Here is a 57671-nt window from a genome sequence, read left to right as displayed (position 1 = left end):
AATAAAACGAGAGCCGTTTGCGATCTGCCAGTCTCGCAGAACTGGTGCCCGCGATCTGTGATGTTTTTTAACCAACACAGAAGGTTTCAGTATGAAAACACAAAAATTCCTGACCCGCTCCATAACCGCCGGCCTGGTAAGCGCCAGCACCCTACTGGCGCTAGGCGCCCAGCAAAGTTTTGCCCACGGCTACGCCGATTACCCCAAAGCGCGCCAAGCGTATTGTGAAGAAGACGGTGGTTACTGGTCACCCTCCGATGGCTCGGGCATCCCCAATGCCGCTTGCCGCGCCGCTTTTTTAGAGGCGGGTACCTATCAGTTTGTGCAGGCTATCGAGTTCTCTAAAAATGTCGCCAACTATAACAGCCAGGCGGCGGTCGAGGCCGGCGTGCCCGATGGCAGCCTGTGTGCCGCAGGTGACGCGAGCAAAGCCGGTATCGATGTGCCCCACCCGGATTGGCCGGCGCAGCAAATTAGCTTAAACGGCGCCGGGGAGTTTGAGTATCGCTTTTACGCCTCGACTCCGCACGACCCAAGCTTTTGGAAGTTTTACCTGAGTAAGCCGGGCTTTAACCCGGCCACTGATACTTTAAGCTGGTCCGATTTAGAGCTGGTGGACGAGAAATCCAGCGCTAACTTACAAACCATTAACGGCAAGCGTTACTACGTGATGGATGTAAGCTTGCCCACTAATCGCAGCGGTAACGCCATTCTTTATACCCGCTGGCAGCGTCAGGATGTAGCCGGCGAAGGCTTTTACAACTGTAGCGATGTGGTGCTGGGTGATGTGGCGCCTCCCACCTGGAGCAATGCCGGCAATTACGTAAACCAAGGCATTAACCCCAGCGCGGGCGACCAGATTTGGTTTAGGGTGTTTGACGGCAGTGGTAGCGAAGTGGTGTTTAATCAGTTTGATATTACCGCCAGCAACCAAGCACTTAATACGTGGACGGCTGAACTTGCCGCGGAGATTAACAGCAGCGAAACGGCGGTACAGGTGGGTGTGTTAAACAATGGCACCGTGAGCTATAACAGCAATGACTTGTACGCGAACCGCGTTTACGTATTAAACAGCAACTACACCTATCAAATGGATTTAGAGGCGGGTAGCTCGTCCAGCTCCAGCTCTAGCAGTTCGTCGTCGGTGAGTTCGTCGAGCTCATCCAGTAGCTCCAGCACGGGACTGTGCTCCTCTACCCCGGTATGGGATGCCTCCAGTGTTTACAACAGCGGCGATACCGTGCAGCACAATGGCGGTTTGTATGAAGCCAAATGGTGGACTCAGGGGCAAAACCCCGCGGACTTCTCTGGCCAGTGGGAGGTATGGGAAAAAACCGGCGACTGTTAATACTTACGCATAAAACGAGATCATAAACGATTAAAAGGCCTCACTTCACAGTGGGGCCTTTTTATATGAGGGAAGAGTTTGTGGCGCATTAAGTTAGCAGGCGTAAAAACCTAGATAAAGCGCTATAGCTGAAGGTGCGCGGTCTTTTGGTGATGATTGTATCCGGCAGGCCTTTGGGCTGGCACCCACTTTGCAATATCCCCATTGAATTGGTCATTTAAGCGCTATTAATCGCTGTTTGACTGGTGTTGTTACAGAATTTTGTAGCACTTACAAACGCACTGGAGATAACTATGCAACGGATAAAAATTGGCTTACTCACGGTATTAATGGCGGTTTTCGCACTCACTGCGTGTGCTAACAACGCCCCGGTGCCCAGCACTTTATTGACGCAGGCCGAGGGCAATGTCGAGCAGGCGCGCAGCTTAAACGCTGAAAAATTTGCGCCGTTAGCCTTTCGCGATGCGCAACAAAATTTAGAGAAGGCGCAAGCGGCACTGGCTAAAAAGGAAAACGCAGAGGCTCGGGACTGGCTGGAAAAATCGGTGGCCGACTCGGAGCTTGCAATAGCTCAATCTCATGCCAAAAAATCCGAACAAGCGGCCGATCAGGTTGAAGAAAACTTGCGCGCGTTGGAGCAGGAAGTCAAAAAGAACCAACAGTAATCGACCGCTAACTCAGAGGATAGAATTATGTACGGTATAAAACATCACAAAAAGGCATTGTTAGGTACTACATTGGCGGCACTATTGGCGAGCGGTTGTGCGACCACACCGGAAGAGCCAGACGAGCGCTTAGTTCGTCTGCGCGCCGAGCTGGACAATGTCTCTACCATCGATGAAGCCAATCGCTACGCACCGGTTAAACTGCGCGAGGCCGAAGAGTCGGTAGAGCAGCTCGAGAGTTTGCTTAACGCCGATGCGAAACCCGACGTGGTGAGTCATCAGGTTTATCTGGCCGATCGAAAAATTGATGTGGCGGCGCAAACAGCGCGTATGAAAGCGGCCGATGAAACGGTTGAGCAAGCGGATGAAAAGCGCCGCAACCTGATTATTGCCGCCCGTGAAGCCGAAGCCGAGAGTGCCACAATGCGCGCACAAAGAATGAACCAGCAGGCCGAAGAGGCGACCGAGCGGGCTCGCCTGGCGGAAGAGCGTGCATTGGCCGCCGAGGCTTACGCGCAACAGATGGCGAACCGGGCACAAAAGCTCGAAAGTGATTTGCAAAATATTAGCACCGAGCAAACCGAGCGCGGTTTAGTCTTGACGCTGGGTAATATTCTGTTTGAAGTCGACGAGGCAAGTATTAAGGCTGGCTCGGAGCGCACCCTGAAGCGGGTGGCGGACTTTTTAAACGAGTACCCCGAGCGCAAAGTGCTGATCGAAGGTTTTACCGATAATACCGGTGCGGATAGTTACAATCAGAACTTGTCCGAGCGTCGGGCTTCCTCGGTGCAGCAATCACTGGTGGATGACGGTGTGGACAGCAGCCGGATTCGCACCCGCGGTTATGGCGAGTCGCACCCGGTGGCCAGTAATGACTCACAGGCCGGGCGATTACAAAATCGTCGGGTAGAGATCATTATTGCCGACGAGGGTGAAGAGGTGACTGACCGCGACTCTTAACCTCTGCTGCGGTAACTTTACCCTTAAAGCATGGCGCCGGGTTATCCGGCGCCATGTTTCTGGGCGAGCCACAGGAGTACTGCACGCGCTAAAGGCAAAAAACGGCGGTTTCTTTATTACTGGCTACTTTCGGACACCATTCTCCTTGTGCTTTTTTGATCATTCATTACTCGATTTCCTCTAGTTTAGGGTAGAAAAATACCCTAAGCACCGCTTTGGCGCTCATAAAATCTCTATTCTTCGTTAAGCGCTATCTTGTGGCGTAATGCTGTTTAGCTGATCATCTTTTAGTAAGCAATGTGAATTATGGGCAGAAGCGTGCAACGTTGACGTTTTTCTCCGGGAAATTTCGGTTAAGGCATTTAACTTGGCCGGCATTTTTTGTTAGCTTTTTGGTGCGGTTTAACCACGCGCCTCTTATGTTGGTCATTCAAGAGCAATTAGCCCTCATCGATCACCAGTTTAAATCCCTATTGGTACTTAACGTTGCCCTGACCATTCCGGCTCATACTTTAGTGGGCATGCAGGTGGATTCTTGCGGCCCGCGGATACTCGACGCAGTCAGACGGGAAAATCGCCGGTATTGTGGGAGCATACGGCAATATCGGTGCGGTGTTGTTGTTAACGGTATTCTCGTTTGTCGAGACATCGGTATTTTTTATGGTGATTGCGGCCACCATTGCGGTGGCTGCCGCCGCGGCGATGCTGTTGGATGAGCCGGCCGAAACGATGGTAGAGGTATTGCCCGATGGCTCGGTACAGCACGTGCCTATTCACTAAGCCCACATCTGTGCTGTAGCGCGCTGTGGTTTGTGTGTTTTTCCACGGGTTGCGTGAATTACAAAATATAAACTTTGGTTGTGCGTTGTCTGGCGCAAACCGGGGCACGCCTGCTGTGTGATCTTGCGCGCTAATACGCCTCTGTTTGTGCGTTACCTCTTGGTTTTTGTCATTTTTGTAGCGCGCGTTAAATGCGTGGCACTGTCATTGCTTTAACCGAACTAATGGTATGGCTGTATGCCGTACAACTTTTAACAGTCTTATTATGCATAAGCGAATGGGAGTTTGTTATGTTGCGTATTAGTTCTCTGGCAGCCGCCATGTTGTGCACTACACTGGCCGCTAACGCTATGGCCGAAAGTGTCACTATGTATCGAGTGGATGCATCAGGTGCCTCACAAGAGTTGGGGCAAATTGAGGTCGATCAAAGCAATTACGGTGTCGTGTTTACGCCTAAGCTAGAAGGCTTAGTGCCCGGCGCGCATGGATTTCATTTGCATGCCAATGGTAGCTGTAAGGCGGGTGAAGACGGCACCCCCGCTGCGGCAGCCGGTGGCCACTTTGACCCGATGGGGGCTGAAAAACACGGCGCGCCCTGGGGCGATGGTCATCTAGGTGATTTGCCAGCGCTGTATGTGTCCGATCGCGGCCTGGCGGAGCAGCCAGTATTAGCGCCGCGATTAACGTTAAGAGACCTTGAAGGTAAGGCGCTGATGATTCACCAGGGTGGCGATAATTATTCCGACTCGCCCGAGAAGTTAGGCGGCGGGGGCGCGCGGGTAGCGTGCGGGGTTTTTGAGTAATACAAGCGTTAAACAACAAGCCGCCAGTAAAGCGGTTTTAAGCAAAGCAGTGATTAAAAAAGAAAGTACGACAGGAGCAGCAAAAAGTAAGATCTCAAAAAGCAAAAGCAGTGTGGGGCGCAGGCAGCAGCTTGCGCCCTATTTTTTTACCCCTGGATTTCGGCGTTGTGATATACCCGCTGCACATCGTCGGCGTCGTTGAGCATGTCCAGCAGCTTTTCAAACATCTCTACATCGTCGCCCGAAATTTCGGTGATGGTTTGCGGTACAAACTGAATCTCGTCCACTTCAAAATCCAACCCCTCGTAGGCCTCGGTTAAGGCGTTGCGCGCCTTGGCGTACTCGGTGTTGGGGGCAAACACAGTAATCTTACCGTCTTCGGTTTCAATGTCGGTAACGTCCACTTCGGCCATCATTAACACTTCCAGAACGGCCTCTTCGTCTTCACCGGCAAACACAAAAATGGCGCTGTGATCAAACATATGGCTCACGGTACCGGAAGTGCCCAGCTTGCTTTTGGTTTTGTTAAAGCAGGTGCGCACATCGCCGATGGTACGGTTGGGGTTGTCGGTTAAGCAGTCGACAATCACCATGACATTGCCGGGGCCAAAGCCTTCGTAGCGCGCCGGCGAGAAGTCTTCTCCGGCGCCGCCTTTGGCTTTATCCAGCGCTTTGTCGATAACGTGGCTGGGCACCTGATCTTTTTTTGCCCGGTCGATCAAGCTGCGCAGCGCCAGGTTGCCAGCCGGCTCTACCCCACCCTGTTTGGCGCAGACGTAAATCTCGCGGCCGTATTTGCTGTAAACCTTGGCCTTAGCGTCCGAGGTTTTTGCCATGGATTCTTTGCGGTTTTGGAATGCTCTTCCCATTGCCCTGTCTCTTGCTTAGTGCCCGCCGTCGCTCGGCGCTGGCGATTCTTGAAAGAGGCAAATTCTACCGGTAAACGACCTTGCAGGGAATGGTCTGGTTAAAACACAGATTATAGCGTGGGCCACCACTGCTCGGGCAGCCCGCTTTTACGCAGCAGGGCGGCGATATCCATCGCTAGCGCAATGGCGACATGCACGGCCACGCCGCCCCAGATCGAGCGCGAGCGCAGCGCTAAAATACCCAAAAACAGGCCAAATAAGATGGCTCCGGTGGCCTCCAGCCACAGTTTGGGGAAGTGAATCATCAGGTAGGGCACGCACATGACCCAGATGGCGTTGGCCCCCAGTGCCGGGCGCAGGGCGTTGAGTAAAAAGCCGCGAAAGAAAAACTCTAAGAAAATAAACTGGCCAATATAGAGGCACTCCCAGACGATTAAATCCAGCCAACTGCGCTGGGCCAAATGATAAAATGGGTAGTGATTGACGAAGTCGCCGCCCAGGCTTACCAAATAAACAAAAAACAAAATGGGGCTGACCAACAACACATAGCCTAACCAGTGCTCGCGAGTGTCGCCCAGGCGCCAGCCCATATCGGCCATGCGCAGTTTTAACAGGCGGCTAATCACCAGCCAGGGCAGTAGCACATAGCCCGCCAAATGTATAAAGCTCCACCAGGCGTAGCCCGCCAGTTGTCGCCAACCGGATTGCTCTAGCTGGCGTAGCAGCTCGTTGGCCGGCTGGCCGGAGAGCTCGGCCACGGCGCGCAACAGGGTGTTTAGGTTAGTGGAGTATTTGCCGTAGTGCACCAGCAGCAGGCAAACGCAGGCTGTGGCCAGAGTGATAAACACGCGGCGCAATGCCTGGGGCCGGCCCAGTTCGTACGAGGGGGGCTCGCGGTCGATTTGATCGAGAATGGCAAATAGGTTGGCGCGGGCCAGGAGCTTTTGCAAGGGTTAGTCCTTTTGCGACGGGGGGTTGTTGGGTGTGGGTTGCGTGTAGGGCAAATGCGCGGCGGCATCGTTAAAGTAGCCCTGAGTCATCTCGCCCTCCTCGCGCACAAAGTCTTCCACGGCGGCGGCAAAGCGCGGGTCACACAGGTGATGGTTAGAGTAGGTTAATACTGGCTCAAAGCCCCGCGCCAGCTTGTGCTCGCCCTGTGCACCACCGTCGAAACGCGTCAGCCCCTGGGCGATGGCGTAATCGATGCCCTGGTAGTAGCAGGTCTCAAAATGCAGGTTGTCGAATTCGGCCAGACAGCCCCAGTAGCGGCCATATAGGGTGTGTTGATCGCACAAGTAGAGCGCGGCGGCGACGGTTTGCCCGTCCAGTTGGGCCAGCACCAGCACACAGTGATCGGCGAGGTTTTGCCCCAGCGCCTGAAAAAACGCCTCGTTTAAATAGCCGCCGTGACCGCTGCGTTTTAGGTAGGTGCGCTGATACAGCTGATAAAAAAACTGCCAGTGGTACGGCTCGATGGCGGCGCCGGTGAGCGTCGTAAACTGAAAGCCCTGCTCGCGCACCCGGCGCCGCTCTTTGAGTACGTTTTTACGCTTGCGCGAGGTAAATGTGGCGACAAAATCATCGAATGTGCGGTAATTGCGGTTAAACCAGTGAAATTGGCATCCGAGGCGCCGGGCGCTACCCGCCTGGCTTAGCGCCTCGCTGACGCTTTGATCGGGAAACAAGCAGTGCCAACCCGATAGGCTCTCGCGCAGGCAATAGTTGTCCAGCGTTTGGGTGATAGCGGCGATGGTATTGTGGTCGGGTTGCCCCAGCAGGCGCGGGCCCCGGCAGGGGGTAAAAGGAATGGCGTTGATCCACTTGGGATAATAGCGCTGGCCGTAGCGCTGGTAAGCATCGGCCCAAGCCCAGTCGAATACGTACTCGCCGTAGGAGTGCTCTTTAAGGTATCCCGGCAGCGCGGCTACCAGTGTGTCGCCATCGCGTACCAGTAAGTGTCGGGGCAGCCAGCCGCTGGCCTCGCCCACGGCCTGGCTGTCTTCCAGTGCGGCGAGAAACTCGTGGCGGGCAAATGGGTAATCGTCAGCGAGCAGCGCGTTCCACGAGGGGGCCGCGGCGGCGTGAATCGACCGGGCAAATTCAAACTGCATTAAAGACCTCTATTATACGGCGCTCGGGCGCACTCAGGGGCACGTCTTAGGCTGGGTCGGGTCAAAGGCGTCGAGTACGTCTTCTATGGTGTCGGCGACGCGTACATTGTCGAGCAAAATGACTTCGCGCTGCGCTACCCGGTGGCGCAACAGGCCGATTTGGGTAAACATCGGATCGGTGTTGTTCGCCCGGGTTTGCAGTTGTGTGCGGCCCATGGGCTTGCCGTCCAGCCAGATATCAACGTAGCCTTGGGCCGGGTCGGTTGACCAGTGTACGGTCATGGCGACATCGTGCCAAACTCCGGCGCTGGCAAAGCCGGGTTTGCTCCAGTAGGGTTCGTCGGCATCAGAGCGGGTAAAGCTTAAGGTTTCACCGAACAGGTTATAGCGCATTTTTTGTTGCCAGCTGTTGCCCGACTCCCAATAGCCAATCTCGTGCTTTACCGCGAGCAGCGGCTGGGGCAAATAAAAGCTCCAGCCAATATGCGTCGTATCACCCTCGCCGGTGGCGGCGGGCTGGTAGTTAAACTCGCTGCGGTTGAGCGCCTCATTGCCGTGCCAAAGGTATTTGTCATCGCCGGTAATCGCAATTTGCCCGGCGTATTGCCCATCATAGGCGCAGGCGCTGGTGACGCTGGCTCCTGCCGGGTTGGTGACATAGGGCCATTGTGAGAGGTCGCCGGTTTCAAAGTCGGCTTGCCAAAGCAGCTCGGCGTGGGCGCTGGCCGCCAGTAACAAGAGGCTCGCAGCAGTGGCTGGTCGTCGTAGGGTCATGCTGGTCGTCCTTAATGCGCGCTTGTAAGCGCGCGCCGCTGTGATCGCCTGGCGCCTGATGCGTAAAAATATGCGGCCGCCGCTTGCGAAATTTTATAAGTGTTGCAATATAGCAAGCGAGTTATCCAGCGTCCAAACAGGGTGAGCGGGTCTGCACTAACGCTGAGGCGGCGGCGAGTTGAACCCCAACTGCAAAAAAACTGTCACAATGGCCGCGTAGCCTAGCCAGCCCAGTGGCCCCGGTGACAGCGTTAGCTTTTGCCCTTTGTGAACTCGGGCCATTTGCAGGCTTCGCTTTTCGTTAAGTGTTGCAGTACAATCGGTCGGCTCCAATGGACGGAGGCCGAATAAAAAGCCTGTATCCCCAGTACATACCGCTGTATGTAGGTTAGCCTGCGAAGTACGACAGTAACGAGTTAAACAGGCTCAAATACAACGACTAATTTATGCAGAATCTTACAACGCAAGACCCCGGCATGGCGGGTGGTGATCGGCTTGGCAACGTCCAGCGCCGAGTCTCCCAAGCGTTTCGCCGTGTCCCCGAGCGCCGCTGGAAACAGCTTGCAGGTCTATTGATTCTGCTGTGGCTCACCCATTCGCTGGCACAGCTTTTTTGGCTGTTGGTGCCAACTCCCGAAATCCCCGCGGCCGAAATTTCAGCCAATGCCCTGGCCAGTACCGAGGCTAACAGTCAGGCGCAGGATGTGGACGTCGAGCAACTGCGCAGCTTAACCCTGTTTGGCGCCGGTGGCGGCGACCCCGAGGCCGAGCTTGCCAACGAGCCGGTTCAACCGCTGGAGCCGCAAATTGAAGATCAGGCGGTGGATACTAAGTTGTCGCTGGTTTTAAGCGGCATTATAGGCTCGAGCGTCGATGCCTCGGCCCGGGCGATTATCGCTGATGCCAAGACCCAGGCGATTTACGGCCCGGGCGATGAGATCGAAAACCAGCGCGGCGTAAAAGTCGCCAAGGTACTGAATCAGCGGGTAATTTTGGATAACAACGGCCAGTATGAATCCCTCTGGCTGTACAAAGACGATCCCAACGCGCCTCGCCGTCAGGTGCGCTACGACCCGCCACCCACCGCCAGCCGTAGCTGGGAGGGCGACGAAGAACAGTTAACCCAACAGGCGGCCGAGGAGTCTGTGGTAGAGGGGCCGCTTGAGGCGGATCAGGTGAATCAAGCCAGCACCAGTGAAGCGTCGGTGGAGCAAATCAGCCAAAACCTGTCCGATGTGGTGGCGTTTAATATCCACCGCGAGAACGGCCAGATTAAAGGCTACCGTATTCGCCCGGGCCGCAATCCCAAAGCCTTTAACTCGGCCGGTTTGCAGGCGGGCGATATTGTCACCGGTGTGAACGGCACCGCGCTGGATAACCCCGGCAAGATTATGGAAATTTACCGCAATTTAGGTCAAACCACGTCAGCCAGCCTCGAGATTGAGCGCGATGGTGAAATCGTGACCATTGATGTAGAGCTGCAATAAGTGAGGTTAGTAGTGAGAGCGAGCGTCAAGCGAATCAAAGTCGCCCTGTTGGTGGTCAGCCTAGCGCTGCCCGCTGTGGTCATGAGTGCCGAGCAAACCTGGACGGTTAATTTTAAAGACTCCGATATTCAGGAAGTCATAAAATTTATCGCCGAGGCTACCGGCAAAACCATCGTTATCGACCCCAAAGTACGCGGTCAGGTTAAGGTGATCTCTAACGCGCCGGTTAATGGCGATGAGTTGTACGGCCTGTTCTTGTCGATTTTGGATGTGCACGGCTTTACCGCGGTGGAAAATGGCGAGGTGGTGCGTATTGTGCCCAACCGCGATGCCCGCTCACTGGCGATCCCGACGCAGGAGCCAAGCTCTAACGCCAGCGCGCAAGATACCTACATGACTCAGGTGGTACAGCTGGACAATATCAGCGCCGCTAAATTGCTGCCGGTATTGCGCCCGCTGGTGCCCCAGCACGGGCATATCTCGGCCTACGACCCCAGCAACGCGATTATCGTTACCGATACCCGCGCCAATATTGATCGCCTGCTTAAAGTTATTGCACAAATCGACAAGGCCGCCGTAGTCAGCACCGAGCTGGTCGAGCTGCGCTACGCTCAGGCGGACGCCATTGTTAAAGTGATTCAGCAGCTCGAAAAGCCCGACGCCCAGCGCGGCAACGCCACCGCACCGGCCACCTTAGTGGCCGACACCCGCATCAACGGGGTTTTGGTCAATGGCGACGATATGCAGCGCGAGCGCATTAAAATGCTGATTCGCCGCCTCGACCGGCCGCAAATTACCAACTCCAATGTGCGGGTTGAATACCTTAAATACGCCAAGGCCGAGCAAGTGGCTACCGTACTTAACGGCGTGCTGCAAAACATGCAAAAACTTGACTCAGCCGAAGGTGCGCCGGCCTCTAGCAGCCAGCTCAAAGCCAGCGTGCAGGCCGATGAAGACACCAACGCAATTTTGATTACCGCCGATGGCGATACTTTGCAGTCGCTGATGGTGTTGGTCGAGAGCTTGGATATTCGTCGCGCGCAGGTGTTGGTTGAGGCGATTATTGTCGAGCTTGGGACGAACAACTCTAAAGAGCTGGGTATTGAATGGATGTACAACGGCGGCGATTCTGGCTTTGGTAGCTCTACTTTAGGTGATAACTCCACTCTGGGAAACGTTGCCGCCGGTGCCTTAGCTGAGGGCGATAACGCTACGGCAACTCTCGCCGGGAGCCTTGCCGGCATTGCCGGTCAGGTGTTTGGCGTTGGCCGCATAGGTGGCAATACCGATATGTTGGCGGTGCTAAAAATGCTTAAAGCCAACGGCTCCAGCAATATTTTGTCAACGCCAAGTTTGCTTACTACTGATAACCATGAAGCCGAAATTTCCGTTGGTAAAACGGTGCCTTTTGTGACTGGTTCTTATACCGGCACCGGCAATGGCTCCAGCAACCCTACGAATCCGTTTAACACGATAGAGCGTGAAGATGTGGGTATTTTGCTGACGGTCACGCCCCACGTTAATGATGGTGATACGGTAGTCATGGATATCGCGCAAGAGATTTCCAGCGTGGATAACTCGGATCCAAGTATTTCGGGTCTGGTGACTAACTCCCGTAAGATCAACACTCAGGTAATGGCCGCCTCGGGTGAAATTGTGGTACTGGGTGGTTTGATTCAGGATGATGTCAGTACCAGTGAAACCAAAGTACCCTTGTTGGGTGACCTCCCAATTATTGGTAATTTGTTTAAAAGCCAAAGCAGCTCTAAAACCAAAACTAACCTGATGGTATTTATTCGCGCCAGTGTGATGCCCGACGATGCCATGTTGATGGGTGCTACCTCCGATAAATACCGTCACATTCGCGATCAGATGATTGAGCGGCGCAGCCACACCAGCCTAGTAACAAACAAAGAAGACTTACCGATGCTGCCCGAGTGGGAGGAGCAGTTGCGCAAGGTTCAGGCCCAGTATCAGAAGCAGGAAGAGGCGATTGAGCCGGATAACGCCACCGGTGGCGACGAAGACAAAATCCCGCCTGCCGAAGGCCGCGCCAAGGCCAAGGAGTAAGCGGTGAATAGCGAGATTTCTGAACCGGCCGAAATGCCCGAGGAGTTTGAAGAGAGCGCCATTCTGGAGGACGAAGAGGAAGAGCTGGCCGCCAGCGCCGGTGAGAGCCCGCGCCTGCCGTTTAGCTACGCCTCGGATCACGGTGTGATGATCGACCCCGAGCAGCCGCACACCGTGTTGCACAAGCCGGGCTTAACGCTCGATGTACTGACCGAGCTGGCGCGCTATTTTGATGGCGATATGAGCCTTGAAGAGCTGCCCGCCGATGTGTTTCAGCAGCGCCTAACGCGCGAGTACCAAAGCAGTGACGGCGCCGCCCAGCGCGCCGCCGAAGACTTAGGCAACGAGTTTGATTTGTCCTCCATGGCCGACGATCTGGCCGATCGCACCGACCTGCTGGCCGGTGACGACGACGCGCCGATTATCCGGCTGATTAACGCCATCCTCTCGCAAGCGGTGCGCGAAGAGGCCTCGGATATTCACCTGGAATCGTTTGAAGATCGCGTGTCGGTGCGTTTTCGTATCGACGGCGTATTAAGCGAGGTGCTCTCGCCCAAGGCCGAATTGGCCCCGGTACTGGTATCGCGTTTAAAAGTAATGGCGCGACTGGATATCGCCGAAAAACGCCTGCCACAGGATGGTCGTATTACCGTGCGGTTGGCCGGCCACGCGGTGGACATCCGGGTATCGACTATCCCCTCGGCCCACGGCGAGCGCATTGTATTGCGTCTGCTCGATCAGGCCGCGGGGGCACTGTCGCTTAACGATTTGCAAATGCCCGTGCAGGTGCGCGATCGCTTTGCCAAAGCGCTGGGCCGCCCTCACGGTATTATTCTGGTTACCGGCCCGACGGGCTCGGGTAAAACCACGACGCTCTACTCGGGCCTTAGCCATATTAACCACCCGAGCCGCAATATTCTGACCATCGAAGACCCTATCGAGTATTTGCTGCAGGGCATTGGTCAAACCCAGGTAAACACCAAAGTCGATATGACCTTTGCCCGCGGCCTGCGCGCGATTTTGCGGCAAGACCCGGACGTGGTGATGATTGGTGAGATTCGCGACTCCGAAACCGCCGATATTGCCATTCAGGCCAGTTTGACCGGTCACCTGGTGCTCTCCACCCTACACACCAACACCGCCATTGGCGCCATTATGCGGCTTAAAGATATGGGGGTGGAGCCGTTCCTGCTGGCCTCGAGTGTCGAGGTGGTGATGGCGCAGCGGCTGGTGCGCAAGCTGTGCCAAGCGTGTAAAGAACCCTACGAGCCGGTCGAGGCCGAGCGCGACATGCTGCAACTGCCCGCCGGGCAAATGGTGTACCGCCCCGCCGGCTGTAACAAATGCAACCAAATGGGTTATCGCGGCCGTAAAGGTATTTACGAGTTAATCGAAATTAACGAGCATATGCGTCACCTTATTCACGAAGAGGCGGGCGAGCAAGAGCTGATCGTCGAGGCGCGCAAGCACTCAGATTCCATCAGTGCCGACGGCCGCCGCCTGGTTATTGAAGGCATCACCAGCCTGGAAGAGGTCCTGCGGGTTACCACCGCAGGTTAAGCCGAGAGTACCTTATGGGAGCCTACAGTTATCGCGCGCTAAACGAGTCCGGCAAAACCGTAAAAGGTATGCTGGAGGGCGACTCCGAGCGCCAGGTTCGCGCTCAGCTGCGGGCCAAAAAGCTTAAGCCGCTAGAGGTAAACGACGCCGGTAACGCCAAGGTGCGCCCAGGCAGTGCCAAGCCCAGCGGGCGTTTTAGTTTTTTACCCACCGGCCAACCCAAACTTAAAAGCCGCGATTTAAGTTTGGTGACACGCCAGTTAGCCTCCTTGATTAGCTCGGGTTTGCCGCTGGATGAAGCGCTGCAAGCCACCGCCAAGCAGGCGCAAAAGCCGGCGGTAAAGCAGGTAATGCTGCAAATTCGCACCAAAGTGCTGGAGGGCTTTAGCCTGGCCCAGGCGCTGGCCGAGCACCCCGGCTCGTTTGACGATATGTATCGCGCCATGGTGCGCGCCGGCGAGAGCTCGGGCTTTTTGGGGCCGGTGCTCGATCGCTTGGCCGATTACACCCTAAACGCGCAGCAGCTGCAGTCGCGTTTAAAAACCGCCATGATCTACCCGATTGTACTGCTGGTTATCAGCTTGGCGGTCATCGTCGCTCTGATGACGTTTGTGGTACCGGACCTGGTGAAGTTGTTTGCCCACTCTAAACGCGATTTGCCCTTTTTGACTGAGGCGCTGATTGCCACCAGTGATTTTATTGTCGGCTATGGGATCTGGGTGTTCCTGGCCGGTATTGGTGTGATGTACGGTATTAAGCGGCTGCTTAAAAACAAATCGCGGCAACGCCGCTGGCATAAAATCCAGCTCAAGTTGCCGGTGATTGGCAATGTGGTTAATCAGTCTAATTCGGCGCGCTTCGCCTCTACCTTAAGTTTGTTAATGTCCAGTGGCGTGCCGCTGTTGCAAGCGCTGCGTATTGCCGGGCAGGTAATGACCAACCGGGTATTGCAAGAGGCCTGCGAAGACATTGCCAATCAAGTGCACGAGGGTACCAGCCTCAACCGCGCCATGGAAAAAGCCGATTGCTTTCCGCCGCTGTTGGTGCAAATGGTGGCCAGTGGTGAAACCAATGGCACCTTGCCCACCCAGCTAGAGCACGCTGCGCGCGATCAGCAGCGCGAGCTGGAAATGGTACTGGCGGTGTCACTGGGGTTAATGGAGCCGGCCACTATTGTGCTGCTGGGCGGCGCGGTACTGGTAATCGTGCTGGCGATTTTGCAGCCAATTTTTGAAATGAACAAGATGGTAGGTTAGGGCATTCGCCCTAGGCCGGATGCCTGAAGTCCGACGTCGGACACGAGTTAATTTTGCCAAGCGTAACGCTGGGCGCTAGCCACAACGGAGTAGAGCAAATGAAACAAACCAACCGACAAACAGGCTTTAGCTTGATTGAAATTATGGTGGTGGTCGTAATTATTGGTCTATTGGCCAGTATCGTTGCGCCCATGGTGTTGGATCGTGCCGACGAAGCGCGCATCAATAAAGTGAAGGCGGATTTTAAAAACATTCAAACCGCGCTTAACCTGTACCGCATTGATAACTACGTTTATCCCTCCAGCGAGCAAGGCCTCGAGGCGCTGGTAACCAAACCTGCCCTAAGCCCGGTGCCGCGCAACTGGCGCTCTAGTGGTTATCTCGATCAGTTGCCTACCGATCCGTGGGGCAGCAAGTATTTGTACATCAGCCCGGGCGAAACCCGCGAATACGATATCTACACTCAAGGTGCTGACGCTGTTGCCGGCGGCGAGGGCCCCAATGCCGATATCAGTGTTTGGGACCAGCCCGAAGAGCAGTAAATCTTATGTCGCTCCACTCGCGCCAACAGGGCTTTACCCTGATCGAAATCATGATTGTGGTCATGATCATCGGCTTGAGCGCGGGTATGGCGACGCTAGCCTTTGCCCCGGACGACACCACCGAGCTCGAGCAAGCGGTGGATAAGTTTATGTTGCAGGCCGAGTTTGTCAGCGAGCAAACCGTGTTAACCGGCGAGGTGATAGGGTTGTTTATCGAGCCCCGCCCGGCGCGCGAAGGCGATACCTGGTGCTATCAGTGGCGCCGCTTTCGCAACAGCGCCTGGCAACCGGTCAGTGATTTTTTACCCGACCAGTGTTTGCGCTCTGAGGTCGAGCTGGAACTGGTGGTTGAGGGCGAGCCCTACGAGTATGACGAGCGCGAAAAGACCCCCAAGCCGGTATTGATGTTTTACCCCAGTGGTGAGGCCAGCCGGTTAGAGATGGCCTTGTTTACCCGCTTTGAGAGCGACGAGGTCGAGCGCGTACAGATCGATATGATGGGCGATGTGCGCTGGCTTAACCGCGAGCAAGAGCTGGCCGAGCGGGAGCGCGAGCTGTGAATAAGCTGCGCGGTTTTACCCTAATTGAGGTGATGGTGGCGCTGGCCATTGTCGCGACTGCCCTGCCGGCGCTGATGATGCTAATTACCAGCCAGCTGCAGGGCGCGGGGTTTACCCGAGACAAAACTCAGGCGTTTTGGATCGCCGAAAACCAGCTAACGCGCTTGCAAATGCGGCGCAATTTAATTGATAACTTTACCCTGCCCGACACGCAAAATGGCGAGTTAGAGCGCGGTGGACAAACCTGGTACTGGGAGCTCGAAACGCAGGACACCGAGGTAGAAGATTTTAAGCGTCTGGATATTCGCGTTGCGCTGGCCGACGACAAAGAAAGCTATTTGGCGACCTTGACGGGGTTTATCAGTGAGTAACCGTCGCACGCAAACAGGCTTTACCCTGATTGAGGTAGTCATTGCGATGGCGATTACCGCGGTGATTATGACCTTTAGCTTTCAGGCCTTTACCACCGCCGAGCGCAGCGCGACAGCGAGTGCCGAGGTAATGGCACGCATTAATGAGTTAGATCGCACCTGGCAAATTCTGGGGCAGGATTTACGCAATATTTTAAGCCCGGTTAACGCCAGCGATGACCCCAATGTGCCGGGCGGAATACGCCGCCCGTTTCGCGGCGCAAGTGTTTACGACAATACCTCGGGCGAGCAGTTGGTGTTGCAGTTTACCCGCGACAACTGGCTCAACCCCATGAACCGCCCGCGCAGCGATTTACAGCAGGTGGTGTACCGGATTAAAGACGGTACTTTGTGGCGCGACTATCGCCCCGAGCGCAACCTGGTGATCGAAGATTGGCTGTTTGCCGAAGACATGATCCAGCAGCAAATGCTCACCGGCATCAGCGAGATGGAGCTAAAGTTTTTATCCGGCCAGCGCGCCGAGCGCGAGGCTCAGGGCGTGTTAGAGGGCGATGACTACGCCCGCGACTGGGACGAAAGCTGGCCCACCAACAATCAAGGCCAGTTTGACACCAGCACACCGCTGGCGGTGTTGGTGAGCATCGAGTTAGACGACGGATTAGTAAGTGAGCGCTTGTATGACATGGCCCACTAAGTTGCCACAGCGCCAACGCGGCTCGGTACTGATTTTGGCCATCTTAATTGTGGCGATGGTATCGGCGTTTGCCATTAAAGCCTCGCGCGATTACCAGTTGAGCATGGCGCGGGCCGAAGCCCGCTGGCACGGCGCTCAGGCGCGAGCCTATTTGTCGGGCGCCGAGAGCTTAGCCATTTATTTTTTAGAGCTGGACGAAGAGCTTGAGGTAGATAGTTTGCTCGAGCCCTGGGCGCAAGAGCTGCCGCCTTTTCCCGTCGAGGGTGGGGTGATTTTGGCACAAATTGAGGATGCTTCGGCCAAGTTAAATATAAACGATGTGGTTGCCAAAAAGATTAATGAAACCGACGGTGCGCCCAATGACCCGACCCGTTTTAGTCTGGCGCAAAAACATTTTTTGCGCCTGCTGCAAAGCTTTGAAGAGCAGTACCCGGTCACCGAAGAACAGGCCATCAGTATTGTAGAGGCCATGAGGGACTGGATTGATACCGACGACGATATTACCGGCTACAACGGCGCCGAGCGCGATTATTACCAGTCCCTCGACCCTATGTACTTACCGGCTAACGCAAAAGAGTTTACCAGCGTCGAAGAGCTGCGGTTGGTGCGTCATATGACTGGCGAATTAATGACGTTGCTGAGGCCGTTTATTACCGTGCTGGATCCGGAGGAGAGCAAGCTAAACGCCAATACCATGCACCCGCAGTTACTGCGCACGTTTAACGCCGATAATGTTTTGGCACCCTTAACACCCGAGCAAGCCGGGCAAGTAATGCAAGACGCCGGGGTAGAATATGGCCCGGAAAATACCTTTGCCGACAACCCGGCCTGGAGTTCTGTGGTGAGTGGTGAAGGCGGTGTTAATACCGAGATGGCGACTCACACCAGTAACTATTTTCGCGTGACGACCCGGGTACAGCTGGGCGATCAGCGCCGCAGCATGCAAAGCTTGCTGCAACGTACCGACGGTGACATTAAAGTCATCGCCCGGCGCGACGTGTACGACTACATACTCGACTTAGAACGGGCGGCAACGCCCACGACTATCGGACAGACGACAGACAATGAGTGATCATCTGACAATCTACATCGCCCATTACGGCGGCGACTACACCTGGCTGCGCCGGCGCGAAGGTCTGCCCGATGAGCTGGGCAGTGGCAGCAGTGCCCAGCTTGCCGGGCAACTTGGCGACCGGCCGCACAGTGGCGCCGCCATCAATGCGCGGTTGATTGTCGGGGGGCCGCAAGTGGTGGTGCGTAGGCTGAAATACGCCGAGGCCGAAAAACGTCACTTGCGCCGGTTAATGCCGTTTCAGCTCGAAGAAGAAGTCATTGGCGATATCAGCCAGTTTCACTTTGCGCTGGGCAAGGCCGTTGATGGTGAAGTGAGTTTGGCCTATACCGAAAAAGCCCGCCTGAGCGAGATATTTGCCGAGCTGGCGGAGGTGGGCATTGAGGTAACCGAATGTTTGCCCGCGGCCCTGCTGCCCAGCTTGGTAACCACCGAGCAAGCGGACGAAGAGGAGCCGGATGTTTGGGCGCTGCACTGGCAAGATGGTCTGGTCAATGTGCGCTACGGCGATAGCGTGGGCTTTACGGTAACCAGTACAAGTTTGGCTACCGCGTTAACCATGCTGTTAAACGCCGAGAACCGCATCGACAGATTACCGGTGTTGAGCTTGAGTGCGCCCGATGAAAATCAATTGGCCGAACTCGAGCAAAACCTGCCCGCTTCGCTCGAATCGACCACCGGAGAAACCCGCATTGCCGGTATTTGGGATTACGAGCCCGATGCCCACACGGTGGATTTATGCCAGGGCGAATTCTCGCAGCGCTTGCCGATCGAGCGCTGGTGGCGCAGCTGGCAGTGGGTAAGTTATGCCGCGGCGGCGGCACTGGTGATGTATGTCGCCGTGTTGTTGTTATCGCTGAATCAATTACAAGGTGAAAACTTAGAAGTACGCCGCGATATCGAAAAGGTGTTTCGCACCGTGGTGCCCAACGGGCCGGCCAATGACCCCGAGCGCCGCTTGCGCATTATGGCCAGTGATTTAGCGCCCAAGGCGCAAAGCGGGCAAACCGTTGCGCTATTGGCGGCGGTATTGCCCGAGCTGGACAACCGCGATGAGATAAACCTAAAAGGCATTTATTACACCGCCGAGGCGGGTGATCTATCGCTGAATTTACAGGCCAGTACGTTTAATGCGATTGAGTCACTGCGCGGTGCGCTGGAGTCTAATGGTTTGACGGCCGAACTGCTGTCGGCCAATGCCCAGGGCGATAATCATTCGGCGCGGCTTAAAGTAAGACGGAATTAATCATGAATAAACTCTTTGAAGCTCTGGCACGTTACAACCGCCGCGAACAAACCATTTTATTGGTGGGTGCACTGGCGATTATTTTGTACGTATTGTGGATGGCGATACTGTCGCCGTTGCAGGCCAAACGCGAGCAACAACTGCTGACCAACGCTTCCACCAGCGCCGCACTCGAGCGGGTAAAAGTTATGGCGGCTAAAATTCAGCAGGGCAAGCGCGACAGCGCCGCGCAGTCAAACAATAGCGGCGGCAATATTAGTCAGTTAATTGATACCACCTTGCAAGCCAATGGCTTGCGCATGAGTGGCTTTCAGCCGGGCACCCGGGGTGAAGTTCGCGTGCGCTTAGACGACGTTAGCTACAGTGCAATGATGCAGTGGTTGTATGACATCGAGTATCAGCACAACGTGAGTATTCTCGATCTGTCTATCGCGGCCAGCAGCAGTGCGGGTAAAGTGACCGCCAATGTGCGTTTGCGCAGTGAGTAACCGGAGCTAACTATGTTTAAAGCGCAGGCGGCACGATTAACTTTTATGTCAGGCTGGTGGGCGGCGGCGCTGTTGTCTGTAACACCGCTGGTTGAGGCAGCCGGTGCGCCAATCAGTGTGGCGCAGGATTTGTTCGATGTGTCGCAACCGGCCACACTGGGATTAGCCCATGCGGCGGGGGCTGAAACATTCCGGGTGTATGGCGCCCAAGCCGAAACCAATCAATACAATCACGGCGCGGTAAGTGTGTATTTTAACGGCCACTTTTATACCCAGTGGCAAAGCTCGGCGTGCGATGAAGACGCCGCCGACACGCACGTGCTTTACGCTACCAGCGCCGATGCCGAGCAGTGGAGCGAGGCGCGCACTTTAGCCCCGGCGCGGCCCGACGCGGTTGTCACCAACGGCGGCTGGTGGGTATCGGGTGATACGCTGGTGGCCTATTTAAATATTTGGCCAACGGATATGGAGCCTCGTGGTGGCTGGGTGGAATATATAACCAGCACCGACGGTAAAACCTGGAGTAAACCAAATGCCGTGACGGCCGCAAACGACAAACCGCTGGCGGGTGTTATTGAACAAGACGTTCGCCTGTTGCGCGATGGTAAGCGGTTGTTGACCGCGGTACATGTGCAGCCGGGTTTAATTGCCAAGCCCTATTACACCGATGATCTACAAGGTGTTAGTGGCTGGCGGCAAGGTGAGATGCAAAATCTTCCCCATGACTCTGACGTAAGCCGTGAAATAGAGCCCAGCTGGTTGCAGCGTAAAGATGGCGCTTTGGTCATGACGTTTCGCGATCAAGCCAGCAGCTTTAAGGTATTGGCCGCAGTGAGTGAAGACCGGGGCGAGCACTGGAGCACACCGGCCATTAGTAATATACCCGATTCGCGCGCGAAGCAAAGCGCCGGTAACTTACCCGATGGTGCGGCGTTTGTGGTGAATAACCCCAGTGGCAAAAAACATCGTGCACCGCTGGTGATCTCTACCAGTGCCGACGGCCAATACTTTGATAAAGCGTTTGTATTGCGCTCTGGCGGCAGCGATTTGCCGCAACAAAAGTTTGCCGGGCGCTACAAGCGCGTCGGCTATAGCTACCCTAAGTCTTATGTGCACGGTGATTATGTGTATGTAAGCTACGCCACTGGTAAAGAAGATATAGAGATTACCAGGATACCCGTTTCATCTTTAGTGTATAAGTGACAGCAACCATGTCGAAAATTGTTTGGATTTTACTGGCCGTTGTTTTTTGGCTGGTGTTTGTGATTGTGCAGATTCCCGCCAGTTGGGGCGGCTATATGATGACCCGCAATGGCGCGCTGGCGCTGACGGGAATATCGGGCACCTTGTGGCATGGCCGTGCCAGTATGGCCTCGGTAACCATCGATGGTCGCGATTACTCGCTGGGCGAGTTAGATTGGCAGTTGCACCCTATGAGTTTGCTTACCCTGCGCCCCTGCGCAGACTTAACGACTAACCTCGAGCGGCAGCAGGTGTCGGGCACGGCATGTGCCGGTATGGGCAATAAGCTCACCTTGCGCGATACGGATATCAGTGTGCCGGCGTCACTGGTGCAGGATCTGCCCGATAACGTTGAAATATCGGGCCAGTTATCGGCGCATATTAAGCAGTTAAACATCGAGCAGCAAAACCTGCAGGCATTAGAGGGCAATTTAAGCTGGAGCGCGGCGCGCTTAAACAACGGGCAGCGCTGGCTAAATTTAGGCGCATTTGCCGCCGAGTTATCGGCCACTGAGGCCGGCGAGATTTACGCTAACGTATTTTCGCTGGATGGGCCGATCGACTTAAAGGGCAATGTCACCATGCCGCTTACCGGTGGAGTAATTATCGATGTGGACTTCACCATGACCGACGCTTTTAGCCGCGACGTTCAGGCCGAGCAGTGGCTGCCAATGGTTGCCACACCGCTGGATAACGGTCGACAAAAAATCCAAATGCAACTGTAAGTGGCTCGCGCCCTTGACGGTGGCCACCGATTATTAAAACGAGTGGCCAAAGCGAACGTAGAGCCCGTGGTTGTCTCCCTCGCCTTTAGCGATATCAAACGAGATCACGATTTGCTCGGACGGCTTTAGCAAATACTGACCGCCGATACCCACACTGGTGTAAAGATTCTCGCTATTGTCACAGCTTTTATCGTCACCATACAGGCAGGTCATGCCGGCAAAGGCATTAATGCCAAATCGCTCAGTTAAGCGCCAGCGATACTCGCCCTCAATAGAGGTAGAGTTGGGGGCCAGGTATTGCCCCCGGGTGTAGCCGCGCAGGCCAATACTCGAGTAAGCACTGAGTGGCGCATCGTCGGTCCAGCGCCCCTGTACGCGGTAGGCTAAAAGCCCCCGCTGGAATAAGCGAATGTAGTGTTTAAACTGAGCGCGGTAAGTATCAAAGTCTTCTTCGCCCCCCAGGTTTTCGCGATAGGCTAAGTTGCTGGCGTTAAACAGCATGCCGGCTTGGGGCGAGTTTTGGTTGTCGCGATTATCAAAGGTGGTGGCGAGGCCCACCGCCCCCGAGGTATAACCGGCAAGGCCCAGCTCGGATAAAATTTCTCCGGCAATAGCGTTATCCGCGTCAATAAAATAATTGGTGTAGGCGGCCTGTGCGCCGATAAACCAGTCGCTGTGGATGTTGTGTAAATAACGCAAAAACGCGAACTTCATATTGTCGGTCGTAGCGACTTCCTGACCGCTACCCAGATAGTCATCGTAATCGTTGGGAATTTTGCCGTTGGATAACAGGGCGATTAAGCGCTTGCGGTCGCCGTCCCAAAAGGTGCGGCCAAACAGGCTGGCAATGACGGCATCGGTATCACTGTAGCTGGCGTTGAGGGCGACCATCGACGAGGTAGACGCCGGATCGATTTTAAATAAGTAGCCCCCTAAAAACCCCACCGAACTGCCAATTTTGGGGTTACTGCTAAGCGTGGGCACCAGCAGCCAGGGCGAGGGCTTTTTGCCCGGCTGTGCGGTTTTTGCAGCGTCAGGGTCGCTCGCGGCGCTGCTGTCAGAGCTGGCGTGCAAGTACCCGGGTATCACTAAAGTGCAGGCTAACGCTAAAGATTGCCACTGCTTGGGCGTAAACATAAGAACATCCTGATTGTTAATGTGAACAAATGGTACCGAGGCCCGTGCCCGCCGGTTAGTATAGTCATTGGCGCGATGCCACGCGTTGCCAAGCCTGCTAGTACCAGAATATAAATAACACTCGCCAGCGATATTATTATTACCCTATAGTGACCTTTATGCAGAGTGTATTCCCCTATCAGTTATGGCTGCGACTGCAATGTCAGGCACTGCCGCCTATTGAGCGCGCCGTACTGGTGAGCCTAAACGACGACCAAACTGTTACCCCGCTGGCCAGTTGGCCGGCCCCCAATGTTTGGCACGACGCGCTGGAGCAGCTCGCCGGACAAGCGCTAAGCGAGCAGCGGACCCGCTTGCAGGCATACGGCGAGCGGGGGCTGTTGTTGGCTCAGCCGCTGGGACAGCAGCAAACAAGCTGTTTGGTGGTGACACTTAAGCGGCGCGACCGGGAGACGGTGAGCGCGGTAACGCGGCGCCTAAAAGCCGAATCACGCTGGTTTGAATTAGCCGAAAACCAGCCACAACCGCGGCCTTCCGCGCAGTTGCACGGCGTTTTTAATGCCGTGTTACACGAGGCCAGCGTTACCGAAACCTGCTTAACACTGGTCAATCAGCTGTCGCACTGGCTTGGCTGTGAGCGAGTGGCACTGGGCTTTCCCGCGGCGCGTTCGGTGGTATTACAAGCGCTGTCCAATAGCGCCGATATTGACCCGCGCACCCGTGCTAACGATACCTTAAAGCGCGCGATGCAAGAGGTGGCTCACGCGCGCCACGAGATAACCGTTAGCGCGGCGCAAAAGGATGAGCACTACCCGCAGCATCACGAGTTACTGAGGCAGACGCAGGCCACGGCGCTTTATTCTTTACCGCTGATGAGCGGACGCGACTTAGTGGCGGTGATGACATTGCAGTGGCATCACCAGCCTGATCTTGAGCGGTTAGACGAGTTGCGCGCGCAATTGGCAAACTTTGCCTCTGTAATGCATTTTAAACGGCTGGCCGAACAGCCGTCGTTGGGGCGCTCAATAAAACATCGCTGGCAGGGAAAAAAAAGAGTGCAGTGGTTGCTCGGCGTCGCGGCGTTTGTTGTGCTGCTGCTGGTTGGGTTGTTGCCGGCAGATTATCGCGTGGCGGCCGATGCGCAATTGCAGGGCGCTGAAAAAACCATTGTGGTGGCTAAACAAGAAGGCTTTTTGGCCGAGGTGTTGGCGCGCCCCGGCGATAGTGTTGCACAGGGTGAACCGTTAGCGCGGTTGGACGAGCGCGAGCTGCGCCTGGAACGTCGCAAACTTGCCAGTGAGTTACAGCAGTTACGGCAGGAATATAATAATGCCCTGGCAAACTCCGAGCGCGCCAAGGCGGCGATTGCCGCGGCGCAAATTGATCAGGCCGATATTAAATTGCAGCTGTTGGAGCAACAGTTAAAGCGCACGCAAGTGCTCGCGCCAATCACCGGTGTCGTGGTATCCGACGATATTAGTCAGTCGACCGGCAAACCGCTCAGCACGGGCGAGGTGCTGTTTGAAATTTCCTCTACCGATAAATTTCGGGTTATTTTGTTCGTCGATGAGCGCGATATCGTGCAGGTTCAACCACAGCAAACTGGCACGCTGGTGTTGTCGAGCTTGCCGTCCGAGCGATTTACTTTTTTGATCGAACGCGTAACACCGGTCAGTGAAGTTCGCGACGGGCTCAATCGGTTTAGGGTAGAAGCCGAGTTGCAAAACCCCTCGACGCTGGTGCAACCGGGGATGACCGGAACTGCGAAAATTTTGGTGGGTCGACAGTCGCTCGGCTGGATTGCGCTGCATCGTTTGATTGACTGGTTTCGCCTGCGGTTGTGGTGGTAGGCGCTGCTATGTCGCAATCAGCTTTAGCCCCTGTAGCGGCCGATGGCGCCACCACCGTGTGGCGGCAGCTGCAATCTCTACGCCCTATGTTGGCGAGTCATGCCCGCTGTAAACCCAGGCATTATCGCGGTGAATTATTTTATGTATTGCACGATGTAAACAACGCCCGCTTTCATAAACTTAGCCCGTCCGCCTACGAGCTTATTTGCGCGATGAATGGCCGGCGTGATTTGTCAGAGCTTTTAATAGTCGCTCGCAGCCAGCTGCAACAACAGGGCATCAGTGAAGAGCCAGAACAGCAAGATGTGGTAGAGCTGCTGCAATATTTGTATGTCGCCGATTTATTAATTTGCGATATCCCGCCGAGCACGCAAGCGCTGTTTGTTCGTCAGGGGGAAAAACGTAAACAGCGGTGGCGACGATTGTGGGCCAACCCTTTATCCTGGCGTATTGTGCTGGGTAACCCCAACCGCGTACTGGATCGCTGGACTGGTTTTGCGCGTGCTCTGGCCACCTGGCCGGTGGCGTTACTGTGGTTGCTGGTGGTGGCTGCAGCGCTGTTGCAAACGCTATTACACTGGCCCCAGTTGCGTGCGGTATCGATGGATGCGCTGCTCTCGCCGGGTAATTTATTATTGTTGTGGTTAACTTATCCGCTGTTAAAAATACTACACGAGCTGGGGCATGCACTGTATACCAAGGCCTTTGGCGGCGATGTTTATGAGTGTGGCATTGTGTTTATTCTGGGTGTGCCCCTACCCTATGTCGATGCCACGGCCGCCACTGATTTTGATGCCAAACGCCAACGCTTGATGGTAAGTGCCGCCGGGATGGCGGTCGAGCTGCTGTTGGCCGCTGTGGCGCTGTTGCTGTGGTTGGTGGTCGAAAACACCTTAGCAAAAACTATTTTGTTTAACGTGGCATTACTCGGTAGTGTTTCGACGCTGTTGTTTAACGGTAACCCCCTGCTTAAGTTTGACGGCTACCACCTACTTTGTGACCTTTTGGAAATGCCCAATTTGGCGGCGCGGGCCAAGTCGCAATGGCGCTACTTTGTCGAGCGTTTTGGTTACGGGGTAAGTGCCTTACAGACGGAGGCGCGCAGTGTGTCAGAGTCTGTCGGGCTGATCGGTTACGCTTTGGCCGCTTACGCTTATCGGCTTTTTATTCTAGCGGTTATCTTTTTTATCCTGGCGCAGGTGTCGCTTTTGTTGGCGGTGGTATTGCTCGGCTGGATGTTGGGTTTTCAGCTGTTTTGGCCACTGCTTAAATATGTGCATTACTTGTTGCGGGGACAAGCATTAAAGTCTCATCGCGGCCGCGCACTCACGGTGGTGAGCGTCGCGCTGGTGGCTGTGCTTGGGTTGGTATTTGTGGTGCCGTTACCGCTAAGCACTCAGGCCGAGGGTGTTGTCTGGTTACCACAAGAGAGTCAGGTACGCGCCGGGGCCGATGGCACTATCTCGGCCATTGTCGCTACCCACGGCCAAACCGTTAGTGCCGGTACGCCGATTTTACAATTGCATAATCCGCTGCTTGTTAATCGCTACCGCCTTAAGCAGGCCGAGTTAAAAGAGTACCAGCTGCGCTACGAACAATTTTTCGCCTCTGATCGCGCCCGCGCGAATGTATTGCGTGAGGATTTAGCGGTGCTGGCCGAAGAGGTTGCCGATATTAAGCGGCAGGTGGCGCGCCTTGAGGTGCTTAGTCCGGTGGCAGGTCGGGTGTATTTGGCGGGTGACCAGCAATTGCCCGGTCGTTTTGTATCTCAGGGTGATTTGGTGGCTTACGTCCTGGCGCCGGGGGCCGTGCGGGTGCGGGCGGCGCTTACCCAGGAGGAGGTAGGCGGTGTGCGCCAGGCGACCCGCCGTGTGAGCGTGCGTTTGGCCGGCGATTTAACCCGACAGTACCAAGGCGAGATCGCCGGGCAGGTGCCGGGGGGAACCTACCACTTGCCTAGCCCGGTACTGGGCACACAGGGCGGCGGCCGTCTGGCCACTAAAACCTCGCAAAGCGGACAACCCTTGAGCGTGCAGCAGGTATTTTTGTTGGATGTGTCTCTCGGTGAGGCGGTGGCCGATCCATTCTACGGGCAGCGTGCATATGTGCGCTTTTCTCACCCGCCTGAGCCTATTGCCCAGCGCTGGTACCGCCTGTTGCGTCAGCTGTTTATTCGTCAGGTTGGCCAATAGTTTAAAGCTTTTTCGTTACTAATCGTGATTGTTTTTGTCAATTTTTCGTTTTTTTGTGCTGCCAGCTCGGTGACATCTCATGCTAGACTCGAAAATGTGATAAAGCTCACAGTTCTAAAGTAAGCTAACGCGGTGCCGATAATATTTATAATAAACACACAAGTGAAACAATCGTATGCGCTGTAAATATCCCACAAAAAGCGGGCTTTGGGCCGTTATTGCACTGTGTTGCAGTGCGGCGCCTACGTGGGCGCAGGAAAAAGACACCGAGCTTGCGCTAAATTGTCGCATCGAGCCCTATATGCAAGTCGAGGTTAGCTCGGCGGTAGAAGGGGTGATTGCCCAGATGTTGGTTGATAAAAACGATGTGGTTAAAAAGGGCGATACTCTGGCCAAGCTGGAATCGGGCCTGGAGGCTGCCACCGTTGATTTGCGTCGGGTTCAGGCAAGCCTAGAGAGTGATATTTCATCGCAACAGCTAGCGCTGGAGTTTGCCGAGCGAGCGCTCAAGCGGGTAGAAGATCTGTACGGTAAAAAAGTGGCCTCATTTGCCGAGCTGGATAAAGCCAAAACAGAGCACGCTCTTGCCTCACAGCGGCTGGAGCAGGCTAAAGACCGCCAGCGTCAGGCGGAGCTGGAACTTAAGCGCGCCACTGAAAATTTAAAGCGTTACACCATTGTGAGCCCGGTGGATGCCGTGGTAACTGAGCGCTATAAGCAGCCGGGCGAGCACGTGGATAACGAGCCGGTGGTGCGTTTGGTCCAGCTCGACCCCCTGCGGGTTGAGGTTTATGCGCCCGCTAGCTTGTACGGTCAAATTCGAGAGGGCTCGAGCGCCCGGGTAAAGCCGGATATTAATAGCGGTAAAACGTTTTATTCAGCGCAGGTGAGCTTAGTCGACCGGGTTATCGATGGCCCGAGTAATACTTTTGGCGTTCGCTTAACCATTCCGAACCCCGAGCAGGCCCTGCCCAGTGGCCAGCGTTGCACCGTGCGGTTTGCCAATGTACAAGAGACACCACAATAAACAAGACAGCGACATGAACGGTTAGGTTAGCACTATAAGTGTGTCGTTTTAGTGAGGATTTGATCTAGTTAATCGCTGTTTTAGCGTCGCGCTTGGCGCTAAAATCAACAAGTGGCGCAGGAACCCTGCCTTACCGATAGAGCATCGGCTTTGACCTGAAGGATCATAAACTGCAGTTCATTCCTCGGGGAATTTATTCATGCCTGATAAGGTATTCAAGCAACGCCGGCCCTTGATTGAGCCACTGGAGCCGCGGCTGCTGTTTTCCGCGACGCTTGATGCCATATTGCTGGATGAGCCCCCTCTGGACGACCTGTTGCTGCAAAATAGCGCGAGCAGCGTCGACTTAACGCAGGTTTACGATACCGCGTTATCCTACCAGCCCCCGGAGTTAGGCGGTGACGAGCCAGCTTTTGTGCCGCTGAGCAATACCGAGCCCCCGCTACGTGAAGACCTTGCGCAAATTGTGTTTATCGATGCCCGAGTCGAGGATTCGGACACGTTATTGGCCGGGTTAAGCGGCGACGTTACCGTAATCACGCTGGATCTGGCGCGCGATGGCGTGGCGCAAATCAGCGAGGTGCTGCGTCAGTATCAAAATCTGCAAACCGTACACGTTATTTCCCATGGCAGCGCAGGGGCATTGCAGTTGGGCAACAGCCTGCTAAACGATGCCACGATAGAGCAATATCACCGCGAACTACAAGGCTGGCAAGGCGCGCTCGGGGCAGACGCCGATATGCTTTTGTATGGCTGTGACCTGGCCGCCAACAGTGGCGGTGTCGCGATGCTTGCGCGTTTGGGCGAATTGACGGGGGCTGATGTCGCCGCCAGTGATGATGTCACCGGGCACACGGTCACGGGGGGCGATTGGACACTGGAATATCAGCAAGGCGAGATTGCCAGCGGCGTTATTGTTAGCCAAGCAGCGCAACAAGCCTGGCAGGGGCGGTTGGCTGATACCCATTACGTCAATGTCGCAGATCGCACGACGTTTCTCGAAGTGTCCGGCAGTCACAACGTCGGCCAGCAATACGTGTTTGATAGTGCCGCCGCGACTTATAACGTCAACGAAATATCCCTGTCATTAGCGCGTTATCAAACTGCGCTTGAGCAGACCATTACCGTTGAGCTCCGTGACAGCTGGGATGGTGCGATACTCGCAAGCGCTTCGCTCTCGTCAAATGAAATTAGTGATGTTGGGTTTGAGTGGCATAGCTTTAGTTTTGCCGATGTAACGCTTAACGACTCGCAATCCTATTCCATCCGGATCACCTCCGATGCCGATGACAGCGGTGTATTGGTGGGGTCTAATGCCAGTAACCTCTATAACAATGCGACGTTGCTGGACGGCGGTGTGGCCAATGTCGATGGCTGGGACCTTGCGTTTAAAGTCAGTGAAGAGGACGGCATTAATGCGGCTCCCACCATTATCAGCCCGATCCCGGATCAGAACCTACAGGAAGATGCCGCTTACTCGTATACCGTTGCGGCCAATACTTTTACCGACGCAGATAGCAACGACACACTTCGCTTTCGCGCTCAATTAGCCGGTGGCGGAGATCTCGATTGGTTAGTGTTTAACCCGATTACGCGCGAGTTTTCAGGTACCCCTCGTGCCGATGACATAGGTACTATGTCGGTGCAGTTAATCGCTATCGATAACCATGGCGCGGAGGCGTCCGATTATTTTGACTTAGTGATTAGCAATACCAATGACGATCCCTATGTCCGGTTCCCGATTAGCAATCAAGCGGCCACCGAGGATACCCCGTTTAGTTTTACCATCCCGCCCGACGCATTTGGCGATGATGATCCGGGCGCGAGCCTTAATTATCAGGCCGAGCTGGCCGGTGGTGGCGCGCTGCCGGCGTGGTTGAGTTTTGACAGCGCGAGCCGAAATTTCTCTGGCACGCCCAGTGCGCTCGATATAGGTACCGTTGAGATCACCGTGACAGCCGACGATGGCGAGGGCGGGGCAACGGTGCAAGATACTTTTGAACTGGTAGTCACCAACATGGCGGCCGATGCCGGTCAGGTATTTGAGTGGTCGCCGCCGGCGGCCAATGGCACGGGGTTGCAGCTCGGCAGTGACGTGTATCAAAGCTTTAATGACTCCGATGGCACCGGTATTTATGTGGTCGATTCGCTGTCGGTGCAATTGCGTATTAACGAGTACGCGCTCGACCAAACGGAGCAAACCGTTACCGCTGAATTGCTCGATAGCATCGGTGGCACCTTATTGGCGACGGCGAGTATGTCCTCGGAAGATTTGCAAAACTCGCTTAGCTGGGAGTCCTTTGCCGTTGACAACCTTGAGCTCAATTATGGCCAAACCTATTTTATAAAATTAAGTGCGTCAGGTAATACCGGCGACCCGTTGGTCTACGCAGGCATACACAACCAAAGCGTTTACGGTAATGGCTCTTACTACAATCATAACGGCGTCGAAGATCCGGGGCGCGACCTCGCTTTTGAAATTGCAGGCACTAATTACACACCGGTCATTAACAACCCGATCCCCGATCAATCCGGCGCCGAAGACAGCTTCTTTGACTTCACCTTTGCCGCAGACACGTTCAGCGATGCCGACAACGACACACTGACCTACACAGCGCTGCAGTCCAACGGCGGTGGCTTGCCGCCGTGGTTAACTTTTGACGCCGTCAATCGCCGCTTTTTTGGCACGCCGGGGGAGTCCGATTCCATCACCTGGGTGATTGATGTGTTTGCCCGTGACGGACAGGGTGGCATCGCAACTGAATCGTTTAATTTAGCGATTGCCAACACGAATGACGACCCCCATGTAGAAAACCCCATACCGGATCAGCTGGCTAACGACAACGAAGTCTTTAGCTTTACTTATGCTGCCAATGCTTTTGGTGACTCAGATCTTGATACCCTTACTTTTAGTGCTCAGCTTGCCGGTGGCGGGGCATTGCCCAGCTGGTTAACCTTTGATGCGGCAACCCGCACCTTCAATGGTACACCGGCTACCTCAGATGTGGGCAGTATTGATATCTTGGTGAGTGCCGATGACAACAATGGCGGCACTCCCGCCAGCGATACCTTTACCTTAACGGTTGTTGATAGCAACGATAATCCACGCTTAGTGAACGCCATCCCCAACCAAATCGCTGCGGAAGATAATCCGTTCTTCTATCAGTTTGCCGCCGATACCTTTGCCGATTTTGATGGTGATAGCCTTACCTATAGCGCGGTACTGAATGGCGGTGGCGCTCTGCCCGGCTGGCTAACGTTTGATGCGGCCACCCGCACCTTTAGTGGCACTCCCGCCGGCAGCGATATTGGCACCATGGTGATTGCGGTTAGCGCCGACGATGGTCAGGGTGGTAGTTCGGCTACCGCTACCTTCGCCCTCGAGGTGACAAACACCAACGATAACCCGGTTCTCGACGGTGCGATAGCCAATCAAACTGCCACCGAGGACGCCGCCTTTAGTTTTCAGTTTGCCGCCAATACCTTTAGTGATGAAGATGGCGATACCTTAATATACAGCGCCCAGCTCAGTGGCGGTGCCAGTTTACCCGCGTGGCTCGACTTTGATGCCGCCAGCCGGACGTTTAGCGGTACGCCTGGCAATAGCGATGTTGGCATTTTAACGGTTGTTGTGACGGTCGATGACGGCCAGGGGGGAGCGCCGGCGATTGAAACTTTCGATATACAGGTGGTCAACACGAATGACGACCCGGTACTGAGCGATAGTATTAGTAATCAAACGGCCACCCAGGATTCGGCCTTTAGTTTTCAATTTTCTGAAAATACTTTTACCGATGACGACGGCGATGAGTTAACGTACACCGCGCAACTGGGTGGTGGCGGAGCTTTACCGGCGTGGTTGTCGTTTGACGGCGCGAGCCGAACCTTTACCGGCACGCCGCTCAATGGCGATGTTGGTACGGTTACCATTGCGGTGACGGCGACGGATAATAATGGGGGCGCTGTCGCGAGCGATACCTTTGATATTGTCGTTAATAACACCAATGATGGCCCGGTAGTGGCGAATGCTATCGCCGATCAAGCCGCCACGGAAGACACTCCATTTAGCTTTCAGTTGGCAAGTGATACTTTTTTTGACGCCGATGGTAACTTTTTATCTTACGGCGTGCAGCAAGTGGGCGGCGCTGCCTTACCCGCCTGGTTAAGCTACGATCCTGTCTCGCAAACCTTTAGTGGCACGCCGCTTAATGGCGACGTAGGCACAATTAGTGTTGCCGTCACCGCATCAGACGGTACGGCTGATATTACCGATACCTTTGATATCAACATAATTAACAGCAACGACAATCCCATGGTTACTCATGGGATTGTCGATCAGCTGGCAACCGAAGATGTCGCTTTTAGTTATCAGCTGCCGGCTAATACTTTTAGCGACGAAGATGGCGATACTTTAAATTACAGTGCTCAGCTAAGTGGCGGCGCGGCTCTGCCATCGTGGTTAAGTTTTGATGCTACTAATCGCACGTTTAACGGTACGCCCAGCAACTCTGATGTGGGCAGTTTAGAGATTGCGGTAACCGTTGATGATGGTCAGGGTGGCGTGGTGAGCGATGCCTTTACGCTGACGGTCAACAACACCAACGACAGCCCGATGCTCGATAATCCCGTTGCGGATCAAAATGCGACCGAAGACTCGGCGTTTAGTTTTCAGTTGCCGGCCAATACTTTTAGCGATGATGACGGCGACACCTTAGTTTATAGTGCCCGGCTCGCTGGCGGCGCAAACTTACCCGCGTGGCTTAGCTTCGATGCGGCAACCCGCACTTTTAGTGGTACGCCAGGCAATGCCGATGTGGGCAGTTTAACCGTTGAAGTTATGGCCGATGATGGTCAGGGCGGGTTAACGGCGAGCGACTCGTTTGAGCTGGTAGTGAGCAATACCAATGATGCGCCAGTGGTGAGCCATGCTATGGCCGATCAAACGGCGACGGAAGATACGCCTTTTATCTATCAGTTTGCGGTTAATACCTTTAGCGACGAAGACGGTGACACGCTAGCCTACAGCGCGCAGTTGGCGGGCGGCGGCGCATTGCCCGGCTGGCTAAGCTTTGACAGTGCGACAAGAACATTTAGCGGTACCCCGGCGAATGATGATGTGGCTGTTATTACCGTTGTGGTAAATGCCAGTGATGATCAGGGCGGCGCGAGTGCCAGTGATAGTTTTACGATCACTGTAACCAATAGCAATGATGCCCCAATACTGAACAACCCTATTGCCGATCAATCAGCCACAGAGGATTCGGCTTTTAGGTTTCAACTGGCGGCCGATACCTTTATTGATGATGACGGTGATTCCCTTGATTACAGTGCCGGGTTGGCCAATGGCGACGCATTACCGGCGTGGCTTAGCTTTGATGCAAGCGAGCGTGTTTTTAGTGGTATACCGGGCAACAATGACGTCGGCGCTATTGATATTACGGTGTACGCCAGTGATAACAACGGTGGCACTTTGGCGAGCGACAGTTTTGTTATAACCGTCATTAACAGTAACGATGGCCCTGTTGTGGCGGCGCCCATTGCCGATCAGACGGTCGACGAAGACAGCCCTTTTAGTTTTCAGATCCCGGGCGATACCTTTTACGATGCCGATGGCTCGACACTGACTTACTCGGTGCAGCAGGCGGGCGGACCGCCTTTGCCGGCCTGGCTTACGTTTGATGCCACAACCCGTACATTTACCGGCACCCCGGAAAATAACGATGTCGGCACTCTTACCTTAGAGGTAATCGCCTCAGACGGGGTTGCCAGCACGACAGATTCGTTTGCGCTACAGGTGCTTAACACCAACGATGCTCCGCTTTTGACGCAAGCGTTGCCCGATCAAGTTGCTGTTGCGGATAATGTATTTCGCTATCAGCTTGCGCCCGGTATTTTTAATGATATTGACGGCGACTCTTTACGCTACAGCGCACAGTTAGCGGGTGGCGGTGCTCTGCCTGAGTGGTTACAGTTTGATGCCATAAACGTAACCTTTATGGGTACACCGGAAAACGGCGACAGTGGTGATCTTGCGATTGTGCTCAGTGCTGACGATGGCAATGGCGCGAGCGCCGAAGCGCAGTTTGTACTGACAGTATTAAGTCAAAATAATGACCCGCGGCTCAATAACCCGCTTGCCAATCAACTGGCTACTGAAGGTTCAGAGTTTTTATTTCAATTGCCGGACAATACGTTTATCGATCCGGACGGCGATGTGCTCGCGATTACAGTAACCTCTGCGACAAGCTGGCCCGATTGGTTGCAGTACAATGCCGAGACACAAATCTTTAGTGGCACCCCCGGTAATCAGGACGCGGGAGTTTATCAGTTTGCGGTAAGTGCCACCGATGGCCAGGGCGGCAAGATGGCAACGACCGTGTTTGATATTGTGGTGAGCGGTGTCAATGATGCCCCCGTGCTGCTTAACCCGATCGATGATATTCGCGTGGTGGCGGCTGCCGAGTTGAATGTTCAGCTGCCCGGCAACACGTTTGTTGATCCGGATAGAGATGTACTCGTTGTTAGCGCGACCCTTGCTAATGGTCAGCCCTTACCTGCATGGCTGACCTTTGACGGCGCCACGCAAACCTTTAGCGGTGTAGCACAGGCCTCCGATGAGGGGGCGATAAACATTCTGGTAACCGCCAGCGATGGACAATCTCAGGCGACGGATAGTTTTGTGCTAACCGTTACTGAGGCGCCTCTGGCTGAGGTTGCGCTGGATGATATTACCGTTTTGGAGGATAGTCCGAACCAGACCTTGAGCCTTGGGGCGGTTTTTAACCGTGCGTTAAATAGCGAGCCGTTAAGCTTTAGCCTGCTGCAAAATACCAATCAGGCACTGTTTGATGCTGTGAGTATTGATGCCCGCAGCGGTGAAGTGACACTCGATTACGCAGCCAATGCTTTTGGCAGCGGCGAGTTACAGATTCAGGCTCAGTCAGCCGGCGGCGACATCATTAGCGCTGCGTTTACGGTGACGGTGCTGCCTGTTAATGATACGCCGGTAGTCACCCCAGAGGCGCCAACCAATATTGCCACGTCGACCGAGGCGCATGCCTACCCGGTAAACTTGTGGGGTAGTTTTTTTGATGTAGAAGATGGCCGTGAGCTGAGCTACACGGTAAGTAGCAATAGTAATCCGGCGGTGGCCCAGATTACCGCCATTGATAGTGAGACCGGTGTCCTGGTGTTGGCGACCAACGCCAATGGTGGTACCAGCTACATTACCGTACGTGCGACTGACAGTGAGGGCGCGTGGCAAGAGCATACGCTTTTAATTGATATTCGCGTTGCCGACACGGGCACGATAACCGAGCGCGATGACGACGAGCCTGCTGAACTGAATGATAATGATATCGGCGTACCACCGGATCGCCCCGATCCGACACCTGCTCCGCCGCAGGTTGAGTCGGACGATGCCCCGATCGTGACTCAGACGGGAGGTGGTGATCTTGCTATTTTAGGTCCCGATACGCTCGATCCCGATCCGTTTGTGTTGCCCGAATCCGACGATCTATTTAGTTACGACACAAATAATAACGATAACGACCGCGATACGCGAGTTGCGGTCAATGATGCCAGTGACCGTCAGGCACAGTTGCGTGAACAAGATAATCGTCAGTATGAGTTGATTGGCCTGGACCCATCGGCCAATACACATTTAAGCCTGCAAGATATCGCCGACTTTAGTCGGGCGGTGGATGAATCGTGCGAGCAAATCGAACAAGCTTTTTTAGAGCAACAAAAACAGCAGGAGATGATTGCCGCCGTCTCGCTATCGCTCGGCACGGGCTTGATCTTATGGGCGCTCAGAGCGAGTAGTTTGTTGTTTGCATTGTTTTCTGTATTGCCATTGTGGCGCGGGGTGGATCCATTGCCTATCTTAGAGAATGTCGAAAAGAAAAAGAAACAGTTAGCGAAACAGAAAAAAGATCGCAAAACAGAAGACAGCAGCGCTGGTGAGGTGGGCTACTTATTTGACCACGATATGTCGGCGCGGCCACAGGACCATTCATAATGCTATCCATTTCACCCGCTGTGCGTTTAAGTTTTGGCCTGATGGTATTAACCCTCTCCATCTTACTGTTTGCCTCCGCGCTTGGATTAACGCCCAATACCGATAAAAACCAGTTACAGGCGCGCCAGGCGTTATCGCAGACACTGGCTTTTCAGGCGCTGGTGGGATACTCACGCAATGATCGGGTGCTGGTTGAGCAAGTACTCGATAATGCCGTCGCCTCCAATGCTGATTTATTGTCGGCGGCGGTAAGGCGCGCCGAAGGTGATTTTTTTTATCGCACAGAGAGGCACACCTCGCTCTGGCCTATAGATGTCAGCGCTGAGTCAACGCCGAGGTTTGTCAGCGTACCGCTGCTGCTTGGGGGCACTAAGATTGGTGTTCTGGAGCTCGCGTTTGAGTCACTGGGGCAATCAGATACCAGCTACTTTGGTTGGCCGCGTCAGTGGTTGCTGGTGATTTTTTTGATCGTCGCTGCTTTTATTAGCTATCGCCTTTTTATCGGTCGGGCACTGCGTTATTTAGATCCGAGCTCCGTGGTTCCGGCGCGTGTGCGCAATGCGCTTAATGTGTTAGCCGAAGGGGTGTTCATCCTCGATCGACGGGAACACATTGTGTTGGTCAATACGATTTTATCTGACCGGTTAGGGGTCGATGAAAAACGCCTGCTAGGGCGCAAGGCCGCAACCTTGGCGTGGCTGGCAGACGACGCTAAAAACGTGTTGTTGCCCTGGAGTCAGGCCCTGCAAAGCGGGGAAAAAGTGATTGGGGTACGACTTACGTGTGCGGCACCTGATGGCCGTGCCTGTGTGTTTCGTGTCAACGCGGTGCCGATTTTTGACAACAAAGGCAATAGTCAGGGTGTTATTGCAAGCTTTGATGACGTATCTGAACTCGAAGAAAAAAACAGTCAGCTAGAAAACATGGTTGCCGAGCTGGCCAGTGTGCAGGCGGCTATCGAAGAAAAGAACCGCTCGCTCGAGCATATGGCGGCACACGATCCGTTAACCGGTTGCTTCAACCGGCGTGCTATGCGCGCCAAGCTGGATCAGGTGTTTGATACCGCCTGCGTTAAACGCAGCCCCTTGTGCTGTATTATGTTAGATATCGATCACTTTAAGCGTATTAATGATACTTATGGGCACACCATGGGCGATGACATTATTAAAATGGTGGCCGATATACTGCACGAGCAAGTGCGCGCGAGTGATTTTGTCGCTCGTTTTGGCGGCGAGGAATTTTGTATTATTTTGCCGGATACCGAAGTCGAGCATGCCGCTCAGATTGCCGAGCGGTGCCGAGCCACCATAGAGCAGAGCGAACATAAAGGCGTGAGAGTGACGTCCAGTTTCGGTTTGGCATCGCTGCAAGTGGCGATGTCCGGTGCTGGTGAGCTAGTCAATCGGGCCGATGAGGCGCTCTATTACTCTAAGCAACACGGCCGTAATCAGGCCAACTGCTGGCACAGCTCAATGACCAATCCCGGTGTTATTGACGGGGGCACTTAACCTACAAACCCCGGCATAAGAGGATGCACAGGGGCTTATGGTAATAGGCTGAATTTGATGCTTAATTGCATGTGTGCGAATGACATTTGACGTCGACAATAGGCGCGGGAGGCACCTATACATACCATGAAAGTTTGGGCCAATAATATTCGGTTAAAGGTGGTGGCGTTGGTCTCCGCGCTGGCTGGGCTTCTGGTTGTGGTTGTCTGTTTTAGCCTGCTTGTGGTTCAGGTGCAGTCTGCGGCTGCAGCCTATCTTGCGGGGCTGAGCGCGTGGTCGCGCGCGCAGCTCGGTAGCATCTACGAGCTGGAGCGTTACTCGCACGAGGGTAATCCCGCCCAGCTAGCCAGAGCCCGACAGTGGCTTGAGGTGGTTCAGGCCGATCGCCGTGCGCGAATAGCCATGGAGGCGGGCGAATTCGATCGCGCTTATGTCACCCGGGCCTTTATTGCCGGGCGCAACCATCCCGATGATGTTGCCGGGATGATCTGGCTGTTTCGGTGCTGCAGTGACATCGGCGAGATGCAACACGCCGTCGCGGTTTGGCGTGCCTCAGACCCTAAAATTGCAGCTGTTGCCGAAGTCGCTAACCGTTTAGAGCAGCTGTGGCAATCGGGCCGTACGGCAGAAGCTGAATTTATCGGTTTGCGCGACGAGCTCAGCGATCTCAATGCCGAACTGGATGTACTTACCGAGCACTTTCGTATCGCCATGAGCAACGCCGTGCGTTGGCTGACATTGGTTTTATCCGTAAGCAGTTTGTTTTTTTTGGTGACAGTGGCGTTACTGGCAAGTTGGTTAGCGTGGTTACTGGTGCGCACCCTGCAGCGCTCAGAGGAGAGTTTTCGGGCGATTTTTGAGCGGGCCGAGGTGGGTATGCTGCGGCTTGATGAGCGAGATAATATTGTTGTCGTCAACCCAGCTTTTTGCAGCATGCTGAATTACACCCGAGAGCAGGTTATGAGTATGTCTCGCTCGGAGCTGGTGCACCCCGAGGACTGGGAGCTTGGGGGCGAGCGGCGTGAGCAAATGCGCCTGGGCCAGATTAATTGCTACACCTTAGAGCAGCGGCTGATGCGTGGTAATGGCGGCACACTCTGGGCTCGCTTAACCTACTCGCGCATTTCAAGTGAGCAGGGCCGGCCCCACATTATTGTTATCATCGAGGATGTGTCTGAGTCTCGGCGACTGTCAGTCGAGTTAAGTTATCAGGCGACTCACGACACCTTAACCGGTGTGCATAATCGGCGCGCTTTTGAGCGGCGCCTTTCTATCGTATTGGCTGAGGCTCGCGCTGAAGAGCTACAGCATGCGCTGTTTTTTATCGACCTCGATCAATTTAAAGTTATTAATGATACCTCTGGCCATCACGCTGGTGACTGCCTGTTACAGCAAGTGGTTGACGTATTGCGCCGCACCCTGCGCGAGCACGATATGCTGGCCCGGCTCGGCGGCGATGAGTTTGGGGTTATTCTGCAAAACTGCTCTTTGGCGATCGCCGCACAAGTGGCCGAAAAACTACGCCTGGAGCTGAGCCAGATGACTTTTGTGTGGGAGGATCGCCGCTACGATATCACCTGCAGTATCGGTGTGGTGCCGGTCACCACCTCTACATCAGACACAGATCACGTGTTGCGAGCGGCTGATATCGCATGTTATTTGGCGAAAGAGCAAGGTCGTAATCGGGTGTATATCTCTGAGCTCGATGACCAACAGCAACTGGCGCGTCAGGGCGAAATGGAGTGGCTCAACCGAATTCGAGAGGCCATTGACGACAACCGTCTTTTTCTCGATGCCCAGCTTATTGTGCCTACCCGGCCGGGCGAAAGTGGTTTGCGCTATGAGGTATTGGTGCGCCTAAAAGGTGAACAGGGTGAAATCGTGCCCCCGGGCGTGTTTTTACCGGCGGCGGAGCGCTTTGGGGCGGCTTACCCGATTGATCGCTGGGTTATAGAGCACACCTTTAGTCAGCTGGCGCTGCACCCCGAGCACCTGGATCAATTAGAGTCCTGCCATATTAATTTGTCCGGCGTCTCACTCGATCAGCGTGACCTGTATCAATTTATCGTCGATATGCTAGAGCGGTACGCGATACCGGCCGGGAAGATTTGTTTTGAGGTGACCGAGACCGCCGCGGTAAATAATTTGGCCGAGGCGATTAACTTTATGGAGCAATTGGGCCAGAGGGGCTGCCATTTTGGCCTGGATGATTTTGGCACCGGGCTGTCGTCGTTTAGTTATCTGCGCCGTCTGCCGATCGACGATTTAAAAATTGATGGCGTGTTTGTGCGCGATATCGATCGCGATGAGACAGATTTGGCGATGGTGCGGGCGATTAATGAAATCGGGCAAACGTTGCACAAAAAAACCATTGCCGAGTTTGTGGAAAACCAAGCCATATTAGCGCTACTAACGGAGATGGGCGTCGATTTTGTGCAGGGCTTTGGGGTGCACAAACCCTGTCGTTTTAGCGAGCTGTTGGCGACGCCCGACCCGCTCACATTGGTACAATTACCGCCGCAGTAAGTCGCAACCCCGGGGGTGACCTTTAGCGGAGCAGTGTTTAGTATGTCAGCTTTACGGATGAGTGGATTAATACACTGTGGTTAATGTTGTGAGACGAGCAACCCCCTGTTTTGCCCGGCTAGTAGTGTCGCTGGCTTTGCTGTTAAGCAGCGGCGCCGTCCATGCCGTTTGGGTAAATGACGAACAGGCTATTATGGGTACCCGGGTCAGCGTAACCCTCTGGCATGACGATGCCGCCCGCGCTGAACAGTTGGCCGCTCAGGTCATGAGTGAGATGCGCCGTATCGACGCCACCTACTCGCCCTATCAGGAATCCTCCGAGCTGTCGCAGATGAACCGGCTCGCGCCAGAGCGCGATGCGGCCCACCCCCTGAATATCAGCCCCGAGATGACCCGCCTGCTGGACAAATCCCTCTACTATGGCCGGCTTACCGACGGCGCCTTCGACATCACCTTTGCCTCGCTGGCACGCTACTACGATTACCGCGCCGGTAAACAGCCGAGTGAGGCGCAGCGTGAACACTTGTTGCCGGCCATTGATTATCAGCATGTGGTGCTCGATAAGTCTGCCCATACCGTGTACTACGCCGCCCCCGAGGTGTATGTAGATTTAGGCGGCATTGCCAAAGGCTACGCGGTGGACCGCGCGATTGCGCTGCTGCGCGAGGCGGGCGTGCAGCACGCCAGCGTCAGTGCCGGCGGCGACAGCCGGGTGCTGGGGGATCGCCGCGGTCGCCCCTGGGTGGTGGGTATTAAACAGCCGCGCGGGGAAGAGGGCGTCGCCATTAAAGTACCCTTGAGCGATGCGGCGATCTCTACCTCGGGCGATTACGAGCGCTATTTTATCGACGCCGAGGGCGAGTGGATTCACCACATTATTAATCCGCGTACAGGCAAAAGCAGCGACGAGCTGGCCAGTGTCTCTATTATCGGTCCCGATGGTTTTGATACCGACGCCCTCTCGACCAGTGTTTTTGTGCTGGGGGCCGATAAAGGCCTGACACTGATTGACCAATTGCCGGCATTTGATGCGATACTAATCACCCGGGCGGGCAAAGTGCGCTATAGCAGTGGTTTGGCGCCGCCTGAGTGATACGGCAATCACAGCCACAGGCAGGACAACGTCATACAATAACTGCACTTTGGGCGTCGATTGATTACACTCCCTTATTACAACAAGCAGGCACCAGCGAGAAACAGGACGTCACAATGACACAGCGTTACCCCCAGATGGCTTTACATGGACTTTTCGTGTGCCTGCTACTACTCGCCGCCGCTGTGCAGGCGCAGCCAACCGCGACCGATAAGACCGAGGCACTGAAACAACAGGTGTTGGAGCTCAACCGCGACCTGCTTATATTAGAGGCGGAGCTGCTCTATCCCGCCAATAGCCAGGTGGCGGTGTATTTGTCACTGGATGTCGGTGAGTACTTTGCGCTGGATGCGGTAAAGGTCAAGCTCGATGACGAGTTTGTCGCCAGCGAGCTTTACACACCCAAGCAAGTCGATGCGCTTATGCGCGGCGGTATTCAAAAGCTCTTTTTGGGCAATATCAAAAGTGGCCAACATGAAATCAGCGCCTTCTTTACCGGTATTGGCCCCCAGGGGCAGCCCTACAAGCGCGCCGCCGCCATTACGGTGGATAAAACCACCGCTCCTCTGGTGTTAGAGCTGCGCATTGTCGACTCTACCAGTAAGCTGCAACCGGTCTTTGATATTAAGCAATGGGAGCTATAACAACCACCGGGCTTTGCGCCCTGCTGGCAGTTGGCGGCTCGGCAGTCGCGGCGGAGTCGGCCGCCGGGCGCCACAGCTCAGCACAAGATCTGCGCTACGGCGAGAGCCTCTACCACTACTACACCGGTGACTTTCCCGAGGCGCTGAGCGTACTGTTGCGCGCGGAAGCTGACGGCGGCATCGCCGGCCATCAACACTACCCTAAACTGATGCGCGCAGGCATGTATTTGGCCTACGGTATGGACGATCACGCCCGCCGTGAATTTACCGCCGAGCTGGGGCAAAGCGAGCCGCAAAATGTGCGTGACACGGCCCACTATTATTTGGCGCGGCTTGATTACCGCGCCGGCGACTACGCCGAGGCGGCCGCATCGGCGAGTACCATTGGCGATACCCTAAGCGACTCGCTGATGGATAACATCGCCCTGCTAAACGCGCACCTACTGATTAAAAATGGCCCCGTGCCAAGCCTGCAACAGGCCGAAACGACCCTCAGCCCGCTTAAAGAAAATCGCGCTCTGGCGCTGCTCAATTTGGGCAACGCGGCCTCCCGCGCCGGCGATACCATTCGCGCGCAAAATTACTATCGCGCCGGGCTCGGCACCGAGCTACCGGAGGATGAAAGCCGCCAGGACGAGGCGTTGGCCATCCGCGACAAAACCCTCACCGCCCTTGGCTATAGTTTTTTGCAGCTGGGTAATTACGCCTCGGCCAAAGCCGCGTTTCGCGATGTGCGGCTCGATAGCAACCTCGCCAACAGCGCGTTGCTGGGCTACGGTTGGGCGGCGGCCAGCTATCACGACTATGTACTGGCGCTTAAGCCCTGGCAGGCGCTGCGGCGCCGCTCATTACTGGAGCCGGCAGTACAGGAGACTTTATTGGCTGTGCCCTGGGCCTACGAGCAACTGCAAGCGCCGCGCTCGGCGCTGGAGGCTTACCGGGAGTCCGAGCAAATCCTGACGGACGAGTTCGGTCGTATTAAACAAGTGTTGGCCGGGCTCGAGCGCGAGACACTGACCGCGAGCCTGCGCAATACCACCGAGATTGATGCCTTGCTTGGCGCCGGTGATGGCCGCGAGCGACAGAGCTGGCTAACGCTCCACGAAGTGGACGTACTCGCCAGCGACTCGCGCTATTTGCAGGCGCTGCTGAAGCGCGATGCCCTGCAAGACAGCGCGCAGCAATTGCGCGATTTACTGCGACTGCAAACGCTGCTTAATCAGTGGCAGCGCAAGCTCGACATCTACCAGCAACTTATCGTTGATAAACGCCAGCTGCGCGTCGAGCGCGCCACCGAGATCGACCAAACCCAGCGATTGCAACAGCACCAGGTGTTGCGCCAGCAGCGCGATGGGCTGGCGGCCGAGCTTGCGCTGATAGAGCAAGAGCATAACGCCGTGGCGCTGGCCGGCGAAGAGACTCGCGCGCTGGCCGAGCGCATTGCCCGCGCCCGCGATAACGCGGTGGCCTTAGCCGGCACCGGCGAGGTGGCCGCTAATGCGGCTGAGCGCTTAGCTTTTTACGACGGGGTTGTCCGCTGGCGTGCCGCCGAGGCATTTGCCGAGAACCACTGGCGCGCGCGTAACACGCTGGCGCAGTTAGATGCGGCCCTGGCCGAGAGTGCCGAGCGCAGCAATCGCGTGGCCACTATTTTAGCGACCGACCCGGATTTAGACGCCCAGGCGGCACGAATCACCGCACTGCAGGCGCGCACCGATGGGCAGTTGGCCGAGCTTAACGCAGCCATTGACCGCGATACCGCGGCGCTGCTGGGCACCATTCGCCAAACCCTCGAGGCACACCGTAACCGGCTGCAGGATTATCTCGCGCAAACGCGTCTGAGTATTGCCCGTCTGTACGATGAGGCCTACCGTGCGGCGGGCGATACCGACATCAATGCTCCCCGGCTGCCGGAGGTGCAAGAGTGATCTACCGGCACCGACTACCGCTCGCGCTGGCTATTGCTTTGGTGTTGCAAGGCTGCAGCACAAATCCGCTGGAGGAACACAGCACGCTGGCCGATTTGCCGGACCCAACTGTCCCGCTGGGTGAGCAAGAAATCGAGCGCCAGGATTTGGCCCAGATCGAGGCCAACTACCGCGCGGCGCTGCAAATGGCCACTAACCCCGGGATGCGTCACCATATTCAGGTGCGGCTTGCCGATTTAGAAATGGCCCGCTCCGAGGCGGCGCAGCAGCAAGCGCGTACCTTAACGGCGTTTTTTGCCGAGCCTATCGCTCACTACGAAGCGCTGGTAGACGATTACCGCGCTGACCCGGCAGCTTCTGTGGCCAGTGAGCCGGATGCACTTTATTACAAGCTCTCTAAGGCCTACGCGCTGGACGGCCGCGACGCTGAGGCGGCCGCTGTGTTAAACGAGCTGGCCAAGCGCTTTCCCGAATCGCCCTATATTCAAGAGGCGCAGTTTCGCCGTGCCGAGCGCGCCTTTGCCGATGGCAACTACCTGCTCTCAGAGGAGTTATACCGCGAAGTGGCTGCCAGTGAGACCTCGGCCTTTGCCGACAACTCGCTCTATATGGAAGGCTGGTCGGCTTACAAACAAAGCCAGTACGACATCGCCATGGCGCGCTTTACCGAGTTGCTCGACAACAAGCTGGGTGAAGCTCAGTTGTCTGGCGAAGTGGCGGGTATCATCGAGCAAATGGGCGCTACTGACCGCAATCTGGTGGAAGACACGCTGCGGGTATTGAGCTTTACCTACGCCAACCTCGACGGTGCCCAAACCATCGCCGAGCAGCAGCAAAGCATCGGTGGGCGGCCCTATCAGTTTTTGCTGTACCAGCAGCTGGGTGATTTATACCTGGCTCAGCAGCGCTACCTGGATAGCGCCGATACCTTTGCCCGTTTTGTGAATCACAACCCCGACTCCGATATGGCGCCAGATTTTTCTATTCGCGAGATCGAGGTTTATCAGGCGGGCGAGTTTCCATCGCTGGTGTTTCCGGCAAAGCAGGCGTACGTCGATCGCTACGGTATTTACAGCAGCTATTGGCAGGCCCGTGCCGGCATTAGTGCGCCGCCCACGGCGATGCAAGCCAAACAAGTGGTGCGCACTAAAAAGCCGCGCAATATGAGCGCCAATGCGCTGGGTAAATTGCGTCTGTATCTCGAACAGCTGGCGCGCCATCACCACAGCGAGGCGCAGCGCTTAGAGCGGCTGCTGGCCGAGGGTGGCGCCGGCGCACCGAGTCGCGCGGACATCAACCGCAGCTTTAGCGATGCCGCCGACCTATACCTGGAGTTAGTGCTTACTTTTCCGGCCGGTAAGGCCGTACCAGAGGTCACCTTCCTGATGGCCGAGGCCCTCAGCGAGGGTGAGCGCACCATTGATGCCCTGGTGGCCTATGAGAATGTCGCCTTCGACAAGCGCGACCCGGAGTTTGGTGCCGAGGCCGGTTACAGCGCGGTATTGCTGGCCGGGGAGCTGGTGCGGCGCTCGGAGTCGGGCGAATTGCTCGAGTCCAGCGCCCTGGCGCCCGAGCCGGTGCAAAGCAGCCTGTGGCAGTGGCAGCAGCGTAAAATTGACGACTCTATGAAGTTTGCCGAGTATTACGCCGCCGACCCACGGGCCATTAAAGTGCTCACGCAAACCGCACCGGAGCTGTTGTATCAGGGCGATCTGGTGCGCGCCGCGGCGGTCTCTCAACAAGTGATCGCCTGGCAACCTACCGCCTCGGGCGACTTACTGTATACCGCCTGGCTTACTCTGGGCCACGCCCAGTTTGAGCAGGAGGCATACGCCGATGCCGAGCTGGCCTATTGGCGGGCTCTGGATCTGCACCCCGAGTACGGGCAACAACCCGGCTCGCCCAGCGCTACGGATATTCGCGAGCGCATCGCCGCCAGTATTTATCAGCAGGCACAAGCGCAGCTGGCCGCCGGCGACAGCGATGCGGCGATCGATTTGCTGCTACGAATTCACGCCGAGCTACCGCACAGCAGTATTGCCAGTCAGGCGCTGTTTGATGCCGGCCACGCCGCGCAAATGGCCGGTGACTGGGGCCGAGCCGAAACCCTGCTGAATGAGTTTGCGCAAAGCTACCCCAACCACGAGCTTAACGCCCGCTTGCCCGCCAAGTTAATTGTGATTTACGAGGCCATGGGCGCCTGGGGGCAGGCCGCTGGCATGCTCAGCGCGCAATCCGGCAGCAGCGCCGATCCAGAGCTGGCGCGTCAGTCGCTGTTAACCGCGGCGGAGTATTACGATAAAGCCGATAACTGGGAGCAGGCGCGCAATCACTACCGCGACTACGCCCACGCTTACCCAGAGCCGGTGGCTGAGCTGATCGAAGTCGAGCAGCGCCTGGTCGAGCTTTACAGCGCAAAAGACGATATCAGTAGTCGCGATTTCTGGCTGGCGCGGGTGATTAAAAGCGCCCGTACAGCACCTACCGAGCGCAGCAATTATCTGGCCGCCAGCGCTGCCACCACCTTGGCCGAGGCGCCCTACCAGCGCTTTAGCCAATTGCGTTTAACGCTACCCATCAAAACGAGTCTGGGCAAAAAACGCGATGCACTGGATGTGGCGCTAACAGCCCAGCAGCGTGTGCTCGAGTTTAAAGTGGCGGACTTTACCACTCGGGCCAACTATTACATCGGCGAGATTTATCTGCAGCTGGCCAACGACTTAATGGACTCCGAGCGGCCCGATAACCTCAATATGCTGGAGCTTGAGCAGTACGATATTTTGCTGGAAGAGCAGGCCTACCCCTTTGAAGAAAAAGCTATCGACCTGCACGAGGCCAACGCCCAGCGCGCTTGGGGTGGCATTTACGATGAATGGGTAAAGGCCAGCTTAACGTCTCTGGCGGGCATCTTGCCGGCGCGCTACAACAAAACCGAGTTTACCGTGGAGTTCGCCGATGATATTCGTTAATAAGGCGAGCTGGCGGCCGCCGCTGTGGGCGGTACTCTTTTTCGGGCTATTTGGTTGTGCCAGTCAGCCGCTGGAGCGCGTCGCGACTGAGCCTGTACCGAGCACAAGCCCGGCCGCGCGCACCGAGGCCGCAGACCAAGCAGCGCCAAGGCCCGCCTTATTACCCCCGGGCCCGATAACCCGCAACCCCTATCTGGCGGCGCCAACACCGGCTATTACCCCCGAGGTGCGCGACGCGTTTAACCGCGCGCGCGAGCAAATGAGCGGGCAGCGCTGGAGCGAGGCGCGCCAGACACTGCAGGCGTTAGTAGCCGAGGCGCCCAGGCTGTCGGGCCCCTGGTTGAATCTGGGTATCGTCTGGCTGCAACTGGATAAGCCCGGTCGGGCTCGCGAGGCGTTTGAGCAAGCTTTGGCGGTTAACTCATTAAATACCGATGCCTACAATCAGCTGGCCGCTTTAGAGCGGCGCGCAGGTAACTTTGCCAAAGCTGACACCTTGTACAGTGAAGCGCTTACTCTGTGGCCCTACTCTGCCGACACTCATTGCAATCAGGGTATGTTGTACGATTTATACATGGGGCGCTGGCCCGAGGCACTGGCTCACTATGAGGCGTGTGGTTATTTGCGCGAGCAGCAAAGCGGCGAGCTCGACAATACCGTCAATGGCTGGATTATCGATCTCAAGCGGCGCATTGCCGCGCGGGAGGCAAACGGATGAAGCGTTTAATGCAGGCGGCGCTGCTCAGTGTGTTAATGGTAAGTGCGATGACTTTGGCGCAGAGCGAGTCACGCCTCGAAAGTATTATTACCGGTAACCAGGAGCAGCCTCAGGTGTTGTATCTGGTGCCGTGGCAAACACCCGATAGCCCGACGCTAAAATACGACGTAATTAATAATCAGGCCCACGTGGTGTTTGAGCATATTGAGCGCTCAGAATTATTGCGCGAATTAAAATATTTACCAGCCGTGGCCGAACCCGATTTGACGGATTTGGTTGCGCCGGCTGACGGGCAACAGGTTGACCCGCAATCGTCACAACCGGCGCCGTAAAATTCAGGCATAATACGGCGCAAACGATAGAACCGGCGGCACCAGCGTAGCGCGGCCGATACGCCTCAGTGTACACTCGGCGTTTTAGCAACAGCTTTGATAAGCGTGCGCACGGCGCGTGCGTGATTAACTAACAGACAACTCGCGGCATTTGTAAGGTAGACAACTATGGACTTTTTCTCGACAGTGGTGCGCTTTTTTCAAAATGGCGGGCCGTTTATGTACCCCATCGCCATTGTACTGGTGATTGGTTTGGTGATCGCCATCGAGCGCTTTGTAGTACTAAGCCAGGCCAAACGGGCTAACCAGCAAGCGTTTGGCCGGGTCATGCCGCTGTTAAAAAAACGTGACTACCAAGCGGTCATCAACATGGGCCGTAACGATGAGGCGCCCATTGCCCGCATCGTCGCCGCCGGTGTTTCGCGCATGGGCGGCTCAGGTGGCCGCGATGAAATCGAGCTGGCCATGGAAGAGGGCGTACTAGAGGCTATGCCGCGTCTGGAAAAACGCACCCCCTATTTGGCAACGCTTGCCAACATCGCCACGCTGTTGGGGCTGCTGGGTACCATTATCGGTTTGATTGCGGCTTTTACCGCGGTCGCCGAGGCCGACCCGGCCGAGAAAGCCACACTCTTGTCTAACAGTATTTCGGTGGCCATGAACACCACCGCCTTTGGTCTGATCTCTGCGATCCCTCTGTTGCTGTTTCACGCCATGCTGCAAACTAAAACCACTGAGCTGGTCGACTCGCTGGAGATGACCGGTGTACGTTGTTTAAACCTGCTGACCAATACCGCTCGCCCCGCAGCGCCCAAAGCTAACGCAAACGCATAAGGGAAGATCATGCGCTTTAGAAGGCGACGCCATAGCGAGGATGCCGAGCTAAACATTACCTCCTTTATGAATCTTATGATCGTATTGGTACCGGTACTGTTGCTCAGCATGGTGTTCTCGCGCATTACTGTGCTGGAGCTGAATCTGCCCGATTCGGCCTCACCCAGCGCGTCTGACGATGAGCAAGACAAGCTCGATTTTCTTGAGGTGGTGATTTACCCCGACTACCTCGGAGTCAATCACCCCGCGGGCAACCGCGCCGCCAGTATTTGCACTAAGGACGATGGCAGCTACGATTTTGCGCTGCTCTCACAGACTCTGCGGCAAATCAAAATCCGTTTGGAAGACGAGCACCAAATGGAGAAAGACGATATCGTGCTGCTGGCCCAGCCGGATACCGATTATCAGACTATCGTTAGCACCATGGATACCGTGCGCTCGTTTAAAGCCGTGGTAGCAGCTGGAGAAGTCGACGCCGTGTTGTTCCCTAAAGTGTCACTGGGCGACGCGCCGGTTAATGACCCGCTGGTCGACAAAGAAAAAATTACCTGCCTGACAGGCGTTGGGGGTGAATCGTGAAGCAGTCACTGCGCGCCAAACGCATGGCAAAGCATCATCGCCGTAATCAGAATACGCCCAAGTTAAACCTTGTGTCCTTGATGGATATTTTTACCATTTTGGTGTTCTTTTTGTTGGTCAACTCCTCTGACGTTGAAGTGCTCACTAACGATAAAACCATCGAGCTGCCAGCCTCGGTAGCCGACACTGTGCCCGAGACTACGGTGGTGGTTAAAGTCAACAACGAGCAAATTCTAGTGGGTGGCCGTGCCATTGTTGCCATAAGCGATATCGCACAAGCGGCCGAGGCCGGCGCGGACGAAGAAGCCAACAATATTGCCGAGTTGACGCAAGAGCTCGAGTACTTAGCTTCCCGTGCCCGCCCGCTGACGCAAGAGCAACAGCAAACGGGCCGCCCGATTACCATCATGGGCGACAAAGCCATTCCCTATACGCTGCTCAAGCGCATTATGAATACCTGCGCCCAAGCCGGTTATCGCGATATCTCGTTGGCGGTGAACAAAACCTCAGACTCTGCCGAGCAACCGGGTACAGGAGCCGATAGCTGATATGGCCCTGCGCGACTCCAACAACTCAGAGAACGATCGGTTATTTGGCCAAGGTCAAGCCGACGATAAACGCTTTATTAAATTGGTGGCGATTGCCCTGGTGGTGTTTGCGCTAATAGGCATTATCGTCCCGCTGATTAACTTGCCTGAAATTAAACGCGAAGAAAAAGAAAAGCTGCCGCCACAACTTGCGCGTGTATTGCTCGAAAAAGAAGAGATTAAGCAACCCGAGCCCGAACCGGAGCCAGAGCCTGAACCGGAACCCGAACCGGAAGAAGAGCCTGAGCCTGAAGAGGAACCGGAGCCAGAACCAGAAATAGAACCTGAGCCAGAACCCGAGCCGGTCACACAAGTGGATCAGGCGCGCGAAAAAGCCAAGGTAAGTGGCGTACTGCAGTTTCAGGATACGCTGGCGGATATGCGCGAGGCGATTGACACCAAAGCCGTGGCCAGCGAAGACATTACCCGCGGCCAGGCTGAAGCCGAGCGCACCGAGCGCAACTTAATTACCAGTGGCGCCGAGGCTGACAGTGGCGGCATCAATACTTCTGCTCTGTCGCAAGACACCGGTGGTGTGGCACTCTCGGGCCGCGAAACTACCCAGGTAGAGAGCGCTCTGGGTGGCGCCGATGCTACCGCAAGCGCGGCGCAAAATACGCGTAAGGCGGGCGAGCGTACCGACGAAGAAATTCGCCGGGTTATGAGCCAGCACGCCAGCGCGCTAGATCGCTATTACCGCCGCGCGCTGCGTGAAAACCCAGCGCTGCAGGGTAAAGTTGTGCTGAAACTGGTGATTAACCCCGACGGCTCGTTGGCCTCGGTGAGTATTGTCAGCTCGGATTTACGTGATGCGGATTTAGAGTCAAAAGTGCTGGCGCGGGTTAAACTCATTACCTTCGATCCCAAAACCGATGTGGTGGTTACCACGCGCAACTACACGCTTAACTTCCTGCCGCAACTGTAAACTGCGGTAGTCTCTGAGGTGGGCCCGGCCCACCGCTTCCCCAATATTCAACCCATTGCTCAAGCTCGCCATTTATTATCCACCCCGAAGGATAAATTCAGAGTTGGATTAATACTGCTACACCCGCCAAGGTCGTCCTCTTTTATTTGCGTTACAGTTCAAAAGTCATTACGTTAAGTTTTATGGGTATTATCTCGTCTCTAAGATAAGGAGCTGTCTGATTGTGTCTACACTTCACTCGCTCTTACTAAGGATAAAAATGGATTTTAAAAAAGTATTGGCTGGTGCTATTTTTAGTCTCTCGCAACAGCGCTTGGTGTTAGTGAGAGCTTTGTTGCTACCCGTGGTCGCTTACCTGTTATTGGGCCTTGTCAGCTATTTAGAGCCTGACATTATGTTGCAAGCGCTCGTGGGGTTACTGGGTATGGTTGTTGAGGTTCTGATCGCCGTCACTACTCACCGGATTGTCTTGCTGGGTGCAGGCTCAGTGCCACCGTGGGGGATTTTCTTTCCCTCGGCGCGCGAGTGGTGGTTTTTGCTGTACCTAATGGGTTTAAGTGTACTGATGGGGGTGGTTGGTATGTTGGTAACTATCCCGGTAATTGGTGTTGTGCTGTGGCTAGTGGCGGCGCTATATCTGCTCAGCAGGTTGAGTCTGGTGTTTCCCGCCATTGCGGTTGATCAACGCATTAGCTTTGCGGCATCGTGGCGGCGTACCCAGCACCATCAAAAACTGATGCTGTTGGTGGTAGTAATAGTACCTGTACTTGTTGGCACGTTAAGTTATCTGGTTGGCCTTGTGCCTTACGCCTCCGTCTTGGGGTTAGTGCTATGGCCTGTTGCACTGGTTTTTACGGTGGCTATGCTCTCGATGGCGTACTTATTGATTACACAAAGCGAAGGCGTTGAGGATAACTCGCAGACGCAGTAGAATTTTAACGCTATTGGCCCTACCGCCCAACTGTATTTGAATCATCATTATAACGATAAGAGATGCCCCATGAGCCTAACTGTTATTGCTAAGCGAGCGATTGCTAAGACCGACCTAAAAGTGGATGAGTTAGGTTTTGGCTGCGCACCGCTGGGTAATCTTTACCATGCAGTTTCTGACGCGCAAGCGGCGCAGACCTTAGCCGCCGCGTGGGATATGGGGTTGCGTTATTTTGATACCGCACCTCACTATGGACAGGGTTTGAGTGAGCGTCGCACGGGGGATGCGTTGCGTGCGTTAAAAGGACGCGACTATATTTTGTCGACCAAAGTGGGCCGCCTGCTTAAGCCTTTAGGCTATCGACAAGAGCGTCACGGTTTTGTTTCGCCGATGCCTTTTGACTTTGAGTACGATTACAGTTACGACGGCATAATGCGATCGTATGAAGATAGCATTATGCGGTTGGGGTTAGACCGGATTGATATCTTGTATATTCATGATATAGGGCGATTGACTCACGGCGATAAAGATACCGAATATTTTAAAACGGCTATGGAGGGTGGCTATAAAGCTTTGGATGAGTTGCGCTCGCAAGGGCTTGTAAAAGCCATAGGCCTGGGCGTCAATGAAACCGAGGTGTGTGAAGCCGCGCTGGATTATGGCGACTGGGATTGTTTTTTACTGGCTGGGCGTTACACATTGCTAGAGCAAGAGGCGCTGAGGACACTGCTGCCGAAATGTGAGCAGCACAACACCTCGGTTATTGTGGGTGGCCCCTACAACTCCGGTATATTGGCCTCTGGAGTCAACACGAGCCACACGCCTATGTACAATTATAGCCCTGCACCTAAACGTATTATCGATAAGGTATCGCGCATCGAGTCAGTGTGTGCCGATTACGGCGTTACTCTGGCAGCGGCGGCTTTGCAGTTTCCATTGGCGCATCCAAGTGTCGCGTCGGTTATTCCCGGGCTGGGTAGCGAGCAACATATCGAGAAAACGCTGGAGTTTTTTAATGAAAATATTCCCCGTGCGTTTTGGCAGTCACTAAAATCTAATCATTTAATTGACGAGTCGGCCCCGCTGCCGTTCGAGCGAACGGAGGCTGGCTAGCATGAGCCGGCACAGGGGCGATACATTTGTTAGCGTAGATAGCCACCAACATTTCTGGCTGCGTGAGCGAGGTGACTATACATGGCTAACCTCAGAGCTAAGCGAGATTTACCAAGATTTTTTACCCGAGCACTTGCGGAGTATATTGCTCAGAAATCATATTCATAAAACGGTTCTGGTTCAGGCGGCCGAAACAGATGCGGAAACTGATTTTTTATTATCGATAGCCGATAACAATAATTTTGTGGCCGCCGTGGTGGGCTGGGTAGATTTTGCGTCAGCGGGGGCGAGTGCCCGATTAGAGTGCCTCTCTCAGCAGCCAGTCTTTAAAGGTGTACGTCCCATGTTGCAGAGTATTCCCGATGCGGCCTGGATGCTACGTCCGGAATTTGATGAACAGTACCAGCTGTTGGCAAAACTGGAGCTCAGTTTTGACGCGCTGGTTACCCCCCGGCATCTGCGTTATTTATACACCCTGGCACGGCGCCACCCAACACTAAAAATTGTTATTGACCATGGCGCCAAACCCGACCTTACAGGGGCTGACGTGAGCGTCTGGCGTCGGGATATCGCCACTCTGGCAACGTGCGATAATGTGTTTTGTAAGTTGTCCGGCTTGCTAACCGAGGCGGGGCCAAATCCTGACTTTAAGTCGGTCACGCCCGCACTTGAGCATTTGCTTCAATGCTTTGGCCCGACGCGGTTAATGTGGGGTAGCGATTGGCCTGTGATTAATTTAGCCGGTAGCTACGATGCTTGGGTAAAAGATTGTCGATCTTACCTGGCGAGCTTAAGCGACGAAGAGCAGGCGTGGATTTGGGGGCGCACAGCGCAATATTTTTATGGGCTGTGAAACGTTAGTTTATGTGGCGCTGTATCAGTAAAAGCCAGGTGTTAGCAAGATTGGCAACGGCAGGCCAATTGTTAAGAATAGTTTAAAGTAGTCCTAATAATTGATAAGCCTCATGACGAGTGGCCGGTGCTGGGGTAGACTGGCTTGATTGTTTTTTAAGCGGCTATTGTTTTAAACGGTTATTGTGCCCATGCCTAAAGACATAAACCTAGCGGCTACAAAATAAAAATATTCGATCAACCGAAAGTGCCCATACTATGATTATTTCCCGTTTTTTGGCGTTTTTATGCCTTCTGAGTGTATCGCTTGCCCCTCTAACCCAAGCTGCTGACACGGCGCCCGACCAGCGTTTACAGTCGGTTTTGATTTTTTCGAAAACGGCCGGATGGGTACACGAATCGATACCCGCAGGGGTTGCCGCCGTGACCGAGCTGGTTGAGGCCAGAGACTTAACACCGGTCGCAACCGATGACGCTAACATTTTTACCGATGATAAATTACAACAGATGGCGGCTGTGGTTTTTGTTAATACCACGGGCGACATTCTGAATGATCAGCAGCAGCTGGCCATGGAACGTTATATTCAGGCGGGCGGCGGTTTTGTTGGTATTCATGCGGCGGCTGATACCGAGCGCGAGGGAGGCTGGCATTGGTACCGGCGTTTGGTCGGGGCGGCTTTTGAATCGCACCCTAGCGATCCGTCCAACGTGCAGCGGGCTAAGGTTAAGGTGGTAGATTCGCACCACCCTGCCACCCAGACAATGCCTCATGAGTTTAGCATCGCCGATGAATGGTATGACTTTAGCGGGCTCTCGGATTTGCGCCAGGATCTGCTGGTGGTGGATGAGCGCAGCTATCAAGGGGGCAGTCACGGTGCTTACCATCCCATTGCCTGGTATCAGGCGTTTGACGGTGGCCGCTCGTTCTACACAGGGCTTGGGCACACCAAGCAAACCTTTAGCGACCCACGCTTTTTACAGCATTTGGCCGGCGGCCTCGATTACGCCATTGGCGAGCGGCAGCCGCTGGATTACACCGCCGTGCGGCCAGATCCGCGGCGTTTTGCCCGCGAGGTATTGGTCGACAACTTAGACGAGCCAGTCAGCTTTGATGTGACCGACGACTACGCCGGCGCCATGATTGCTCAGCGTCAGGGAAAATTGTTTTGGCTGGATGTGGCCAGCCGCGAGCTGCAGACAATGGCTGAATTTGATGTGTTTGCACCGAAAAAGAAAATTGAGTTTGGTTTAGTAGCCGTGGCGTTTGATCCGGGCTTTAAGCACAACAACCAAATTTATGTGATGTACAACCTCGAAGACGAGAGCGGTCAGGCCGAGCTACTGCAGCGTGTGGCGCAGTTTAGCGTTAACAATAAAAAGGTAGATTTGGCCTCGGAGCAAGTGCTGCTGGATATCCCTATGGACAACACCTGCTGCCACACGGGTGGCAACCTGGAGTTTGATAACGCGGGCAATTTATTTATCGCCATCGGCGACAACAGTAACCCGTTCGAGTCGAATGACTCTGGCCCCATGAATAACAAGCCCGACGGCACCTATCACGATGCATTGCGCAGCGCGGCTAATACCCAGGATTTACGCGGTAAAATTTTGCGCATTCACCCGGATCGACAAGGTGGCTATCAGATCCCCGAAGGTAACTTGTTTAGCTCGCCCGAGCAGGGACGGCCCGAAATTTACGTCATGGGTACCCGCAACCCCTACACCATCGCCATCGACGAGAGCACCGGTGATTTGTACTACGGCGATATAGGCCCTGATGCAAAAGCCGATAGCGACGAATTTGGCCCTCGCGGTTACGACGAAATTAACAAAGTGACCGAGCCGGGCTTTTTTGGCTGGCCTACGATGCTGGCTAACAATAAACCCTACCGTATGTACGACTACCAGGCTGAGAAAACCGGTAAGTTTTTTGACCCACTGGCGCCACAAAACTTCTCGCCGCGCAACACCGGGTTAGATGTTTTACCGCCGGCGCAACCGGCGCTTATGTGGTATCCCTATGCTGGCTCTGAACGTTTCCCCGAGTTGGGTCAGGGTGGGCGCAACGCGCTGGTCGCCGGTATCTACCCCAAAGGAGATGACGATGAGTTGGCGTACCCGCGTTATTACCAAAACAAATTGTTTATCGGCGATTTTATGCGCAGCTGGATTAAAGTCGTTACGCTGGACGATGACGATAACGTCGTAAAAATTGATGGTTTTGCGCCTACGGTTAAGTTTGCCGGCCCCTTGGATATGCGCTTTACCAAAGACGGTCGCCTGTGGGTGTTAGAGTATGGCACCCAGTGGTGGGCTGGCGGCAAAGACGCAAAGCTGAGTTTTATTAGCTACGACCCGGATGCCGAGTTGGTCGATCCGGTGATCGCCGACAGTGACGCCTCTGGCGAGGTGGCCGGCGGCGTGGGCCACGAGGTACAGCTGGAAATTGCCCAGGGTAAAGATCTGACCGAAAGCACCAGCTGTATTGCCTGCCACAAAGAAAACGCCGCCTCGGTGGGGCCGAGCTTTTTACAGGTTAAGCAAAAGTACAGCACGCTGGAAGATCCGAAAGCCTACATCGCCAATACCATTGCTCAGGGTAGCCGCGGTAAGTGGGGCGACCATGTAATGCCGGCTCACAGCTTCCTGGATCAGGCGACCCGAGATAAAATTGCCGCCTACATTTTATCGGTTACTGCCGAGTAACCGTTGCCCTCACACCCGGCCACGCCGGGTGTGAGGTGCGTCCTCTCAAGCTTATTTCGTAAAACCCATGGCCCGCTAGTGCTTGTGTGGCCCTTGCCTTATAGTGTGAACGTTCAAACGCACACATAACGAAATAGGTTAAGCATTGCTCAATCGTATCTGGGCCAGTCTGATCGTCATCTCTCTGCTTTGGGGGATATCGGCTAGCGTGTTGGGGCACCATGAGGTTGCCGATGCACTGGTGGCCTCGCTGTTTGAGATGGCCGAACTTGCCACAACCATTTGTCTTGGCCTGATAGGGGTTATGTGTTTTTGGCTCGGGTTAATGCAAATCGCCAATGTCAGCGGGTTAAGCGCCAAATTGGCACGGGGGTTGGCGCCGTTATTTAGCCGGCTAATGCCCGATGTCCCCCGCGGCGATAAAGCCGTTAGCAGCATCAGCATGAATATGGCGGCTAATATGTTGGGCCTGGATAACGCCGCCACCCCGGCGGGCATTCAGGCGATGCGTGATTTGCAGGTGCACAACAAAACCCCCAGTGTCTTAAGTAACGCGCAAATTTTATTTTTGGTGCTTAACACCTCTTCGGTCACGTTAATTCCCACTACCGTTTTTGTCTATCGCGCGCAGCTGGGTGCGGCGAGCCCCACCGATGTGTTTTTGCCCATCTTGCTGGCCACCAGCTGCTCGACGCTGGTGGGTTTGTTAACGGTTGCCTGGTTGCAAAAACTCAAACTATGGTCGCCGGTGGTACTGGCTTATTTTGTCGGGGCGGCGGTGATAGTTGGTGGTTTACTGGCGGCCAGTGTGGATAACGGCGAGATAGGCAAGCGCTCGGCACTGGTAGGTAATTTAACGTTATTGCTGTTAATTACCGCGCTGTTTTTATACGGCTTTAAGCGGCGTGTACGCATGTACGATGCGTTTATCGATGGTGCTAAAGAGGGCTTTGGCATCGCCATTGGTATTATCCCCTACTTAGTGGCCATGTTGTTTGCACTGGGCTTGTTGCGCGCCTCAGGGGTGTTTGAGTTTATGCTCGAGCAGCTGCGTTTTATGGTGGCGTTTATGGGCGGCGATACCCGCTTTGTGGGCGCCCTACCCACGGACCTAATGAAGCCTTTCTCGGGCTCTGGCTCCCGGGCGCTTATGATCGAGACCATGGATGTTTACGGCGCCGACTCGTTTGCCGGGCGCTTAGCGGCGGTGTATCAGGGCAGTACCGAGACCACTTTTTACGTGCTGGCCGTATACTGCGGTGCGGTGGCCATTACCCGCTCCCGCTATGCGCTGGCCTGTGGTTTACTGGCCGATGGCGCCGGCATGCTTGCGGCAACGTTAATCGCTTATTGGTTTTTTGGTTAGGGCCTGTAAACAGCGGCTCGCTATTGATGATGTAACAATTAAGGAGGCTATATGGCACAGGCAATGGTTCCAATGTTGATGTTTGAGGGCGACGCCGATGAGGCGATTGGTTTTTACGTGTCGCTGTTTGAAGACTCCGGTGTTTTATCGATGGAGTATTACGGCGCCGATGAGCCTGGCGCCGAGGGTACGGTAAAAAAGGCGTCGT

At 55.0% G+C, this 57671-nt stretch carries 44 protein-coding genes; 39 read left to right on the top strand and 5 right to left on the bottom strand.

Annotated features, from left to right (window positions below):
* Positions 1–91 precede the first annotated feature (91 nt).
* From AAC019_RS12625 to sodC, 5 genes are all read left to right on the top strand, one after another.
* The gene (locus AAC019_RS12625) at positions 92–1348 is read left to right on the top strand and encodes a lytic polysaccharide monooxygenase (protein ID WP_339899318.1); all 1257 of its coding nucleotides are present in this window, start codon (positions 92–94) and stop codon (positions 1346–1348) included.
* Between the two features lie 293 nt (positions 1349–1641).
* The gene (locus tag AAC019_RS12620; RefSeq protein ID WP_339899317.1) at positions 1642–2013 is read left to right on the top strand and encodes a DUF4398 domain-containing protein; all 372 of its coding nucleotides are present in this window, start codon (positions 1642–1644) and stop codon (positions 2011–2013) included.
* A gap of 27 nt (positions 2014–2040) precedes the next feature.
* Positions 2041–2973: an OmpA family protein gene (locus AAC019_RS12615; RefSeq protein WP_339899316.1), complete on the top strand. Its 933-nt coding sequence runs from the start codon at positions 2041–2043 to the stop codon at positions 2971–2973.
* Positions 2974–3558: 585 nt separating this feature from the next.
* Positions 3559–3753, top strand: coding sequence for a hypothetical protein (locus AAC019_RS12610; protein WP_339899314.1), 195 nt, complete (start codon positions 3559–3561; stop codon positions 3751–3753).
* 290 nt (positions 3754–4043) lie between these two features.
* The gene (sodC, locus tag AAC019_RS12605; RefSeq protein ID WP_339899313.1) at positions 4044–4556 is read left to right on the top strand and encodes a superoxide dismutase [Cu-Zn] SodC; all 513 of its coding nucleotides are present in this window, start codon (positions 4044–4046) and stop codon (positions 4554–4556) included.
* Between the two features lie 146 nt (positions 4557–4702).
* On the opposite strand, the gene AAC019_RS12600 is transcribed toward sodC, so the two are convergent.
* The 4 genes from AAC019_RS12600 to AAC019_RS12585 all read right to left on the bottom strand — a co-directional run bounded on the left by AAC019_RS12600 (position 4703) and on the right by AAC019_RS12585 (position 8310).
* Complete coding sequence (locus AAC019_RS12600; RefSeq protein WP_339899312.1) at positions 4703–5425, bottom strand: YebC/PmpR family DNA-binding transcriptional regulator; 723 nt, start codon at positions 5423–5425, stop codon at positions 4703–4705.
* Between the two features lie 110 nt (positions 5426–5535).
* The gene (locus tag AAC019_RS12595; RefSeq protein ID WP_339899311.1) at positions 5536–6375 is read right to left on the bottom strand and encodes a CPBP family intramembrane glutamic endopeptidase; all 840 of its coding nucleotides are present in this window, start codon (positions 6373–6375) and stop codon (positions 5536–5538) included.
* 3 nt (positions 6376–6378) lie between these two features.
* The gene (locus AAC019_RS12590; protein ID WP_339899310.1) at positions 6379–7536 is read right to left on the bottom strand and encodes a GNAT family N-acetyltransferase; all 1158 of its coding nucleotides are present in this window, start codon (positions 7534–7536) and stop codon (positions 6379–6381) included.
* A gap of 33 nt (positions 7537–7569) precedes the next feature.
* Positions 7570–8310, bottom strand: coding sequence for a heparin lyase I family protein (locus tag AAC019_RS12585; RefSeq protein ID WP_339899309.1), 741 nt, complete (start codon positions 8308–8310; stop codon positions 7570–7572).
* Positions 8311–8756: 446 nt separating this feature from the next.
* On the opposite strand from AAC019_RS12585, the gene gspC reads away from it, so the two are divergent.
* The 13 genes from gspC (at position 8757) to AAC019_RS12520 (ending at position 21623) form a co-directional block, all read left to right on the top strand.
* On the top strand, positions 8757–9797 hold the full coding sequence (gene gspC, locus AAC019_RS12580; RefSeq protein ID WP_339899308.1) for a type II secretion system protein GspC: 1041 nt from the start codon (positions 8757–8759) through the stop codon (positions 9795–9797).
* Between the two features lie 12 nt (positions 9798–9809).
* Positions 9810–11867 (top strand): type II secretion system secretin GspD, encoded by a 2058-nt coding sequence (gene gspD / locus AAC019_RS12575; RefSeq protein WP_339899306.1) that lies wholly within the window; start codon positions 9810–9812, stop codon positions 11865–11867.
* Positions 11868–11900: 33 nt separating this feature from the next.
* Positions 11901–13427 carry a type II secretion system ATPase GspE gene (gene gspE, locus AAC019_RS12570; RefSeq protein WP_339899337.1) on the top strand — a complete coding sequence of 509 codons (1527 nt, stop codon included), beginning with the start codon at positions 11901–11903 and terminating at the stop codon, positions 13425–13427.
* A 14-nt stretch (positions 13428–13441) separates the two neighbouring features.
* Positions 13442–14683 (top strand): type II secretion system inner membrane protein GspF, encoded by a 1242-nt coding sequence (gene gspF / locus AAC019_RS12565; RefSeq protein ID WP_339899305.1) that lies wholly within the window; start codon positions 13442–13444, stop codon positions 14681–14683.
* A gap of 98 nt (positions 14684–14781) precedes the next feature.
* A complete protein-coding gene (gspG, locus tag AAC019_RS12560) occupies positions 14782–15225 on the top strand; it encodes a type II secretion system major pseudopilin GspG (protein WP_339899304.1) in 444 nt (147 codons plus the stop codon).
* Between the two features lie 5 nt (positions 15226–15230).
* A complete protein-coding gene (locus AAC019_RS12555) occupies positions 15231–15785 on the top strand; it encodes a prepilin-type N-terminal cleavage/methylation domain-containing protein (protein ID WP_339899303.1) in 555 nt (184 codons plus the stop codon).
* Complete coding sequence (gene gspI / locus AAC019_RS12550; RefSeq protein ID WP_339899301.1) at positions 15782–16156, top strand: type II secretion system minor pseudopilin GspI; 375 nt, start codon at positions 15782–15784, stop codon at positions 16154–16156. The genes AAC019_RS12555 and gspI overlap by 4 nt, the downstream gene beginning before the upstream one ends.
* Positions 16149–16850 carry a type II secretion system minor pseudopilin GspJ gene (gene gspJ, locus AAC019_RS12545; protein WP_339899300.1) on the top strand — a complete coding sequence of 234 codons (702 nt, stop codon included), beginning with the start codon at positions 16149–16151 and terminating at the stop codon, positions 16848–16850. Before gspI ends, gspJ begins: the two co-directional genes overlap by 8 nt.
* Positions 16834–17922, top strand: coding sequence for a type II secretion system minor pseudopilin GspK (gene gspK, locus AAC019_RS12540; RefSeq protein WP_339899298.1), 1089 nt, complete (start codon positions 16834–16836; stop codon positions 17920–17922). Before gspJ ends, gspK begins: the two co-directional genes overlap by 17 nt.
* The gene (gene gspL / locus AAC019_RS12535) at positions 17915–19168 is read left to right on the top strand and encodes a type II secretion system protein GspL (RefSeq protein WP_339899296.1); all 1254 of its coding nucleotides are present in this window, start codon (positions 17915–17917) and stop codon (positions 19166–19168) included. Before gspK ends, gspL begins: the two co-directional genes overlap by 8 nt.
* A 2-nt stretch (positions 19169–19170) precedes the next feature.
* Positions 19171–19656 carry a type II secretion system protein M gene (locus AAC019_RS12530; RefSeq protein ID WP_339899294.1) on the top strand — a complete coding sequence of 162 codons (486 nt, stop codon included), beginning with the start codon at positions 19171–19173 and terminating at the stop codon, positions 19654–19656.
* A 12-nt stretch (positions 19657–19668) separates the two neighbouring features.
* Entirely contained in the window at positions 19669–20859 is a 1191-nt protein-coding gene (locus AAC019_RS12525; protein WP_339899293.1) for a sialidase family protein, read from the top strand.
* An 8-nt stretch (positions 20860–20867) separates the two neighbouring features.
* The gene (locus AAC019_RS12520) at positions 20868–21623 is read left to right on the top strand and encodes a type II secretion system protein N (RefSeq protein ID WP_339899292.1); all 756 of its coding nucleotides are present in this window, start codon (positions 20868–20870) and stop codon (positions 21621–21623) included.
* A gap of 33 nt (positions 21624–21656) precedes the next feature.
* On the opposite strand, the gene AAC019_RS12515 is transcribed toward AAC019_RS12520, so the two are convergent.
* A complete protein-coding gene (locus tag AAC019_RS12515) occupies positions 21657–22760 on the bottom strand; it encodes a hypothetical protein (protein ID WP_339899290.1) in 1104 nt (367 codons plus the stop codon).
* 158 nt (positions 22761–22918) lie between these two features.
* Between AAC019_RS12515 and AAC019_RS12510 the strand changes: the two genes are divergently transcribed.
* The 21 genes from AAC019_RS12510 (at position 22919) to AAC019_RS12410 (ending at position 57463) form a co-directional block, all read left to right on the top strand.
* Positions 22919–24610: an efflux RND transporter periplasmic adaptor subunit gene (locus AAC019_RS12510; protein WP_339899289.1), complete on the top strand. Its 1692-nt coding sequence runs from the start codon at positions 22919–22921 to the stop codon at positions 24608–24610.
* 8 nt (positions 24611–24618) lie between these two features.
* On the top strand, positions 24619–26802 hold the full coding sequence (locus AAC019_RS12505) for an HlyD family efflux transporter periplasmic adaptor subunit (protein ID WP_339899287.1): 2184 nt from the start codon (positions 24619–24621) through the stop codon (positions 26800–26802).
* A gap of 175 nt (positions 26803–26977) precedes the next feature.
* Positions 26978–27829: an efflux RND transporter periplasmic adaptor subunit gene (locus AAC019_RS12500; protein ID WP_339899285.1), complete on the top strand. Its 852-nt coding sequence runs from the start codon at positions 26978–26980 to the stop codon at positions 27827–27829.
* A gap of 199 nt (positions 27830–28028) precedes the next feature.
* Positions 28029–35849: a putative Ig domain-containing protein gene (locus AAC019_RS12495; protein WP_339899284.1), complete on the top strand. Its 7821-nt coding sequence runs from the start codon at positions 28029–28031 to the stop codon at positions 35847–35849.
* Entirely contained in the window at positions 35849–37357 is a 1509-nt protein-coding gene (locus AAC019_RS12490; protein WP_339899283.1) for a GGDEF domain-containing protein, read from the top strand. The genes AAC019_RS12495 and AAC019_RS12490 overlap by 1 nt, the downstream gene beginning before the upstream one ends.
* A gap of 126 nt (positions 37358–37483) precedes the next feature.
* Entirely contained in the window at positions 37484–39883 is a 2400-nt protein-coding gene (locus AAC019_RS12485; RefSeq protein ID WP_339899282.1) for an EAL domain-containing protein, read from the top strand.
* Positions 39884–39971: 88 nt separating this feature from the next.
* Positions 39972–40976 (top strand): FAD:protein FMN transferase, encoded by a 1005-nt coding sequence (locus tag AAC019_RS12480; RefSeq protein WP_339899281.1) that lies wholly within the window; start codon positions 39972–39974, stop codon positions 40974–40976.
* 116 nt (positions 40977–41092) lie between these two features.
* Positions 41093–41620 carry an AraC family transcriptional regulator gene (locus tag AAC019_RS12475; protein WP_339899280.1) on the top strand — a complete coding sequence of 176 codons (528 nt, stop codon included), beginning with the start codon at positions 41093–41095 and terminating at the stop codon, positions 41618–41620.
* Positions 41608–43548, top strand: coding sequence for a hypothetical protein (locus tag AAC019_RS12470; protein ID WP_339899278.1), 1941 nt, complete (start codon positions 41608–41610; stop codon positions 43546–43548). Before AAC019_RS12475 ends, AAC019_RS12470 begins: the two co-directional genes overlap by 13 nt.
* Positions 43545–46517 carry a tetratricopeptide repeat protein gene (locus AAC019_RS12465; protein WP_339899276.1) on the top strand — a complete coding sequence of 991 codons (2973 nt, stop codon included), beginning with the start codon at positions 43545–43547 and terminating at the stop codon, positions 46515–46517. The genes AAC019_RS12470 and AAC019_RS12465 overlap by 4 nt, the downstream gene beginning before the upstream one ends.
* Positions 46504–47235, top strand: a complete 732-nt coding sequence (locus tag AAC019_RS12460; protein ID WP_339899274.1) for a tetratricopeptide repeat protein — start codon at positions 46504–46506, stop codon at positions 47233–47235. The genes AAC019_RS12465 and AAC019_RS12460 overlap by 14 nt, the downstream gene beginning before the upstream one ends.
* Entirely contained in the window at positions 47232–47567 is a 336-nt protein-coding gene (locus AAC019_RS12455) for a hypothetical protein (protein ID WP_339899273.1), read from the top strand. Before AAC019_RS12460 ends, AAC019_RS12455 begins: the two co-directional genes overlap by 4 nt.
* A 168-nt stretch (positions 47568–47735) precedes the next feature.
* Entirely contained in the window at positions 47736–48401 is a 666-nt protein-coding gene (locus AAC019_RS12450) for a MotA/TolQ/ExbB proton channel family protein (protein ID WP_339899272.1), read from the top strand.
* 9 nt (positions 48402–48410) lie between these two features.
* Entirely contained in the window at positions 48411–48980 is a 570-nt protein-coding gene (locus AAC019_RS12445; protein ID WP_339899270.1) for a biopolymer transporter ExbD, read from the top strand.
* The gene (locus AAC019_RS12440; protein WP_339899269.1) at positions 48977–49528 is read left to right on the top strand and encodes a biopolymer transporter ExbD; all 552 of its coding nucleotides are present in this window, start codon (positions 48977–48979) and stop codon (positions 49526–49528) included. The genes AAC019_RS12445 and AAC019_RS12440 overlap by 4 nt, the downstream gene beginning before the upstream one ends.
* Position 49529: 1 nt before the next feature.
* Positions 49530–50492, top strand: coding sequence for an AgmX/PglI C-terminal domain-containing protein (locus AAC019_RS12435; protein WP_339899268.1), 963 nt, complete (start codon positions 49530–49532; stop codon positions 50490–50492).
* Between the two features lie 259 nt (positions 50493–50751).
* Positions 50752–51423 (top strand): hypothetical protein, encoded by a 672-nt coding sequence (locus tag AAC019_RS12430; protein ID WP_339899267.1) that lies wholly within the window; start codon positions 50752–50754, stop codon positions 51421–51423.
* A gap of 69 nt (positions 51424–51492) precedes the next feature.
* A complete protein-coding gene (locus AAC019_RS12425) occupies positions 51493–52536 on the top strand; it encodes an aldo/keto reductase (protein ID WP_339899265.1) in 1044 nt (347 codons plus the stop codon).
* Between the two features lies 1 nt (position 52537).
* On the top strand, positions 52538–53389 hold the full coding sequence (locus AAC019_RS12420; RefSeq protein ID WP_339899264.1) for an amidohydrolase family protein: 852 nt from the start codon (positions 52538–52540) through the stop codon (positions 53387–53389).
* A gap of 257 nt (positions 53390–53646) precedes the next feature.
* Positions 53647–56097 (top strand): ThuA domain-containing protein, encoded by a 2451-nt coding sequence (locus AAC019_RS12415; RefSeq protein WP_339899263.1) that lies wholly within the window; start codon positions 53647–53649, stop codon positions 56095–56097.
* Positions 56098–56242: 145 nt separating this feature from the next.
* Positions 56243–57463, top strand: a complete 1221-nt coding sequence (locus AAC019_RS12410) for a nucleoside recognition domain-containing protein (RefSeq protein ID WP_339899262.1) — start codon at positions 56243–56245, stop codon at positions 57461–57463.
* Positions 57464–57671: the final 208 nt, after the last annotated feature.

The organism is uncultured Gilvimarinus sp., from assembly GCF_963975215.1.
GTDB lineage: Bacteria > Pseudomonadota > Gammaproteobacteria > Pseudomonadales > Cellvibrionaceae > Gilvimarinus.
The sequence above is the reverse complement of the archived record's forward strand: the minus strand, read 5'-3'. Positions and strand labels throughout refer to the sequence as shown.

What these genes read in the sequence shown, in the direction of transcription:
- AAC019_RS12625 (WP_339899318.1), top strand. Translation starts at nt 92, where the DNA reads ATGAAAACACAAAAATTCCTGACCCGCTCCATAACCGCCGGCCTGGTA.
- AAC019_RS12620 (WP_339899317.1), top strand. Translation starts at nt 1,642, where the DNA reads ATGCAACGGATAAAAATTGGCTTACTCACGGTATTAATGGCGGTTTTC.
- AAC019_RS12615 (WP_339899316.1), top strand. Translation starts at nt 2,041, where the DNA reads ATGTACGGTATAAAACATCACAAAAAGGCATTGTTAGGTACTACATTG.
- sodC (WP_339899313.1), top strand. Translation starts at nt 4,044, where the DNA reads ATGTTGCGTATTAGTTCTCTGGCAGCCGCCATGTTGTGCACTACACTG.
- AAC019_RS12600 (WP_339899312.1), bottom strand. Translation starts at nt 5,425, where the DNA reads ATGGGAAGAGCATTCCAAAACCGCAAAGAATCCATGGCAAAAACCTCG.
- AAC019_RS12590 (WP_339899310.1), bottom strand. Translation starts at nt 7,536, where the DNA reads ATGCAGTTTGAATTTGCCCGGTCGATTCACGCCGCCGCGGCCCCCTCG.
- AAC019_RS12585 (WP_339899309.1), bottom strand. Translation starts at nt 8,310, where the DNA reads ATGACCCTACGACGACCAGCCACTGCTGCGAGCCTCTTGTTACTGGCG.
- gspC (WP_339899308.1), top strand. Translation starts at nt 8,757, where the DNA reads ATGCAGAATCTTACAACGCAAGACCCCGGCATGGCGGGTGGTGATCGG.
- gspE (WP_339899337.1), top strand. Translation starts at nt 11,901, where the DNA reads ATGCCCGAGGAGTTTGAAGAGAGCGCCATTCTGGAGGACGAAGAGGAA.
- gspF (WP_339899305.1), top strand. Translation starts at nt 13,442, where the DNA reads ATGGGAGCCTACAGTTATCGCGCGCTAAACGAGTCCGGCAAAACCGTA.
- gspG (WP_339899304.1), top strand. Translation starts at nt 14,782, where the DNA reads ATGAAACAAACCAACCGACAAACAGGCTTTAGCTTGATTGAAATTATG.
- AAC019_RS12555 (WP_339899303.1), top strand. Translation starts at nt 15,231, where the DNA reads ATGTCGCTCCACTCGCGCCAACAGGGCTTTACCCTGATCGAAATCATG.
- gspK (WP_339899298.1), top strand. Translation starts at nt 16,834, where the DNA reads ATGACATGGCCCACTAAGTTGCCACAGCGCCAACGCGGCTCGGTACTG.
- gspL (WP_339899296.1), top strand. Translation starts at nt 17,915, where the DNA reads ATGAGTGATCATCTGACAATCTACATCGCCCATTACGGCGGCGACTAC.
- AAC019_RS12530 (WP_339899294.1), top strand. Translation starts at nt 19,171, where the DNA reads ATGAATAAACTCTTTGAAGCTCTGGCACGTTACAACCGCCGCGAACAA.
- AAC019_RS12525 (WP_339899293.1), top strand. Translation starts at nt 19,669, where the DNA reads ATGTTTAAAGCGCAGGCGGCACGATTAACTTTTATGTCAGGCTGGTGG.
- AAC019_RS12520 (WP_339899292.1), top strand. Translation starts at nt 20,868, where the DNA reads ATGTCGAAAATTGTTTGGATTTTACTGGCCGTTGTTTTTTGGCTGGTG.
- AAC019_RS12515 (WP_339899290.1), bottom strand. Translation starts at nt 22,760, where the DNA reads ATGTTTACGCCCAAGCAGTGGCAATCTTTAGCGTTAGCCTGCACTTTA.
- AAC019_RS12510 (WP_339899289.1), top strand. Translation starts at nt 22,919, where the DNA reads ATGCAGAGTGTATTCCCCTATCAGTTATGGCTGCGACTGCAATGTCAG.
- AAC019_RS12505 (WP_339899287.1), top strand. Translation starts at nt 24,619, where the DNA reads ATGTCGCAATCAGCTTTAGCCCCTGTAGCGGCCGATGGCGCCACCACC.
- AAC019_RS12500 (WP_339899285.1), top strand. Translation starts at nt 26,978, where the DNA reads ATGCGCTGTAAATATCCCACAAAAAGCGGGCTTTGGGCCGTTATTGCA.
- AAC019_RS12495 (WP_339899284.1), top strand. Translation starts at nt 28,029, where the DNA reads ATGCCTGATAAGGTATTCAAGCAACGCCGGCCCTTGATTGAGCCACTG.
- AAC019_RS12490 (WP_339899283.1), top strand. Translation starts at nt 35,849, where the DNA reads ATGCTATCCATTTCACCCGCTGTGCGTTTAAGTTTTGGCCTGATGGTA.
- AAC019_RS12485 (WP_339899282.1), top strand. Translation starts at nt 37,484, where the DNA reads ATGAAAGTTTGGGCCAATAATATTCGGTTAAAGGTGGTGGCGTTGGTC.
- AAC019_RS12475 (WP_339899280.1), top strand. Translation starts at nt 41,093, where the DNA reads ATGACACAGCGTTACCCCCAGATGGCTTTACATGGACTTTTCGTGTGC.
- AAC019_RS12470 (WP_339899278.1), top strand. Translation starts at nt 41,608, where the DNA reads ATGGGAGCTATAACAACCACCGGGCTTTGCGCCCTGCTGGCAGTTGGC.
- AAC019_RS12460 (WP_339899274.1), top strand. Translation starts at nt 46,504, where the DNA reads ATGATATTCGTTAATAAGGCGAGCTGGCGGCCGCCGCTGTGGGCGGTA.
- AAC019_RS12455 (WP_339899273.1), top strand. Translation starts at nt 47,232, where the DNA reads ATGAAGCGTTTAATGCAGGCGGCGCTGCTCAGTGTGTTAATGGTAAGT.
- AAC019_RS12450 (WP_339899272.1), top strand. Translation starts at nt 47,736, where the DNA reads ATGGACTTTTTCTCGACAGTGGTGCGCTTTTTTCAAAATGGCGGGCCG.
- AAC019_RS12445 (WP_339899270.1), top strand. Translation starts at nt 48,411, where the DNA reads ATGCGCTTTAGAAGGCGACGCCATAGCGAGGATGCCGAGCTAAACATT.
- AAC019_RS12435 (WP_339899268.1), top strand. Translation starts at nt 49,530, where the DNA reads ATGGCCCTGCGCGACTCCAACAACTCAGAGAACGATCGGTTATTTGGC.
- AAC019_RS12430 (WP_339899267.1), top strand. Translation starts at nt 50,752, where the DNA reads ATGGATTTTAAAAAAGTATTGGCTGGTGCTATTTTTAGTCTCTCGCAA.
- AAC019_RS12425 (WP_339899265.1), top strand. Translation starts at nt 51,493, where the DNA reads ATGAGCCTAACTGTTATTGCTAAGCGAGCGATTGCTAAGACCGACCTA.
- AAC019_RS12420 (WP_339899264.1), top strand. Translation starts at nt 52,538, where the DNA reads ATGAGCCGGCACAGGGGCGATACATTTGTTAGCGTAGATAGCCACCAA.
- AAC019_RS12415 (WP_339899263.1), top strand. Translation starts at nt 53,647, where the DNA reads ATGATTATTTCCCGTTTTTTGGCGTTTTTATGCCTTCTGAGTGTATCG.